The organism is Scytonema sp. HK-05 (assembly GCF_963872035.1).
Taxonomy (GTDB): Bacteria; Cyanobacteriota; Cyanobacteriia; order Cyanobacteriales; family Nostocaceae; genus Kalymmatonema.
In genome coordinates this window covers 57,672-109,057 of sequence record NZ_CAWMYC010000096.1, presented here as the reverse complement: position 1 = coordinate 109,057, position 51,386 = coordinate 57,672, and the positions used below count along the sequence as shown (strand labels likewise).

46 protein-coding genes and 2 pseudogenes (1 of these 48 only partly in view) are annotated in these 51,386 nt (G+C 46.0%); 5 read left to right on the top strand and 43 right to left on the bottom strand.

The window, feature by feature from the left end; translation table 11 throughout:
* Positions 1–421 precede the first annotated feature (421 nt).
* A pseudogene (locus AACT52_RS15425) lies at positions 422–586 on the bottom strand (tyrosine-type recombinase/integrase); the annotation flags it as partial.
* Between the two features lie 103 nt (positions 587–689).
* Here AACT52_RS15425 and AACT52_RS15420 point away from each other — a divergent pair.
* The 3 genes from AACT52_RS15420 to AACT52_RS15410 are packed head-to-tail and all read left to right on the top strand — an operon-like array spanning position 690 to position 2,211.
* Complete coding sequence (locus AACT52_RS15420; RefSeq protein WP_073631949.1) at positions 690–944, top strand: DUF4058 family protein; 255 nt, start codon at positions 690–692, stop codon at positions 942–944.
* 32 nt (positions 945–976) lie between these two features.
* Positions 977–1,522: a hypothetical protein gene (locus tag AACT52_RS15415; RefSeq protein WP_073631947.1), complete on the top strand. Its 546-nt coding sequence runs from the start codon at positions 977–979 to the stop codon at positions 1,520–1,522.
* Complete coding sequence (locus AACT52_RS15410; RefSeq protein ID WP_233153953.1) at positions 1,519–2,211, top strand: hypothetical protein; 693 nt, start codon at positions 1,519–1,521, stop codon at positions 2,209–2,211. The genes AACT52_RS15415 and AACT52_RS15410 overlap by 4 nt, the downstream gene beginning before the upstream one ends.
* Before the next feature lie 216 nt (positions 2,212–2,427).
* Here AACT52_RS15410 and AACT52_RS15405 read toward each other — a convergent pair whose 3' ends face one another.
* The 28 genes and pseudogenes from AACT52_RS15405 to AACT52_RS15270 all read right to left on the bottom strand — a co-directional run bounded on the left by AACT52_RS15405 (position 2,428) and on the right by AACT52_RS15270 (position 22,517).
* Entirely contained in the window at positions 2,428–2,619 is a 192-nt protein-coding gene (locus AACT52_RS15405; protein ID WP_073631945.1) for an NAD-binding protein, read from the bottom strand.
* A 152-nt stretch (positions 2,620–2,771) separates the two neighbouring features.
* Positions 2,772–3,032, bottom strand: a complete 261-nt coding sequence (locus AACT52_RS15400; protein WP_073631943.1) for an FAD-dependent oxidoreductase — start codon at positions 3,030–3,032, stop codon at positions 2,772–2,774.
* Between the two features lie 195 nt (positions 3,033–3,227).
* Entirely contained in the window at positions 3,228–4,229 is a 1,002-nt protein-coding gene (tehA, locus tag AACT52_RS15395; protein WP_073631941.1) for a dicarboxylate transporter/tellurite-resistance protein TehA, read from the bottom strand.
* A gap of 56 nt (positions 4,230–4,285) precedes the next feature.
* A complete protein-coding gene (locus tag AACT52_RS15390) occupies positions 4,286–4,765 on the bottom strand; it encodes a nuclear transport factor 2 family protein (protein WP_073631938.1) in 480 nt (159 codons plus the stop codon).
* Positions 4,766–4,999: 234 nt separating this feature from the next.
* Positions 5,000–5,377: a hypothetical protein gene (locus AACT52_RS15385; RefSeq protein ID WP_073631936.1), complete on the bottom strand. Its 378-nt coding sequence runs from the start codon at positions 5,375–5,377 to the stop codon at positions 5,000–5,002.
* Between the two features lie 189 nt (positions 5,378–5,566).
* Positions 5,567–5,930, bottom strand: a pseudogene (locus AACT52_RS15380) (acireductone dioxygenase); the annotation flags it as partial.
* A gap of 1 nt (position 5,931) precedes the next feature.
* Positions 5,932–6,240, bottom strand: a complete 309-nt coding sequence (locus AACT52_RS15375) for a cupin domain-containing protein (protein ID WP_233153952.1) — start codon at positions 6,238–6,240, stop codon at positions 5,932–5,934.
* Positions 6,241–6,715: 475 nt separating this feature from the next.
* Positions 6,716–7,465, bottom strand: a complete 750-nt coding sequence (locus AACT52_RS15370; protein WP_073631934.1) for a glucose 1-dehydrogenase — start codon at positions 7,463–7,465, stop codon at positions 6,716–6,718.
* A 262-nt stretch (positions 7,466–7,727) separates the two neighbouring features.
* The gene (locus AACT52_RS15365) at positions 7,728–9,191 is read right to left on the bottom strand and encodes a SidA/IucD/PvdA family monooxygenase (protein WP_073631932.1); all 1,464 of its coding nucleotides are present in this window, start codon (positions 9,189–9,191) and stop codon (positions 7,728–7,730) included.
* Between the two features lie 54 nt (positions 9,192–9,245).
* Complete coding sequence (locus tag AACT52_RS15360; RefSeq protein WP_073631930.1) at positions 9,246–10,157, bottom strand: alpha/beta fold hydrolase; 912 nt, start codon at positions 10,155–10,157, stop codon at positions 9,246–9,248.
* Positions 10,154–10,882 (bottom strand): dienelactone hydrolase family protein, encoded by a 729-nt coding sequence (locus tag AACT52_RS15355; protein WP_073631928.1) that lies wholly within the window; start codon positions 10,880–10,882, stop codon positions 10,154–10,156. The genes AACT52_RS15360 and AACT52_RS15355 overlap by 4 nt, the downstream gene beginning before the upstream one ends.
* Positions 10,883–10,920: 38 nt before the next feature.
* Positions 10,921–11,352, bottom strand: coding sequence for a cupin domain-containing protein (locus AACT52_RS15350; protein WP_073631926.1), 432 nt, complete (start codon positions 11,350–11,352; stop codon positions 10,921–10,923).
* Positions 11,353–11,470: 118 nt separating this feature from the next.
* Positions 11,471–12,340, bottom strand: coding sequence for an alpha/beta fold hydrolase (locus AACT52_RS15345; protein ID WP_073631924.1), 870 nt, complete (start codon positions 12,338–12,340; stop codon positions 11,471–11,473).
* Between the two features lie 146 nt (positions 12,341–12,486).
* A complete protein-coding gene (locus AACT52_RS15340; RefSeq protein WP_073631922.1) occupies positions 12,487–14,151 on the bottom strand; it encodes a vanadium-dependent haloperoxidase in 1,665 nt (554 codons plus the stop codon).
* 84 nt (positions 14,152–14,235) lie between these two features.
* Positions 14,236–14,886 (bottom strand): MOSC domain-containing protein, encoded by a 651-nt coding sequence (locus AACT52_RS15335; RefSeq protein WP_073631920.1) that lies wholly within the window; start codon positions 14,884–14,886, stop codon positions 14,236–14,238.
* Between the two features lie 74 nt (positions 14,887–14,960).
* Positions 14,961–15,350, bottom strand: a complete 390-nt coding sequence (locus AACT52_RS15330; RefSeq protein WP_073631918.1) for a DUF302 domain-containing protein — start codon at positions 15,348–15,350, stop codon at positions 14,961–14,963.
* Positions 15,351–15,401: 51 nt separating this feature from the next.
* Complete coding sequence (locus AACT52_RS15325; RefSeq protein ID WP_073631916.1) at positions 15,402–16,151, bottom strand: glucose 1-dehydrogenase; 750 nt, start codon at positions 16,149–16,151, stop codon at positions 15,402–15,404.
* A 45-nt stretch (positions 16,152–16,196) separates the two neighbouring features.
* Positions 16,197–16,697 (bottom strand): cupin domain-containing protein, encoded by a 501-nt coding sequence (locus AACT52_RS15320; protein WP_198940927.1) that lies wholly within the window; start codon positions 16,695–16,697, stop codon positions 16,197–16,199.
* An 82-nt stretch (positions 16,698–16,779) separates the two neighbouring features.
* Positions 16,780–17,643, bottom strand: a complete 864-nt coding sequence (locus AACT52_RS15315) for an alpha/beta fold hydrolase (RefSeq protein ID WP_073631914.1) — start codon at positions 17,641–17,643, stop codon at positions 16,780–16,782.
* 59 nt (positions 17,644–17,702) lie between these two features.
* Positions 17,703–17,828: a hypothetical protein gene (locus AACT52_RS15310; RefSeq protein WP_272937101.1), complete on the bottom strand. Its 126-nt coding sequence runs from the start codon at positions 17,826–17,828 to the stop codon at positions 17,703–17,705.
* A 109-nt stretch (positions 17,829–17,937) separates the two neighbouring features.
* Entirely contained in the window at positions 17,938–18,033 is a 96-nt protein-coding gene (locus AACT52_RS41375; protein WP_443216649.1) for a hypothetical protein, read from the bottom strand.
* A gap of 41 nt (positions 18,034–18,074) precedes the next feature.
* Positions 18,075–18,242 (bottom strand): SDR family NAD(P)-dependent oxidoreductase, encoded by a 168-nt coding sequence (locus AACT52_RS15300; protein ID WP_083630338.1) that lies wholly within the window; start codon positions 18,240–18,242, stop codon positions 18,075–18,077.
* A gap of 55 nt (positions 18,243–18,297) precedes the next feature.
* A complete protein-coding gene (locus AACT52_RS15295) occupies positions 18,298–19,686 on the bottom strand; it encodes a mercuric reductase (protein ID WP_073631912.1) in 1,389 nt (462 codons plus the stop codon).
* A gap of 219 nt (positions 19,687–19,905) precedes the next feature.
* Positions 19,906–20,127, bottom strand: a complete 222-nt coding sequence (locus AACT52_RS41370; RefSeq protein ID WP_158054651.1) for a hypothetical protein — start codon at positions 20,125–20,127, stop codon at positions 19,906–19,908.
* A 153-nt stretch (positions 20,128–20,280) separates the two neighbouring features.
* Positions 20,281–20,709 carry a hypothetical protein gene (locus AACT52_RS15285; RefSeq protein WP_073631908.1) on the bottom strand — a complete coding sequence of 143 codons (429 nt, stop codon included), beginning with the start codon at positions 20,707–20,709 and terminating at the stop codon, positions 20,281–20,283.
* 72 nt (positions 20,710–20,781) lie between these two features.
* Complete coding sequence (locus AACT52_RS15280; RefSeq protein WP_073631906.1) at positions 20,782–21,219, bottom strand: cupin domain-containing protein; 438 nt, start codon at positions 21,217–21,219, stop codon at positions 20,782–20,784.
* A gap of 17 nt (positions 21,220–21,236) precedes the next feature.
* Positions 21,237–21,890, bottom strand: coding sequence for a pyridoxamine 5'-phosphate oxidase family protein (locus AACT52_RS15275; RefSeq protein ID WP_073631904.1), 654 nt, complete (start codon positions 21,888–21,890; stop codon positions 21,237–21,239).
* Positions 21,891–21,899: 9 nt separating this feature from the next.
* A complete protein-coding gene (locus AACT52_RS15270; RefSeq protein ID WP_073631902.1) occupies positions 21,900–22,517 on the bottom strand; it encodes a glutathione S-transferase family protein in 618 nt (205 codons plus the stop codon).
* 331 nt (positions 22,518–22,848) lie between these two features.
* On the opposite strand from AACT52_RS15270, the gene AACT52_RS15265 reads away from it, so the two are divergent.
* A complete protein-coding gene (locus AACT52_RS15265) occupies positions 22,849–23,403 on the top strand; it encodes a TetR/AcrR family transcriptional regulator (RefSeq protein WP_073631900.1) in 555 nt (184 codons plus the stop codon).
* A 75-nt stretch (positions 23,404–23,478) separates the two neighbouring features.
* Here the strand turns inward: AACT52_RS15265 and AACT52_RS15260 are convergent, their stop codons facing one another.
* From AACT52_RS15260 to AACT52_RS15250, 3 genes are all read right to left on the bottom strand, one after another.
* Positions 23,479–23,907 (bottom strand): nuclear transport factor 2 family protein, encoded by a 429-nt coding sequence (locus AACT52_RS15260; RefSeq protein ID WP_198940926.1) that lies wholly within the window; start codon positions 23,905–23,907, stop codon positions 23,479–23,481.
* Between the two features lie 28 nt (positions 23,908–23,935).
* Positions 23,936–24,850 carry an SDR family NAD(P)-dependent oxidoreductase gene (locus tag AACT52_RS15255; protein ID WP_073631897.1) on the bottom strand — a complete coding sequence of 305 codons (915 nt, stop codon included), beginning with the start codon at positions 24,848–24,850 and terminating at the stop codon, positions 23,936–23,938.
* 112 nt (positions 24,851–24,962) lie between these two features.
* Positions 24,963–26,537 (bottom strand): GMC family oxidoreductase, encoded by a 1,575-nt coding sequence (locus AACT52_RS15250; protein ID WP_073631894.1) that lies wholly within the window; start codon positions 26,535–26,537, stop codon positions 24,963–24,965.
* Here AACT52_RS15250 and AACT52_RS15245 point away from each other — a divergent pair.
* On the top strand, positions 26,536–26,676 hold the full coding sequence (locus tag AACT52_RS15245) for a hypothetical protein (RefSeq protein WP_158054649.1): 141 nt from the start codon (positions 26,536–26,538) through the stop codon (positions 26,674–26,676). The two genes, AACT52_RS15250 and AACT52_RS15245, sit on opposite strands and share 2 nt — an antisense overlap.
* Positions 26,677–26,902: 226 nt before the next feature.
* Here AACT52_RS15245 and AACT52_RS15240 read toward each other — a convergent pair whose 3' ends face one another.
* The 11 genes from AACT52_RS15240 to AACT52_RS15190 all read right to left on the bottom strand — a co-directional run.
* On the bottom strand, positions 26,903–27,490 hold the full coding sequence (locus tag AACT52_RS15240) for a phosphatase PAP2 family protein (RefSeq protein ID WP_073631892.1): 588 nt from the start codon (positions 27,488–27,490) through the stop codon (positions 26,903–26,905).
* A 415-nt stretch (positions 27,491–27,905) separates the two neighbouring features.
* Positions 27,906–28,811, bottom strand: a complete 906-nt coding sequence (locus AACT52_RS15235; protein ID WP_073631890.1) for an alpha/beta hydrolase — start codon at positions 28,809–28,811, stop codon at positions 27,906–27,908.
* 313 nt (positions 28,812–29,124) lie between these two features.
* Positions 29,125–29,682 carry a DsbA family protein gene (locus AACT52_RS15230; RefSeq protein ID WP_073631889.1) on the bottom strand — a complete coding sequence of 186 codons (558 nt, stop codon included), beginning with the start codon at positions 29,680–29,682 and terminating at the stop codon, positions 29,125–29,127.
* 273 nt (positions 29,683–29,955) lie between these two features.
* Positions 29,956–30,585 carry a response regulator gene (locus AACT52_RS15225; RefSeq protein WP_073631887.1) on the bottom strand — a complete coding sequence of 210 codons (630 nt, stop codon included), beginning with the start codon at positions 30,583–30,585 and terminating at the stop codon, positions 29,956–29,958.
* 8 nt (positions 30,586–30,593) lie between these two features.
* Entirely contained in the window at positions 30,594–32,498 is a 1,905-nt protein-coding gene (locus AACT52_RS15220) for a PAS domain S-box protein (protein ID WP_073631885.1), read from the bottom strand.
* Between the two features lie 9 nt (positions 32,499–32,507).
* Positions 32,508–32,906 (bottom strand): response regulator, encoded by a 399-nt coding sequence (locus tag AACT52_RS15215; protein ID WP_073631884.1) that lies wholly within the window; start codon positions 32,904–32,906, stop codon positions 32,508–32,510.
* Positions 32,899–34,563 (bottom strand): hybrid sensor histidine kinase/response regulator, encoded by a 1,665-nt coding sequence (locus AACT52_RS15210; protein ID WP_073631882.1) that lies wholly within the window; start codon positions 34,561–34,563, stop codon positions 32,899–32,901. Before AACT52_RS15210 ends, AACT52_RS15215 begins: the two co-directional genes overlap by 8 nt.
* Positions 34,564–40,644 carry an AAA family ATPase gene (locus tag AACT52_RS15205; RefSeq protein ID WP_073631880.1) on the bottom strand — a complete coding sequence of 2,027 codons (6,081 nt, stop codon included), beginning with the start codon at positions 40,642–40,644 and terminating at the stop codon, positions 34,564–34,566.
* Between the two features lie 368 nt (positions 40,645–41,012).
* Complete coding sequence (locus tag AACT52_RS15200; RefSeq protein ID WP_073631877.1) at positions 41,013–46,613, bottom strand: ATP-binding sensor histidine kinase; 5,601 nt, start codon at positions 46,611–46,613, stop codon at positions 41,013–41,015.
* 788 nt (positions 46,614–47,401) lie between these two features.
* Positions 47,402–50,530, bottom strand: coding sequence for an efflux RND transporter permease subunit (locus AACT52_RS15195; RefSeq protein WP_198940925.1), 3,129 nt, complete (start codon positions 50,528–50,530; stop codon positions 47,402–47,404).
* Positions 50,531–50,535: 5 nt separating this feature from the next.
* Positions 50,536–51,386: the 3' portion of an efflux RND transporter periplasmic adaptor subunit gene (locus tag AACT52_RS15190; protein ID WP_083630334.1), read on the bottom strand. Its footprint extends 574 nt past the window's final position; 851 of the gene's 1,425 nt are visible here — the last part of the coding sequence; the start codon falls outside the window, past its right edge; its stop codon occupies positions 50,536–50,538.

Here is a 51,386-nt window from a genome sequence, read left to right as displayed (position 1 = left end):
CACTAAGCGTCAAATTTTACCAAACTGTATTGGAGTCAACTGAAAACCGCTATATAACCCCTCTTAAGCCCTGGCGATTGACAATCGCGGCTACATAAACAAAGTCCGCCTGCCCGGACTAAATTATAAAGGGGGTATAATACGCGGATTTAGTATTAGGAGCTTTTGAAGTAGTTCTTAAGCAGGGGGAGAGAAAGCGGCATCAACCAACCGTATTAGACCCTATTCCACTTTTTCCTCTCCAATGGCACGATAGTAAGCAGCGATCGCTCACATCTTGCACCAAGAAAAATTGATGTTACTTCGTCACTCAGTATGAAACCAAAAGTCCTTTATATAGCGAGAAAAGCCAAGAAAAATAATGTTGCTTTATCGCACATATTTTTGGTTTGTACGGGCTTATACGGTTAGGTGCAAGATGTGAGATCGCCGCTTCTTGCTCACTGCAAAGTGTATACCGCCGAAATGCTTTCTCGCTTTGATGCCCTGTCAAGCGTTTGGCATGACTGGGATCAACTCCCAACAGCAATAACTCAGTTGCATACGTGTGGCGGAATTGGTGTGGATGCAGATTAGGAATATCAGCATAAAATATGTATTCAATATCTTATATACGACTAAACTACGACTATATTCAATCAGGGATAGGGTATACTATGAAAAACGCTTGTGGGATAGGAGCTTAACCAATGCCCTCACTATTTCCAGGTATGAATCCCTATCTCGAACACCCAGCTTTCTGGTCGTCATTCCATACTCGGCTTTTGGTGGCGAGCCTCCTCCGGAGGAGCTTCGCTAACGCCGATGCAGTTGCACCTCAGTTGCGCCCAAAGTATTACATTGAAGTCGAAACTCGCACTTACCAAGACCGGGATGGCGATGAGGTTTTAGTTGGAATTCCAGATGCTACAATCCTGAAAGCCAGTTCATCTAATATGGGTTGAGGAATTACTAGCGCCAATTCGTCGAGGTGGAAATGGCACGCCCGGACAGTGAAAAATGCCGACTTTGCTCAAAACTGAGTTCGCCCGAAGCACAGCAACGGCATGGAGAAGGTGGTGATGGATGTTGGAATCCGAAGTATTGCCACAACCGCCGTTCTTATTACCGCCATCGCGGGGTACGAAATTATCTGCGTAAGCAGAGGCGACGGGGACAGCAACTCTATGCAAGTGAGCAGTTGGGGCTTCGTGTCAGAGATTCCGAACGAGTTATAACGCTTGAAATTCCATCTCCAGCGGTTGGGGCGGCTGTTGTTCATTGGTATCGAGAAACAAAAGATTCCCCACTCCATGCATTAGGGGCAGAATTGTGGATGGGTAACGACCGTGTGGCAAAGATTGAGCCAGTTCATTGCTTAGGACTGACTGAAAGCCAAGTTAAAATGCTACTGGTGAGGATTTTGAGTGTTTTTTCTGAGCATTGTGGAATGAAAATTGAACGGTTCCGTTCTTCAGTAGAATTGCATCCGCTCAATTGTCCCACTCGACCTTGCCCACTTCATCCAGAGGTAAAAATTTGAATATAAGTCGGCAGAGTGAACTCGATTTATGGCAATCGTTAGAAACGGCATCTAAGTTTCCAGAAATGGCAGACTTGCAATCGCTACTTGAAGCTTTAGAGCGAACCATCTCAAAACAACCATTGATACAACAGTTGCATATAGCAGGGGATGCGTTGGTGCAGCTATCACGAGTGTGTGCAGCAAGAGCAGAACTGATGATGAGTCAGTGGGAACATCAATATAATCCCACTGAACCAGTAGTGGATTTAGAAAGTTGCGTGGATTTGTTCGTTCAGTCATTGTCACTAGATGTGGCAGACTTGTTTTGTGAACCAGACAGCGTCCAGTATCCTGACAGCCGAAAGAAGAAATTATCTCAAAAGGCAGATAGCTCAACTGTAGGTGAAGTGGACAAAGCTGCTCTGTTAAACATAGTCGATGAACTATTGGCAGAGCAAACGCCAACTGAAATAGAACTGGCTGACCAAATTATAAATTTGGCACATGAGGAAAATGTTGAGGAGTGGATTATTGCGATCGCTCAACACATGGCACACATCAAGACAACAATCCGCTTGAGTGAACTTCAAAAGGCACTGAATATGCCACTGGTAGAGGTTTGGTTGGGATTGTTGTTAGGTGGGTTTACATTGGAGCACAGAGGAGATTTTTATGAAAGTCAGGATATTTGGGTGAGCGATCAATAAGGTTTGATATTCTGCTTTCCTGGCACGTCTCCTCAGCCCTTTCATTCCGTCTTGACAAGATTGCACTCTGGTTCACAAAATTACCCATCCTCAGATCTTGCACCTCCCCGTACAAACCCAGGGAATGTAAAAAGATACGGAATAAGGCTACCTGATTTTTGTTAGTTTTTATCGTTAAATTAAGGGTTTTAGTTTAATACTGAGTTATTCATTACATCAATTTTTCTTGGTGCAAAATGTGAGATCAGCAACCTCGCTCTGAAGTACAGTAGCATGAAGAGCGCGTTCGACCCTTAACACCTTCACTTTCAGCAGAAAGTTAATACCATCTCGTTCCAGTAGTGTTTGAACCGCGCTCGCAATATCTGGGTTTTGCTGCGACAGGATTTGCTCACTATGCCCAATCACGGTGACCGAACAAGGCAAAATTTAAAAGTTAAAAGGCAAAAGAAAGAAAAAGAAAAAACGGTTTCAAGCCCCTAAATTTCTTTATGGAAAACTAAAAAAGATTTTTTTATGCCTACGGCACGCTGCGCGTTGGCGGAGCCTGCGCTTTGCGCTTACGAGACACATAGTGCGAGAAAAAAAGGCGTCCGCAACAAAAATCCCCTAATTTTAATTATGGGGATTCTCTTTTTACTTTTTACTTTTCTCTTTTTACTTTTTAAGCGGGAGCCAAAGCATCGGAACATCTGGGCAAACTCCAACCCAATGTAACCACTACCAAGAATGATCAGGTGCTCAGGCAACTGTTCTAGCTCCATGATCGACTCACTCGTCAAAAACCCAGTTTCTTTAAGCCCCGGTACCGATGGAATCAATGGTCGCGTGCAATTATACGTGTGACATTAAAATCTCCTGTAAAATTATGGCGTGAAATTATTCCCTTGCCAGTCTAAAATTACCATTATCTCTCTAACTCTTACCTCTGTGTCCTCTGCGGTTTTTTAATTAGGTAATCTTCGGGCGGGAAGGGAGTAGGATAATTTCATAGTTTTCTCGACCCTGAATTGGGTTCAGGCAGCTTTTGCTGGTATCGATGGCGGTAGTAGTTTGCCCCGCAGCAAAAGTCGTAATGTCCCCAGAGCAATGCTACCGATCACAATATTTGCACCAATGAATAACAGCACTGCCAAGACTCCCATCATTCCGGTCATGCCGCGTTCGACAAAAACTAAGGACGCCAGCGCCAAGGCGGCAACGCCCAACGTGAATGCCCAGTAGGATGCGGCAAAGGGTTGTTTCAACAACCACGGTAGCAGCCGCAGTAGAATCAATGCTTGCAACAGCCCATAGCCAAAAAGAATCTGGGCGAAGGTGTCAGGTTGACCACTGGTGATACTCAAGTAGGCAACACAACCGACAACAGGGGGTGCCAGTTGAATGCCCAGTGTTGGACGTAGGGATTTGGGCAAAGCCTCCAGCAGGTACAGGCGCTGCATGATGATAGATTCCAGTGCCACCCACGAAAACATTCCCATCCCAAAAAACAACGCACCCCAATCTCGATAACCGATCGCACTGGCAACGATCGCGCTGATAAAACCACCCGCAACAGTCGGCAGGTAGAGAACAGGTGTGATCGTTTCTGGATTAAGTCCGCCCATCCATAGCTGGCCGGAACGATACACGCCAAAACTCAATTGACCGATCACACCAATCACAAACAATGAGACAGCGATCGCATAGGCATAAGGCGCGATCGCTAGTGCCACCAGCACTGTAGACACAGGCACCAACCCGATAAAGCAACACAAAACCGGATGCTCGAACTCAGCCAGGGCAGCTTCCCTCGCCCACAGCCATTTGCTGACATACAGCACCAACAACAAGAGCCAGACTGCAACTGCAAGTAGCATAATGCTTTCGCCAATCCAGGTCGGCAGGTGCCAGATCTTGGCAGCTACCCGCCAGCAGCTTCCTAACCCCACTAAACCTAGAATCATGGAAAAAAAAGAAGCAGGAACCGTAATGCGATTGGATTTCACGAAGGCAAATTTTAGACGTGATTTTCTCATGGTCGAGTTTCCTGGCTGCAATACAGAGATGCAAACGATGATGCAACGCCACCTTCTCAAAGATTGAGGTCGGACAATCCGGGATGATCATCGGGACGACGACCAAGTATCCAGTGGAATTTGCGATCGCTCTGGTGAATTGGCAGGTCGTTGATACTAGCAATACGCCACCGCATAAATCCGTGTTCGTCGAACTCCCAATTTTCATTACCGTAGGAACGGAACCAGTTGCCGGAATCATCATGCCATTCGTAAGCAAACCGAACAGCAATTCGGTTGTCTCGAAAAGCCCAAAGCTCTTTAATAAGACGGTAGTCCAATTCTTTAAGCCACTTACGTGTCAAAAACTGTACAATCGCCTCACAACCAGATAGAAATTCTGAGCGGTTGCGCCAAACGCTATCCGACGTGTAAGCGATTGATACTCGTTCAGGGTTACGTGTGTTCCAAGCATCTTCTGCGATTCGGACTTTTTGGATGGCGGATTCATTATCGAAAGGCGGCAGGGGTAGTCGAGGATTTTCGGGGTTGTTCATAGTATGGCAGTGTACAATAAAATTTCAAGCGTTTCTATAATCAGTCGCCGCACCTTTACTTACGAGCAGTCAAAGGTCTGATTGCAATAATTTGCCTGTACTGTGACTCCCTTGCTCCCATGGTAAAGACTGGCTTCCTGAGAGGATTTTAGCGATGCTGCATTTGGCGAGTGTAACTCAAGAGGCTTACCCTAACTGAGCTTGAAAAAAGTGCATAACACCCGCCCTTAGAATTCAACTTTTCGTACAAGCTAGCTGCGTCAAGATACGGTTGTTTTTATACACCTCTAAAGTTCCAGCCTGCGGGTTATCCAAGGTGCCATCCCACACCCAATATTCATAATTTTTATTCCGAAACTTATACACTCGAACACCTTCTGTCGCTTGGCTAGTTCCTCCATCCAAACTTAAATTACCGTTGGGACTGGTCGCGCGATAGAGCAGTTCACCGTCCGTATAATTCCGCCAAATATTGATGTTGTAGCCATCCTGGCATTTCGTACTTAGGATGATGCCAGCAGTAGAATCAGCAGAGGCTCTTAAGGAAAAATTAACTAAGACACTGATTGGTACAGCAAGGAGTAATGCGGCTCTTTTCAGTAGTGTTTTCATTGTTTTCAAGAGTATTGTAAAACTAATTAGACTCAAATCGTTCACGTCGGATTGCTTGTTCTTAATCCCGGATTGAGCAGCGAGATTCCTCTACCCAAACTCAAATTACCTTTAGGACTTGTCGAGCGATAGAGTAAGCTGCTATGGCTTTGGCTCCCGGAGGTAATTCGGTCTATGTCATCCGTCGTGTTAGACACTCGCAGCTTGAGAGAAACGTTTTTCAGTATTCATATATTTTGGTACCCAACCTTCAGTCGTCGTGAAGTAGCGCACAGCTTTAATCCGTTGCAATGGCGTTAGATCAAATTAGTGTTCAGTGTTCGCTGGACGTTGATGTAATCCTCTGCTTACACCGTCAACTCGAACTGAGTACCATCAGGACGCACAAAGCCAAATACCCCATCATCAGCAATCATGTAGCGGACTTCATGGTCAGTGTGGTATGAATTGCGTCAAACTTAGCCAGGAGAGTGCTGAGGTTTGGAACCTGTGGATACAGCACAATTAAGTCACGAGACTAATAGTCGGCTGTTTGCTTGAGTTGTTCAAAGTGGCTAAACAGGATAGATCGTTTCATCTTCCTTACGCCATGCGGGATCGACTATGCTAATGAATACCAGTGGATCTTCCCCACAATTACGAATAAATTGCCTAGCATTCGGTGGAATGTACACTGCATCTCCTGGTTCTACTATCTGAAGTTCACTATCTATATGCATTTCTCCTCTCCCACTGAGGATGTAATAGACTTCGGAAGTTGTTAAGGAGTGGGAAGTTGACGTTTTTCCAATTGGCACTACTGCATGAGCTAGACTATACCGTAATTCCAAAGGTTGCTTATCAGGATGCAAAAGTTCTCGCACTCATTGTGCCATCTCCAGCGATGAATTCTTCGCATGTACTAAGTTTTTGAATCAAAATTGACTTAACTAGATGCATTGACAAAAGTCCTCAAATATGAGTCTTCATGTGCCAGTAAAGCGACCCTCCTGCGGAGGCGCTTCGCTAACGCGTAGATAACGAGTCAGCACCTCTGTGCCACCATGTTTTATGTCTACCTCACTCGCCTCAATAATATGCAGATAAGCTGCGACTCAAAGGTGCCATAACTATATGGTTTGGTAGCTCAGGCTCACCAAGTTTGTAAGGAGAAAGTAAGTTGATATCTGCCATCGGTTTAGACCTCTATAAGTAGGTAAACGTAAGGTGGGGATTGTTCATCATTCCAACTTGGGTTACACAGTTTTGGTGGGTAATGCTATCTCACATCGTGACAACAACTCTGCTACTGGAAATAGTTGCGCCAACTTTCGGGTAACGCTTCAAGTTGAGTAGCGCTCAAATCTGTGCCATACCGCCATCGACAAACAGCTCGATGCCGTTGACAAAGCTGCTGTCGTCACAAGCGAGAAAGACAACGGCTTTGGCAATCTCATCAGGCGTGCCGACTCGTCCCAGGGGGATGGTGCTGGCTTGGCTGTCCACGAATTCCTGCAACTGCTCATCACTCAGTCCCAAGTGATCGTAACCAGGAGTCGGAACCACGCCAGGACTAATGGCGTTAATCCGGATCTTGCGCTCTTTAAGGTCGAGTGTCCAATTACGGGCAAACGAGCGCACGGCGGCTTTGGTTGCGCTGTAAACACTGAAAGCTGGGGTACCCTTTACAGAAGTAATCGAGGCATTCAGAATGATGGAAGCGCCTTCTGGCAACAGAGGCAGTGCCTTTTGCACGGTGAACAACAGACCTTTGACGTTAATATTGAACGTTTTGTCAAAGTGTTCTTCGGTGATTTTGCCGAGTGGTGCGATTTCACCAATACCAGCATTGGCGAAGACTACATCGAGGTGTCCTTGCTCTTGCTTGATTGTGGCAAACAGGCGTGAGAGGTCTGCCAGATTGGAAACATCGCTTTGAACACCTGTGACATTTTTACCGATCGCTTCCACGGCGGCATCCAGTTCAGTTTGGCGACGACCTGTAATGAAGACATAGGCACCTTCAGCGACAAAGCGCTTAGCAGTGGCAAGACCGATGCCGCTGGTACCGCCGGTGACAAGAGCGATTTTTCCTTCTAGTTTGTTCATTATAATGAGTCCTGTGATTGTTGAGCTTGAAAGAGTTGTCCGACTGCTGTTCTAATAACTATACCGAACGAACGGTATATATTTAATGTACCGTTCGTTCGGTTCAATGTCAAGAGAAAACTTCTTGCCTTGCAATAGCCCAAATTCCTGGTATCTTCGTCTCCAGGCGATCATTGACTGGGATAAATCGGCATGTATTCAGTGCCACACCAGCATCGTTTCCCAGCCAGAACTATTTGTTACTGGTGAAAAAGTTGTTAACCTAGCACGTCGCTGCCCCGCTCGGTTGTTTCCACACCGCAGCAGCATAGAGCGAGTTCTCAAAATCGGGGGCAATATCGCCTGTGATACGTGCCTCATGATGCGCCCAGTCCTCAAAGAACAAGTCGTGACTGATGCGCGATACTATTGCAGGTACGTCGCGACGGATGCTGTGGATGTCACCAACTGGCAAGCCGAAGCTGACCAAACCAGCAGGATTAAATACGTGAATGTCTTTCAGATAAGGGGCAGTGCCAGGTACTTTTTCTTGGTATTCGTGGGCGCTACCGAGGTAAGGGTGCATCCCCAAATTGTCGTCGCGCAGGTCTTCTGGTGGCTCGTAGCGATCGCGCCAAAGGGCAATATGCTGGGCAAAGTCGGCTAGTTCAGGACGCTTTGTTGGGTCAACGAAGTAACCAGTGCCAGCGATCGCAAAATCAAACTCGAAAACATCATCGTTTACCTGGATGGCAATACGTTCGCCCTTGGCGGCGGCTTCCGCATCGCCCATTTTCCGTACCGATTTCCAGGGTGCAGATAGGTGGATGTGAAAGTTCGGGAAAGCGATCGCTCGCTTAATCGAGTTCGGTGGTGGCGCGGTGCCTGCTTGATGAAAGCGCCAAGCCTGGAACCAGCGGGCTGCATCGGGTAGTTGGGGATAATTGTCGTAAACGCCAGGGTAATCCCGTACCCGCAGTACTGACAGAGATGCGATCTCCGATCGCCGTACAAACAGGTGTACTGCCTTAGCTCCCGATTCCAACGCCACTCCTGCTGCATCGAAAGCTGAAGCCGCCGCACCCAGCACCGCCACAGTCTTACCGCGCAGTGCTTCAAAATCGATGGCATCGGCGGTATGTGCGTACAGCGTGCGTGGTAAGTCAGCCAGTACTGGAGGTATGTATGGACCACCAGTGCCAGCTACGCCATTAGCGAAGATAATTTTGCGCGTAGTCTCTACCTGCGGGACACCGTTTACCTCAAGGTGCAGTCGGAAGAAACCTGCGTCTGGCTCAATCCGCACCAACTTCGTCCGGTAACGAACCTGGATACCGAGGAAATGCCGATACCAACTGAGGTACTCAGCCCAAGCCACCCGTTCAATGCGATCAATCTCCGCGTAGGCTGCCGCACCGTGCCGCGCTTCGTACCAGGCTTGGAAGGACAATTCTGGGATTCCTAGTTCTGGACCCGGCAGATTTTTCGGCGTGCGGAGCGTTCTCATCCGCGCTCGCGTCAGCCACACGCCTGCATGAGCCTCGTCATCGGCTGTATCGATCTCCGTCACGCGACCGATGCCAGCACGCCGTAACGCAAAGACAAAGGTGCTACCGCTGCCGCTGCCACCTATTATAGTGACATTGTGATCGATGCCAGGGCGATCAGGTACCCAGTTTTCGGGATCGGGACCGAGCAGGCGTAGTGCCTCGCGGGCAGCAAAATCGAAATCGGTCGTTGTTGTCATGTCAATCTCCTGAGATCTCGTCGCGATGGATGGAAAAATCGGAATAGCAGACAATTAAGCTGTTACTAAGTTCTGATTCGCGGGTGTGGATTTGCTACTAAGCGTGTTCTCCGCAACGTGGGTGGTCAGAAAGCAGCGAATATGAGCTGCGATCGCCTCTCCGTCTTCCTCCAGAGCAAAGTGCCCGGTATCGAACAAATGAAACTCAATATTCTGCAAGTCGCGTTTGTAGGCATGGGCTCCCTCTACTAAAAAGCCCTGGTCGTTTTTGCCCCACACCACCAGCGTTGGCGGTTGATACTGACGAAAGTAGGCTTGCCATTGCGGATACAGCAGCAGATTGGAATGGTAGCTGTATTTCAATGCCAGTTGAATATCTAGGTTGCCAGGGCGATCGAGGAGGGCTTGATTCAGAGTCCAAGTATCGGGACTGAGGGCTTCTAAATTTCTGGCTCCCGTGGTATAATACCATTTCGCGCCCTTGATAGCTAGAGCCTGACGCACCCGCTCAGTATTTTCGGGTGTCTTGTTCTGCCAAAAATCTCGCATTGGTTGCCAGAAATCACCTAGCCCTTCCTCGTAGGCATTGCCATTTTGCACGATCAGTGCCTCTACCCGCTCTGGATGCTGCGTGGCAAGACGATAGCCAATGGGAGCGCCATAATCCATCAGGTAAAGACTGTAGCGTTTCAATCCAATCGCATCGATAAAGCCTGCGATTACTTTGGTGACATGATCAAAGGTGTAATCAAATTCATCTACCGCAGGCATTGAACTATACCCAAAACCAGGATAGTCAGGTGCAACCAAATGGAATTGATCCGCAAGCGCAGGAATTAAATTGCGGAACATATGGGATGACGTTGGGTAGCCATGTAGCAGTAAAATTGTTGGATGATCACGGGAACCCGCTTCACGATAGAAAATATCTAAACCATCAATTGAGGCTGTGCGATATTTGGTCATGCGGTTGCTCCTTGTATGACACCACTGCCTAAGTGTTGTTTCAAAAACGCCAAGGTGCGATCATGTGCTAATTCTGCAGCTGCTTGGCGATAAGCGGAACTACCCGCACGACTAAATCCGTGGCTCACTCCTTCATAGTGATAGATGGTTACCAGGGGGTTGTCTTTCAGCTCTTGCTGAATGCTTGCTTGAGCGTTCGGCGACACATACTCGTCGTTTTCACCCATGTGCAACAGCAGTGGTTTCTGAATCTTTGTCGCCTCTGCTAAATTCTTGTCAAGGTCAACACCGTAGTAACTCACATTGGCATCTGCATCGCTACGGGTCGCCATAAAATATGCCAGTTTGCCACCCAAACAAAAGCCCAGACTGCCGACCTTGCCTGTGCTGCTGGGATGCTGCCGCAGAAAAGCCAGACTTGCCTTCAGGTCTTCTACGCCGCTATCTACATCAAACGCTTGGAGTAGCTCAAAGCCTTTAGCCCACTGCTCCTTAATTTCAGAATCAAGCTGCACACCCGGTTCTAACCGCCAATACAAATCTGGCACGAGCACTAGATAGCCTTCTTTAGCATAATCATCAGCCGTCTGGCGCATATTTTGATTGACCCCAAGAATTTCCTGAATCAACACAATCCCTGCACTAGGCTGAGTACTGGGTACTGCTAAATAGGCGCTAAAACTGCCTCCAGACAAGGCTGGAATGGTTACATTTTGAGTTGTCATAGTTTCCTGTTGCACAGATGTGTACTGATTGCGTCCAATTAAGGCAAGGTTCCGGGAGAACCCAGAAGTTCGTCGCCAACCTCGGCAGAAATACGGTCATACAGCGCCATGTCTGCTGGTTCTGTTTCCTCCACCGTTCCGACGGTTTCAACCACCCGAGCAAAAGCACTGGGCGCAGCAACAACCAACCCACGAGCTGGCTTATCGCCGACCGTGGCGACCACATGAGGGGTGCTTGGAGAAATTAGATAACTGTCACCGGGTCTTAGCACCACCTTGTTCTCACCTGCCCAGACTGTGAACTCCCCGGACAGCACATAGAGTTGTTCGGAATAGCGCGTGTGGCGATGGAGAGGTGTTTGTGTCCCAGGTGGGAAGTAGCCTTCGATCAGATCGTACTGGCCTCCGGTTGTAGTGTGATCCGCGAGGATGGTGAGACGAGTGCCAAATAACCAGAGAGTCTGTGTCATGATGTTCCTATTGGTAAGTAATTTGTGTGACCAATACTCAAGCTTCTGACTCAAATTGAGAAAGCGTTCATGAATGGCGCTGACTTAATAGCAAGTCAGCGGCCACACTTTGCGCTGATTACGCAAGGATGGGTTGTAGTCGTGACGAGAGAAATTGCGTGATGTAGTTTGCGATCGCATTCCCTTCCTCTTCCAGAGCAAAATGTCCGGTATCAAGTAAATGTAACTCAACGTCTTTGAGATCGCGCTGGTAGGGATAAGCACCTTCAGCCGGGAAGATGTAGTCGTTCTTACCCCAAACAATTAGGGTGGGGGGTTGATATTTGCGGAAATACTCTTGCCACTGTGGGTATAATGGTGGGTTGGTGCCATAGCTATAAAGCAGCGCCAGTTGAATCTCACCGTTTCCGGGGCGATCAAGGAAGAGTTGATCCATGTTCCAAGTATCTGGGCTGATCGCTTCAAGATTGCGAACGCCGTTGGTATATTGCCACTTCGTTGCTTCCAAGGTGACAAGATATTTGAGTTTCTCCGCATTCTCAGGCGAACGGTCTTGCCAGTATGCTTTGATCGGGTCCCAAAATTCGCGCAGACCTTCTTCGTAAGCATTCCCGTTTTGCACAATCAGAGCTTGCACTCGCTCTGGATGTTTAGCCGCAATCCGATAGCCAATGGGAGCACCGTAATCCATCACGTAAAGGCTGTATTTCTTGAGATCGATTGCGGCAATAAACTTCTCCACAATTTCAGCTAGGTGATCAAACGTGTAGTCAAACTCATTCACGCTTGGCATCGAACTATTGCCGTAACCAGGATAATCGGGTGCAACCACATGGAAGCGATCGGCAAGCGCAGGTATCAGATTACGGAACATGTGAGATGAGGTAGGGAAGCCATGCAACAACAGAATAGTTGGATTATCGCGAGAACCAGCTTCTCGATAAAAGATATCTAAACCATCGATTGAGATTGTGTGAAATGTAGTCATGAATTTACTCCTTGTAAGTTTGTAAAGGTTTAAACGCTCACATCCGATTGTGCCTGTGGTGATGATGAGCATGATCCATTGCATATTTGGGATGATTCATCATTCGCAGCATGTCTGGTTCACCTATCTTAAAAAAGCGGCGTTGCTCAGACCGTGACAAGATCAGCAGGCGTGATTGTACTGGACTGTACTCCTGTTAGAATACCAAGCAATTTGCTGGTGTCGCCCATGTTAAGCTGAATTAATGTGTCATTTTGCTGCATCCCTGTCCCCTGAAAGATTATCAGTTGGTCAAACGGGATGTTGTCTAGCTCAATCTGATCTTGTCCCTGTGTGAAGTCAACAATCGTATCTGTCTCGTCTCTGGTTAATCTAAAGCGATCGCTCCCTTCGCTGCCTACTAGCGTATCCTGGTCGTATCCTTCCATCAGTAAGTGACCTGTCAATGGATCTGTTTGCTGGGCTGAAGCCGATTCCGGATCAATATAGCTCATCGCTTTGTTCCAGACCACACCTCCCACGTATCGACCCATTTGCCGTCCCACCAAATCTCCATCTTCAAAGTGGATGCCACCATAGCGACGGGAAATTCCTGCTTCATCGGCTGCATCGCTAAAAGTATCCCAGTGCAGCGTCACATCCGTGTCGTGCCCAGGTTTATCGGGTAAGCCAGAAACGCCTGCAGGCTGAGTATAAGAAGCATTAAACGCATCACTTCCGGTAAACCGTCTCAGCGCTTCTGCCGCTGCCCCACTAAAGGCACTGTGTCCAGAAACGTATTCGGACCAAGGCGGGGTCTTCAAGTAAGGAGTCCAGCCTGGATCATACAAAGATTGAATCACGCTGATGGGACGCTCGGAATCGTAGACGAGTTTAGTATCCCAGGAGGAAATCGTAGAATCGAACAGCGCGTTGTTCAGCACAAAAAACATCTTGGCATCATCGTCCAGGTCGTGGTTATCCCGATTGGAGATGGCTTCAGCAAACCGATTCCAGGTGCCGATCGGGGTTTCAGTTCCAGGTAGTTGTGCCCAGAATTCGGCAATGGTTTTTTGCTTATCAGTTAGATTTTGGCTGATCTCGTAGACATCTTTTGCCTGCTGCTTGTAGCCGTCTGGGTCAGATTCAATCGTCTTTGGACCAACCACTGGACGAAATTGCTCACCCGACTCCAGCGCAAACGGCTTAACCATTCCCCACTGGGGCGTGAGGAACTGTTGAGCTACCATGCCGCCCTTGCCGTCTGAAATTAGCTGCGGCTGCCAGCGATCGGGGTGACTAAAATTGTCTGGCGTATTCACTGGCTGATAGTTCGTGTAGTCAGAGTAGGCACCGGGATGCAAATCGCCTAATTGGTTCGAGCCATCATGCTGGCGGGCTTCCAGGATTTCTCTTGCAGCAACGTTGCCAATTCCCGTTGCAGTCGTGGTGTCCGTGGAAGTATCAGCGGGGTCATAGCCGAGTTGGGTCATCAGGGGATCAAATCTGGCGGTATCGTTAGGAAACAACGCGGTTAAAGCCCGATAAGCCGCATAGCTAATTGCTGTCTCTTTGTTTTCCTGCGTGTTTTCCGATTCAGGGCGCTGCGCCGGATCGTTAGGCTGTGTCCCAACCGCAACTGGATCATAAGCTGCCCAGGCATCGAAGATGGCAGTTTGCACGATCGCCAGCGTGCGTGCTGCCACGGTTGGTCCTGTATCCGTATCATGAATCGCATCCGAGGCAACGTTGTTCCACTGAATCACGACATTCGGATCGGGACTTGCTTCGATTGGCATACCGCCAGGACCCACTTGAATTGTATCGCTCATGCAAAAAACTCCTTGTTCAAGGTTTTGTATAATGCTTTGGCTCAGTTAAAATGACTGAACCGATTCAAATTACGGCAAATTAATCTATCTCACATCCTGACGACGACTCTGCTCCTGGAAGTAGTTGCGCCAACTTTCGGGTAAAGCTTCAAGTTGAGCAGCTCGGTGAAGTAGCTCTGGATTGTTCTGCTCACGGGTATAGAGTTGAGTGATATCGGCAACCGTGATTTTGTTATCATCCCGGCTTACCAACTCTAGAGTGTCTCCAGCTCCAACTTCGCCCTCTTGCAAAACACGGAAGTAAAATCCGGTTCGACGACTGGCGAGAAATCGTTTAACCATATCAGGTCGTCCAAACCGAATCCCAAGTTTGTAGCAGGGTAAGCGAGGTTGTGTCACCATCAGTTTTACAGTGCCGATCGCAAAGCGATCGCCAATGTTCAGTTCCTCTTCTCTCAGCCCAGTGGTCGTGAAATTTTCACCAAATATGCCTAGCGGCAGTTCTGTGCCAGGCAATTCACCCCGCCAGTAATCGTAATGCTCGAACGGATAGACATAGATTGCTTTGTCTAATCCTCCATGAACGGTTAGATCAGCTTGTCCGTCACCGTCTAAATTGAGCGAACGCACCATCAGGCGTTTGCTGACTGGTTCTTTGAAAATTCCAGTGCTAACTGTTTTGTCTTTCCAGGTCACTTCACGCGGAAGTCCGACGTTGACAGAGATAAGTTTCATATTTAGCTCCAAAGTTTTGGATTACATTCAATTACGGTAGCCAACATGGGATATCGAAAAAATGAATGAGTTGTTTATTGGAGTGTTTGATTGATTAAAGGTGCAATGACCGCGATGTTTTTGACCAACTCATCCGAGAGAGAGAACCGCTGTTTTAAGTAACCAGGATCGTTGTAACTCAGCCACACCTTGCCGTCAGCCGCTTCCCATGCCAGTACTTTCAGGGGTAAATCCAGAGCGATCATCGGTTCTGCAAGCATGAGCGGTGTTCCAGCTTTAGGGTTGCCAAACAGCAATAATTCCGTCGGACGTAAGCTTAATCCAACTTTTTCGGCTTCCGCCTGTTGATCAATGCGGGCAAAAATGGTGATGCCTTTTGCCTGAAGGATAGCTTCTAAGCGATCAATGGTTTCGGTTACTGAATATGGGCTGGGCTGACTGATGATGCCGTTATTTGCATGCATAACAACAGTGAACTCCTCAACGGTTTTGGTGATGGGTATTTTTAGAGCATTTCAAATCTGTGCCATACCACCATCGACAAACAGCTCGATGCCGTTGACAAAGCTGCTGTCGTCACAAGCGAGAAAGACAACGGCTTTGGCAATCTCATCAGGCGTGCCGACTCGTCCCAGGGGGATGGTGCTGGCTTGGCTGTCCACGAATTCCTGCAACTGCTCATCACTCAGTCCCAAGTGATCGTAACCAGGAGTCGGAACCACGCCAGGACTAATGGCGTTAATCCGGATCTTGCGCTCTTTAAGGTCGAGTGTCCAATTACGGGCAAACGAGCGCACGGCGGCTTTGGTTGCGCTGTAAACACTGAAAGCTGGGGTACCCACAGTAGAAGCAGTCGAGGCATTCAGAATGATGGAAGCGCCTTCTGGCAACAGAGGCAGTGCCTTTTGCACGGTGAACAACAGACCTTTGACGTTAATATTGAACGTTTTGTCAAAGTGTTCTTCGGTGATTTCGCCGAGTGGTGCGATTTCACCAATACCAGCATTGGCGAAGACTACATCGAGGTGTCCTTGCTCTTGCTTGATTGTGGCAAATAGGCGTGAGAGATCTGCCAGATTGGAAACATCGCTTTGAACACCTGTGACATTTTTACCGATCGCTTCCACGGCGGCATCCAGTTCAGTTTGGCGACGACCTGTAATGTAGACATAGGAACCTTCGGCGACAAAGCGCTTAGCAGTGGCAAGACCGATGCCGCTGGTGCCGCCGGTGACAAGAGCGATTTTTCCTTCTAGTTTTTTCATTTTGGATGAATTCTGTGGTTGTTAAATTTGAACCTGAACAGAACACTAGGATTGAGCGGAATGCGACGGCGGAAGAATGGTAACGCCATACTGAGGCGCGAGCAGCATCACTTTCTCAAGATCCGCAGTTGTAACTGGTGGCGGCGGAGCATTAGGATCTTCCACTTTTGTCCCGATCGCTGCAAAGAATTTCTCAATTCCAGCAGGGGTTGCCCAACATAACATTTTAGCAGGCTGTGAGCCGATATTGGTAAACTTGTGGAGTTGACCAGGAGGGGAGTGCAGGAAAGTTCCTGGTGTCGCAACGACAGTGCGATCGTCAAGCTGAAACTCTACGTCTCCGTCTTCAATGAAAAACGCTTCAGCTTCTCGGTTGTGAATATGGGGCGGTGTGCTGTTGTGGGGTTGAATCACTAGTTCTAAAAGCGCGTAATTGGCATTGGTTTCTTCGCTGACTGCCTTAAAAGTATACAAATCACCCAACACCCAGTATGAGTCACCTTGACCCGGTTGCAATACGATTCCATTTAATTGAGTCGTCACCATAATCATTATCCTTGTTTCAAATGTTCTTTGCGAAATGGTTCAATGACAATTTTTGGGTCGATTGCTACTGAGCTTCCAGGTATTACTGAACGGCGGCTAACCCTTGTTTCACTTTCCTGAAGAACTGATTGGGTTGTTCAAACCAGGAAAAATGGCCCGCCTTCTCAATCAGAATGAGCTTGGAGCCTGCGATCGCCATATGCAGTCGATGGGCATGGAGTGGTGAGCAAATAAAGTCATGGCTACCAACTACAACCAGGGTCGGAACACCGATCTCTCCAAGCCGCGACATCAGATTGGTTTTGTTCCACTGGCATTGAGCAGAACCTTTGAACGCATCCACAGACATTGATGTTGCAGCATGGTGAGCCGCATTCAGCTCGAGATTGGCAACATCGTAGTAATAGAATGGTAGGATAGTTTGGGTAAACGTCGCTAGGGCTGCATCTGACTCTGGCATATCCTGACTCGTGAATGCTTGGTAGGCAAGGTCAAACCAGGGTTCATGCTGGCGTTCCTGCATACGCGCTTCCATATCAGCGTGCGACTCCTCATCTTGGAAGCTTACTGCGTCGAGAAGTATGAGGCCAGCACAATGCTCAGGGTACTGTAAGGCATAATAGAGCGCGTGACGGCCAGCTTCAGAATGCCCCATTAACCAGACGCGATATTGCCCTAATTGCTGGCGGAGTGCATCGACATCGGCAGCAAAGTGATCGTAGGTATATGCATTTGCTTCCGTCGGTCGCTGAGAATGACCCGTGCCGCGTGTATCAAGATAGACGAGGGTGAACATCGCTTCGAGCGGGGTCAATGTCCCTAAGTACAGCTCGGAACCCGGTCCCCAGCCTGGAGTCGGCATGATACAGATGGGACCGGTACCGGAGACTTTGTACCAGAGCTTGAGCCCTTGAGAACTGACGATCGCTTCTTTTGTTTGCAACACAGTACTTTGCTCCTTGTTGTGAGGTGAGGATTAATCCCAGTACAATGAACTACCCACCCTTACTGCGTAGAAGGGCGGGTTTCTACATCCAGCCCAGCAAGAGTAGATTTCTGACGCTTCGCGCGTCCCAGTTGCTTCAAGATCACCAGCAGTTTTGCTAGTACCTGAAGTAGAGCTAACGACATTTACTCGTCTACGTTAGCGAAGCGGCGCGTTAGCGCGGCTCGTTCCAAACCCCGGTAGTATTCCTTTCGCCCAATAAAGCATCACTTCGGCAGCCGCTATATCCCTATCCTACGTATATCCACACTCGACGCATTGATGAACTCTTTGACTCAATGTCTTTTTGTGTTGATACCCACATTTGGGACAAGTCTGGCTTGGCTTCACTTTCTTTGTCGGAACTTCGACGAACACCCCACCTGTCTGTTCTATTCCGACGCCTCAAGTTCATTGGGCTTTGAGCGGGCGGTTGTGACGACTGTTGCACCAGCTTGCCTCAGATGTTTGACAATAGCTTCGCCTATGCCTTTGGTTCCGCCTGTCACCAGCGCTCTCTTGCCGGATAACTCGTTAGGGTTAATTTGGATCGTTGTCATTTGCCTAAGGTTCTCATTTGGGTGTTGAGATGTGACGTCTGCGCTTGCTGCCTGCTTACAATTTTGAAAACAGCAGATTTAACCCTTCGGTCATGGTAGGATGAGTTAACACGCCATCGCGCAGAACGGTGTAAGGCATCTGAGCCTGCATCACCATCTGCACCGTCGAAATCACTTCACCCGCTTCATGACATAAGAGTGAACATCCCAAAATACGTCCTGTCTCGGTATCGATAATCGCCTTCAGTAGTCCATCAATTTGACCAAATGTTCTCGCTCGCGGAATGGCTGACGCATCCAGCTTAGCGACTCGGATGGCATATCCTTGTTGCTGCGCTTCGGTTTCAGTCAGACCCACATGCGCCAGTTCTGGATCAATGAACAGACAGGAGGGAACTAAGCGATCACGTGTGCTGCGGTTGCTTCCATCAATCAAATTCGCTTTGATAATACGATAATCGTCGAGCGACGCATGGGTATATTGCGGTCCCCCATTGATATCCCCTAACGCCCAAATCCCTGGTATGTTTGTCTCTAGGCGATCGTTGACTTGAATAAATCCACGTGCATCGGTTGCCACACCAGCAGCGGCTAAATTTAAAGTATCGGTTGTTGGCGCACGACCAACGGCAACGAGTAAATGTGAACCCTGGAGGCGAATTTCACGCTCACTCACCTGGAGCTGAAGAGCGGTTTCATTACCAGAGTGCTCAACCTTCAACACCTTCGCGTTCAGTAGAAAGTTAATGCCGTCTCGTTCCAGCAGGGTTTGCACCGCGATCGCAATGTCTGGATCTTGCTGCGACAGGATTTGCTCACTGTGTCCAATCACGGTGACGCGAGCGCCAAAACGCCGGAACATCTGGGCAAACTCCAAACCAATGTAGCCGCTACCGAGAACGATCAGGTGCTCAGGCAAGTGTTCTAGCTCCATGATCGACTCACTCGTCAAAAACCCGGTTTCTTTGAGTCCCGGTACGGGTGGAATTAACGGTCGTGTGCCTGTATTGATAAAGAAATGTTCTGCGGTGAGGTACCGAGTCTTTCCCTCAGTGGTTGTCACCTCAATGGTTTTTTCAGCCACAAACCGTCCCATCCCAATAATCAACTCGTGACCCAAAGCTGTTTCTAGATTGTGCAAGTTCATTGCACGCATGGATTGCACAACCGACCGTTTCCGTTGGATTACCGCTGCTAAATCAACAGTGGGTGCATTGGCTTTCACACCATAAGCGGCACTGTTTCGCACTGTATTAGCTACCTCTGCACTCGCTACCATCGTTTTGGTGGGAATGCAGGCGACATTAATGCATCCACCGCCAATCATGCTTAAGCTACGTTCAACCAGAGCGGTTTTACGTCCGTCTGCAACCAAGGCGGGTGCCAGTGTTTTACCTGCTTTGCCACCGCCAATGATAATAGCATTGTACTGTTCTGCATTCATGGCTTTCCTCATGTGTTTGATGGTGTAAATCTAGACAAAACCAACTTGTTGATCGCTCGTCCAGTTTCCAGTTGAGCATGGACTTTGACAAGATTCTGCGGATTTAAATCAGTGAACAGCTACCTACGCAGTGACGTCTGCGGGCGCTTTGGGGGATTTAAACTCGCCCTCCGGGTTCGCCACTTGCTCTACTTGGGGAAACCCCAAGACCGCAGTGGCTCACCACCAACGCTTATGCCTACGGCAGGTCTCTTGACGAACGGTCCAATTGGTGTGGTGTTTCCCCCAACGATAAAACTGATAACTGGTAACTGTTAAAGCACCCAAATGCTCACTCATTGTGGTTTGGATGACCTGTTGCTCCACTAATGTAGAAACTTTGTTTAACAATTCATGTTGAGCTTTTATATCATCGGTTTCATACATAGAGCAAGTAAACATAAACTCCCAAACAAAAGTCACACTTTTGTTCTTGAGCAAATTCATGTCGATGGGATGTTCTGTTTCAACTAGTTGTTCGCAATAGCGCGTGTGGCTATGGAGGGGTGTTTATAGCACAAGCCGGACAATTGGGACACTTTCGTGTCCTAGCCTCTACTTTCTTTCGTAGAAATAGTCCGGCTTGATCTTGCCCTTAAGACACTCGGGCATCTCGCTCGAGAAGCAGAGCACCGCACCGAGGGGACGATGATGGATAGCAAGATGGACAATTAGACCGTCTGGGTTCTTGATGAGGATTGTCACGCCAGAAAGGGGCTGTCCGCCGAACGCGGAAGCGTTCCACTCCAAATATGTTTGCTGAGCGCTTTTGACTTGATGAGTGAAGGTGAGCGCCTCGTAAACTTTGCTGGCGGTAGCCATAACACTTTTCACGCAATCCCGCTTGATCAACGGGCGGACAAACACGCTGGCTTCAAAAGTGACGTTGTCGGTAAAAGCGTCTGCGAATGAGTTTTCCGACTTATCGGCGAAGGCTTGAGTCCAGATCTGCATTTGGATGTCGGTCGTGGTGTTGCTGGTCATGTAGGATATACCTGAGAGATGAGGGGCAGCCTGATGTTGACGATCTGCGCTAGGAAGTTTTCCAGCATCGCCTCATGTGGGGGGTAGATCTCCGGGCGCACCCAGAATTTCGTCGCCAATCTCAGCGGAAATGCGTTCAGTTAGCTCCATGTCCGATGGTTCTGTCTCATCCAGCGTCCCCACTGCTGCAATCAGTCGAGCAAAGGCACTGGGCGCAGCAACGACCAAACCACGAGCTGGCTTATCGCTGAGCGCAGCGACGACGTGAGGTGTGCCAACCGGGATCAGGAAGCTTTCACCCGCGCTTAGCACAACCTTGTTCTCACCTGCCCAGACTGTGAACTCCCCGGACAGCACATAGAGTTGTTCGGAATAGCGCGTGTGGCGATGGGGAGGAGTCTGTGAGCCAGGTGGGAAGTAACCTTCAATCAGATCGTACTGACCTCCGGTCGTGGTGTGATCGGCAACGATGGTGAGGCGAGAGCCAAAAAACCAGAGTGATTGTGACATCAGATTGCTCCTAATAATTAATGACTTGTGTTATCAGCAGTAATTGAAGAAGTGCGATGTACTCTTAGTACATCCTGGGACTCACCCAACTGCTGTTCTAACTCGGCAATCCGAGCTTGCAGGGGAGCCATCATCGCTTCAACTTCTGTTTCTGAATAACGGATGGGAATATGCTGGTGACAATTCTCGCTGGTGGCTTCCACGTGGAAGAGGATAGCGCGTTCAATTACGGCAGGATAATCTGGAACTCGTAGTCGTTCAATTAATGCTGAATCCCCTTCAACATATTCAGCTGTTCCCCAAATCTTGATGCGTTTGCGATGACGATAATCCATCAAGAATAAAAACGCTTTGTCATTGCCAGACAAATTGCCCACCGTGATGTACTGCACATTCCCAGAAAAGTCAGCAAAGCCGAGGGTTTTCTCATCGAGCACCTTCAAGAAACCGGACGGTCCGCCCCGAAACTGGATATAAGGATAGCCATTAGAACTGACGGTTCCCAAGTAAAACCCATCAAGTTGTGCGATGAATTCCTCAATTTTGGGAGTAATGGAATCATTGTCAGGACCATTAGCAATATAGCGTTCATAGGTCTGCCGTGAACCCCGTTGTTCTTGTGCGGCTTGTACAAGAGGCGTAAAAGCAATTTCTCCAAACTTACGTGGCATATACCCTCCTTACGCTGCAACAGGCTCTGCAATACCAATCATGCCGACAAAACCAGGAAGATGTTTGACGCGCTCGATCCAAGCAAGCACATTTGGGTAATTGTCTAGGAAAATTTTACCATCGGGAGCGAGGGCAACGTAAGGGAAGACTGCTACATCGGCGATCGTCGGACGTTCTAACTCCAGCCATTCCCGATTTGCTAAATGATCGTTTAATTGAGTCAAGATGAACTCTGCCTTCTGATTGGCGCGTTCTAGGTTGATGCTGGTCGCTTTGAATAGGTAGTACAAACGTGCCGCTTCTGGACCTTGCCGAATTTCTCCCGCTGTAGTCGATAGCCATCGAATCACACGGCTCATCGGTTCTGCCTCTGTTGGCAACCAGGATTCACCACCATACTGCCAAGCTAGGTAAACAAGAATCGCTTGAGCATCGGGTATAACAGTATTTTCATCAACCAAGACTGGCACTTGCCCAAACGAATTCAGTGCTAAAAATTCAGGCTGTTTGTGCGCCCCTGCCAACAAATCGACTTTAATCCACTCGTATTCTAAGCCCAGCAAGGAGAGCATTAATTTTGCTTTGTAGCTGTTGCCAGAGAGTTCGTAACCATAGAGCTTAATCATGGGTTAGTCCTCCAAATTAGATAGAACCAAATCAGAAAAGAACGGACAATGAGCCGGGAGTGATTCCCGCAAAAAGTAGAAACAGAGAGTTAAGCTCATCCGCTTATACCAGTCGCCTGCTGTTGGGAAACAAGGACTGCATAGCGCTGGTTCACCGCGTTCCTCTGCGTTTCAAAACGCTACGAATGAATGCAAAGCTGTACTTAGTATTACTGGGTTGAAGGCAATTCATAAACACTCTCTACTTCGATAACTGTACCGTTCGTTCGGTATAAGATGACTGTACCGGACATTTAGTACAATGTCAACAGAAACTTTAAGCTTATAATAAATGCCTAAAGAAACTTATATTCCCTGTCTGATGCGCCTGTTTCGGCAGTATGGCTACGATGGCGCAACTCTATCCAAGATTTCTCAAGCAACGGGATTAGGCAAAGCTAGCCTTTACCATCACTTCCCTGGCGGCAAGGATGAGATGGTTGAAGCAATGCTAGATTATCTTGAGTGCTGGTTAGACCAAAATATTCTGCAAACACTCAACAGCCGAGGCGAACCTTTATCTCGCTTGCAGCAGATGTGCGATCGCCTGAATGAAGTCTACGAAGGGGGAAAACAACCTTGCTTATTTGCGATTTTGCTATTGGGTTCCGCCCGCGATGTCTTTCATGACCGAGTGAAAGCAATTTATCGGGTCTGGATTGATGCGATCGCCACCGTGCTAATTGAGTGTGGTATGAATGAGAGACTTGCCCAGCAGCATGCAGAAGATGCGGTTACCGCTATTCAAGGCTCATTGATTATATCTCAGGGATTGGATGATGCATCTGGGTTTGTGCGGCTGATGCAGCACCTACCAGAACAACTGTGCAAAGGTACGTTGCCTTAGCTCGACTTCATCCGTGCTTTTATCCCAAAAATACACAACAGCTTCATCTTTGTTTATTGTAAATTAAGTGTTCTTTTAAATAAAGAAGGCATTCATGCGGTCAACGTCAGAGAGGAAAGTCTCGATCGCTGCGATCTTATTGTCCTTGAGCCGACATACCGTAGCCAGATACTGGTCGAGTGTGCGATCGCCCTGCCGCGCAGTATTGTGCAAAGACAGGGCTACATTGTCTCGGCTGACGAGAATATGCAGTAACTCGAAGTTAAGCCCATAGCCTGCAATTTTGCGGGCGCGATCAACTACTGCATCAGCTCCGTTGGCAGTGCCTGAGATCGTGTTGTCACCTGGTAGCGTCCACTGTGCATCGTCAGTGAGGAGGGCATGGATTGCACTCCAATCGCGTGCGGCGAGTGCAGCGTGAAAACGACGGGCGATGTCAAACTTCGCATTGTAATCGGTCACTTGTGCAACGACTCCTGCTTGAGAAAGTGGTTTCATTGTCATGATTATTGTTCCTGTTCAAAACACCGGGTTAGGCAAGTAGGCGCAACGATTCCTCCCAGAGGCGATCGGCGTTGTCCGGGTTGAGGGCGTACGGGGCAACACCGCTTATATAGCCATTGCCGTTTGCGACGATGGTGGCTTCGTTGCAGTCCTCGAAGTAGCGCCCGCCGATGCCCTCCAACAACGAGGAGGTCGCCAGCAGAACAGAGGTCGCCGCACCCTGCTCCGGTGTTTTCTGCTGGTCGGGTGCGGTTAAGGGCTTACCGCCGATGTGACGCTGGAGGTTGGTCGCGATTGCACCGGGCATCAAAGCATTGGCGGTGATGCCATCCTTGAACCAGCGCGCAGTGGCACCGATGGCAAAGAGGATATTTGCGGTTTTGGACTGTCCGTATGCCAACCAGGGGTCGTAGGGGCGAAACGCGAAGTGAATATCGTCGAATACCACTGGCGATATCAGATGACCACTGGAACTGACAGACACAATGCGCGCGGCACCATCCGCCGCCAGTGCATCGTGGAGTCCGAGTGCCAGGGCGAAGTGCCCCAGGTGATTGGTCGCGAACTGCATTTCCCAGCCTTCGGACGTGTGCTGTTCGGGTAATGCCATCACACCTGCGTTGTTGACGAGGATGTGCAGCGGTTCATCCCATGCAGCAACAAACGTGGCGATCGAGTCTTGATCGCTCAGGTCAAGCGGCGCGACATGAATATTTTGGTTCCCGGTGGTAGCGGTGATGTCAGCTGCCGTCTGCGCTCCAGCATCGGTATTACGTACAGCCAATGTCAGGATCGCCCCAGTACGAGCCAGTGCCCGCGCCGTTTCTACGCCGATGCCCGATGCCGCTCCGGTGATGATCGCCCGCTTGCCAGAGAGATCGATTCCTTTTACTACCTCAACGGCGGTGGAATGCCGCCCAAATGGTGTCGTGATCGGTGCCATAATGCGCTCCTTTACTAGTGTCAAATGTTCTATTTGCTTCTCCTTCACATCGGCGGATGAACTCTCACCAGCCGCTTCGGACCTACCGTCACTCAGAGACCATCATCGATTCCTAGATAGACGAGTGTGCTGGAGTTTGGAGGTTAAACTTATTGTGAATAGTTTGCGGCATGCGCCCTTTAATTAAATCCGCTGCCTTCTCGCCAATCATGATGGTCGGTGCGTTTGTATTTCCTGTAGTGATTGTTGGCATGATGGATGCATCGACAACACGCAGACCCTCAACCCCATGTACCCGTAATTCAGGGTCTACAACCGCCATTGGGTCGATGCCCATTTTGCAGGTGCCGACAGGATGCCATTCAGTGCTGCAAGCGTCACGGATGTAAGCTTCCAATGCTTCATCACTCTGAACGTCAACACCCGGAGCGATTTCCTTACCGCGAAACTCATCAAAAGCACTGGTCTGAAACAATTGGCGCATTAATTTAATTCCGGCAACGAGCTTTTGCACATCGGATTGACTTTGCAAATAGTTCATGCGTATCATTGGTGTGTCTTTAGGATTAGGCGAACGCAAACTCACACTCCCAATGTTTTGGAAACGGGTCAAAGAGACTGCACCCGTGAATCCAGAATCACAGGGGGCATAGCCAGGCGGTAAGAACTGAATCGGACCGCAGAAGAACTGCAAATCTGGTGCAACGTCGAGATTCCCCTCGCTGTGCAAAAACAATCCGGCTTCAACTCCATTACTGGTGATAGCAGGGTGTACATCTTGAGTTGCTTCGTATACTATAGAAACGAGAATGTGGTCTTGGAGGTTTTGACCGACCCCCGGCAAATCAGCCACGACAGAAATCCCCATCGCTTGCAGGTGTTCTGCATCACCAATGCCGGAAAGCAGCAGCAGTTTGGGCGAATCGAACGCCCCAGCACTTAAAATCACTTCCTGGTTGACCCTGACCTGGTGCAGCGTGCCCTCGTGCAGATATTCCACTCCAACGGCACGGGTACCCTCAAATAGCAACCGAGTTACCAACGCTCCAGTTGTTGTTGTCAAATTGGGGCGCTGAAAAATGGGCAGGAGGAAGGCAGCTGCAGCACTGTGCCGTTTACCATCCTTGACCGTCAATTGATAAGGTCCTGCACCTTCCTGCTGTATGGCGTTGAAATCAGGATTGTATTCATATCCCATTGTCACACAGGCATCTACAAAGCGTTGGGATACTACAGCAGGAGACATGACATTGGTCACGCTCAACTCCCCATCAACCCCGTGGTATTCGGAAGCACCTCGTTGCTGATGCTCAGATTTCTTAAAATACGGCAAGACATCTTGGTAACTCCAACCGGGATTTCCCAATTCCTGCCAGTGATCATAATCGTGAGAATTGCCTCGGACATACATCATGAAATTGATCGAACTGCTGCCACCCAAAACTTTGCCACGCGAACAAAGCATTTTGCGACCATTGAGGTACGGTTCGGGTTCAGAGAAATAGCCCCAGTCCACCTCAGAGCCGAGTAGACTCACCATTTTCGACGGGATGTGAATCTCTGGTTTCGTATCTGGGTTACCCGCTTCAAGTAGTAACACAGATGTGTCAGGGTCTTCTGTCAGACGGTTAGCGACCACACAGCCTGCCGAACCTGCACCAATCACAATGTAGTCATAGTGAGTCATGGAAATTCTCCTTCTTTGTTGTCTGCAAAGGATTAATGTAGTCACGAATGAACGGGAATTGATTGGTTTAAAGAGCGATCTGCGCTTCTCCCAAGGGGAGACGCCAAGGGATAACGCCGCAGCACTTCGTTATCGCTGAAACACTGCTGAGTCATTTGCTATTAGTACTGAAGTTATTGCGGAGTTTAACACTTTAACACTTCTTGTATAATAAATTTGCTGTTTCCGTTAATTGTGTCGAGTTACAATTAGTACTGAAGTTATTACGTTGGTTAGTTGTGTCGGTGAAGTAAAGCGCTGTATATACACAGCTTATGAATTCAACAATGTGAGTACCAGGCAAGATTAGTTAGTTAAGATGTAAATTAAGCAAGTTTGAAAGACAGCAGTTGAATCGCGGTCAGAACAATACCCAATAATGCACCAGCAATTGCCTGCGCGATGGTGTGTCGCTTCAGAACAATTCGTGCTTCACCCACTAGCAACAGCAGTAGATAGAAGGGAAGAATGATCGCGCTAAATCGATACGTGAGCGCAACCAAAGAGCAACCCATGCTTGCTGTATGAATACTGATTTTCCACCAGTACGAAATGATGGCGATAATCAATGTTTCTATGGCATAACACCACATTAAGCCCTGCATCAGCCGAGGTGCATGAGCGAACGATAAAGCGAGAAAACCAGTGAATAATACAATTGCAGCCACAACTAAGGGCAGAGAGCGCTGCTTGCGCTCAGGAATATCTGGAGAGTTAATCAGCCCAAGACGAATAAAGATGAACAGACACAAAATAATTAATCCGCAGGCAAACAGATCAGCAATTTCTGAAAACTGAATTTTTTCTGCCAAATTTAACTGTTGATCTGTTAATGCAAGTAGTGAAAAGGTAATTAATGGATTAATAACTGGGTTAAACACAGTCGAAATAATTTGTGCACTGGTTTTGTTCATCGTCCTAAAAGGCTCATAATTTTAGAAACGTTAACTTGAGGGGCTAAGTTTTTGAGCGGACTCGTGCGATCGCCATCCCTAACTCGCTTTGTAAGTATCATTAATTGGGATACAAAAAATCAGATTGGTAGCCCAGCTTAAGGCAAAATCAGGGGTTTAATTTTTTGTTCTGGACTCTCGAGGATTGCTATGTTCTCATAGCATCAAGCGGAGGGTAGGGTTCCGGGCGGACCGAGAGTTTCGTCACCGAGTTCGGCGGAAATGCGCTCAAGCACCGCCATGTCTGGTGTTTCTGCCTCAGAGAGCGTACCCACTGCTTTAATCAGCCGAGCAGGATCGCTTGGCGCATTGACGACTTAGATAGGTATAAACTTGGTGCATTTGTGCGTGAACGGCAGCTTCTAAAACAAGTGCTTCAAGCCTGCTTCAAATATTTCTCGAACCATCTCAACGCAGTTGTACTTGCAATCTCGAAGCCCTCTCCCTGGAAGCCGTCAAAGTGTCCGCCCTTCAAGATTGTGAGAGACTTCGGCTCCATCGCACGCGCATGGACAGCAGCGGTCAGGTCGGGAGATGCAAGAAAGTCCTTCTCGCCCACAATCAGGCATAGCGGGGTGGGAAAGATCGCCTCGATGTGAGGAACAGGTTCGTAATAGAGACAGTGTTCAATCGATTCAAAGGTGAGTCGATTTTCCCATGTTCCTTCGCTCGCGCTTTTGGTCGATTCAACCCAATTGAACGCATCGGGCGTCGCAAGGAAGCAGGGTTGACCGGGCGGGGCAACCAAGGGGAAGTAGTTCACCTCTGAGGTTTGATACCGTTTTATCCGGTCTTGTGAAAGCAGCTTCGTGAGTTCATCGAGTTCAAGTGGAGAGGTCAGGCGGCGGGAGTTGAGAAACGCATTTACTGTAGGCATCTGTGCCACGACTGCTTTCACGCGCGGATCAAATGCAGCCAGATGCAGCACGTGACCGCCGCTATAGGAGAAGCCCCACACACCTATGCGCTCAGGGTCAACTTCGCTTTGTAGCTGAGTCCACGTGATCGCATTGCGGAAGTCCTCATGCTGCTCGGCAGGGATGATTTGCCCACGAGGCTCTCCCTCACTGCCACCAAGGTAGCGATAATCGAATAGCGAGACGACAAAGCCAGCTTGAACGAAGAGCTCAGCAAACTGCGGCAGACCCATCTCTTTGATCAGCCCAATTCCATGAGCCATGACAATCGCCGGGCAGCGATCGCCGGATACGACTTTATCTGGAGTGTAAAACGTGACAGAGCACTTTAGACCTTTACTTTCAAAACTGGTTCTTCTTTGCATAGCTGCTTACTTTCTGATTTCTGGGATAGCTTCAGACGTAACGAACTGAAAGTTATTTGTTTTTCATAATGATTTGCCTATATTGTGGCTCGACTACCGTGAATCGAGATTGTCTTAGGGTGACGGATACCGTCAGCTTGAAAAGGATAAGTTTGTTGAAGCAACAAGGGCTATCTCTTGTACAATAGCAGTGAGTGCATGATGAAAAGAGAAATCGCCAAAAAAATCAATCTGATATCATGTCGGAATCAACACTTATAAAAAACGAAGAACTTCAGTAGCCTTCGGTAGCCTCTCCTTATTAAGAAGAGGTCTAATGACTTGCAGCGACAATGGCTGCCATCAACTGCTCGATATTCCAGCGACCAATATAGCGAATTCCATTAATAAATAGTGCCGGGGCAGTGGTGACTCCACTGTGTAATCCACTTTCGATATCTTCATTGATGCGATTGATGTACACTTGTTTAGACATATCTTGTAGAAATTGGCAAACATCAAGTCCTAGATTATTGGCATACTCGACAAGATCGCCGTTTTCCAACTTTTGTTGATAAGTACACAAAATGTCATGCATCTGCCAAAACTGACCTTGAGCAGCAGCCGCTTCAGCCGCTTCAGCCGCACGCTGAGCATGAGAATGGATTTGTATCTGCGGAAAATGACGGAAGATCAAGGACAAATAATTCTCTCCAAAAGAAACACTAAGCTGTCGTTGAATAACTTTAATCAGCCTATAAACATCTGCACTCTGAGAACATTCATAGTCCCCATACATCACCAGCACCACGGTGGCACTTAGCACACCTTGTATGTGATCTTGTGTTGAAGGTGGGACGAATAACGAACTGTGGTCACGGTCAGAACTCACTGATACCTCCGAGGGAAAGAATGCTCATCGCAACCGATCACCATACGACCCTCTTTCTGTGATCTGTGTAAAACAAATTTAGATTTTGCAACTAAATTGCTATCAATGTTTGCATGAATTCAATATATGCAATTGACTCGAACTTGTCGTCCACTAAGAGTTGAAACTTTTGCACAATAGAATGATTGATCAATCATTCCATCTCAAAATGGAAGGCTCGCTGCAACTCAAGTTGGAATCCTAATTCAAACCTTAGTACAATTGCTTACAAACTTACAAACTGACAATTCCTCGTCTAACTCCAACAATCACCGCTTGAGTACGATCATTGACTCCCAATTTACTTAAAATTCGATTAACATGAGATTTGACAGTACTTTCACCGATACTCAAAGCGGTGCCAATTTCTATATTACTCATCCCTTGGGCCATTAAACGGAGTACCTCTAGCTCTCGCTCACTCAGTTCTGGATTGCTCATTCGCTGCACCAGTTTTGCCCCCACGGATGATGGAATATACTGCTGACCGCGATGAACTGTGCGAATCGCACTTAGAAGCTCGTTAGATTTAGCATCCTTGAGCAGATAGCCTTGAGCACCTGCGTGCAATCCGCGATAAATATCTTCATCCCCATCGTAGGTCGTTAGCACAATAATTCGGGCAGGTTCAAATTCAGCACAAATCGTACTAATGGCTTCAACCCCTCCGACTTGGGGCATTCGTAAATCCATCAGCGTCACATCTGGTCGGAATTCACGAAAACACTCGATCGCCTGTTGTCCATCTTCTGCTTGAGCAATCACCGTCATTTCTGGATCGCGGTTAATGATGGTTGCCAATCCTTGTCTGACAATGGAATGATCATCAACGATGAGAACACGAATTGTGGTAGCTTGGCTCATCATTATGCTCATCGATTTACAATCACAACAATTTCTGTTCCCTGTTCAGGCTGGCTCCTTATCATCAATTGCGCTCCAATGCGCTCTGCCCGTTCGCTCATTCCTAGCAATCCAAATCCGCTGCTAGGGATGTTACCGACTCCAAACCCTTGCCCGTTGTCCTTAACACGCAAAACACACTGTGTTTTTTCGTACACTAACTCAACGCGAATTTCGCCAGCATGAGCGTGTTTAATGGCATTAGTCAAAGCTTCCTGCCCCATCCGCAGTAAGTTACTCTCAACTTCGACGGGTAAGGGATAGGCTATACCCTTAATCTCGTAACAAAGCGCTGTATCGGTAGCGGCTCTCATTTGAGTCACGAGGCAATGAAGGGCACTATGTAAATTGCCCTCCTCCAATAGCTGGGGACGGAGTGCTGCCACTGAGCGACGAGCCTCGGCAAGTCCGATTCGTGCTAATTCATCAATCATTTCCAGATGTGCTTCTGTCGCTTCTAAATCATCCGTTAGCACTTGTGTTGCTGCTTGAATATGCAGTATAATCCCAGTAAACGATTGCGCTAAAATGTCGTGGATTTCCCGTGCCATGCGGTTACGTTCTTCCACAACAGACGCTGCTTCAGCCTGTTTGCGAGCGGTAATGTCCTGCCCAATACCGATACTCATACCGTGACTCAGCCTAATACCTGCCCAGGAAGTCTCTACATAGCTACCGTCTTGAGTCCTGATTTTGAAGTCCTGCCATTTTCCAGTGGCTGCGATCGCGTGTTCCACAACCTGCTGGCGACACTCCAGGTCAAGATAATATTCTCCTAATTGGTCAAGCTCTTCTAATTCTAAATTAGACCAACCCAGGAGGCGTTCTAACTCCCGGTTGACTAATTGAATGCGACCTTTTGCATCATAAAGAACCACCATAACGGGGATGTGGTCAAAGATAGTTTGCAAAAGTTCTTTTTGCTGCCGCACTTCCAAAGTCCGCTCAACGACCTGCTTCTCTAAAGTCTGATTATAATCTGCCAAGACTTTTTCAGCCTGTTTGCGTTCCGTAATATCCTCAACGGCGTCGATAGCATAGGCAATGTTGCCTTTAGCATCATAGATAGGCGTTGCCCGAGTCTCTAAAGTGATAATCTTGCCGTTTTTATGGATTTCTATGTCATTAGCTGTTGCACTTTTGCCCCTTAATGCCTGCACCAGAGGCAAGTTCTCTATAGGGTACTCCTGATGAGTGCCGGCTTTATAGACTTGATAAATTTCCGACAATTCCTCGTTAGTAGCATCCCACTTGACTTCTTTACCGAATATGTTTTTTGCCTTCTGATTAATGTAGTAAGGTTTGCCTTCTGCATCCAACACTCCCACACCCACTGGCATCGCTTCCAAAAACTGTATCAAGCGGCTTTCGTTCTCCTGAAGTTTGGTGATCAGTACAGCTTGTTCGCAAGTTAATTTTGCGAAGTCCTGATTCATTTGCTGTAGTTGGGCATTTTGTTGAGCTAACTTTTTATCCTGAAGATAGCTATTCACTGCTTCTTTTACTGTCAATCTCAGATCTTCAGTTTCCCAGGGTTTGGCAATGTAACGATATAGTTTGGCATACTTGATTGCATTACCCACTGCTTCCAGGCTGGCTTGCCCTGTCAGCATAATTTTCAGGGTTTTGGGCGAGATGGCATGAATACGCTTTAATAATTCATCCCCTTTAATATTAGGCATGAAGTAATCAGCAATGACTAGAGGAACTTCATACTGTTCGTCTAGCAATTCTGATACTAACTGTAGCGCTTCTTCACTGGATTGGGCCGTTTCAATGAGGTATTCATCTCCTAGGGCTTTTTGCAGCTCTACTTCCAGACTATCAAGGATTGTCTGTTCGTCATCAACACATATAATGACAGGTTTACTCATAAGGTTTAGTCACTCATTTTGTGCTATGCCAGACTTAATGGTTTCAATGAGTTTCTTATTATTCCAAGGTTTTGGCAAACAAGCATATAAGTTAGCTTGAGTGATAGCTCGTTCAATTGCTTCTTTATTAGCTTGTCCTGTTAGCAATATTGTAGTAATATTTGGATATTCTTTATGAATAACGATCAGAAATTCATCTCCCTTCATACCGGGCATTAACCAATCAGAGATAATTACTATGATTTCTATCTCATCCTCTATAAGTTCCTGAAGGAGTTCCAGGGCTTCTTCGGCACTTTCAGCAAATTCATACAGGTAAACATCATCAAAGGCTCTTCGGAGTTCTAGCTCAAGACTCTCTAATACCACTGTCTCATCATCAACACATAAAATCGCTGACTTAACCATCGCTAGTCTCCTCGTTTAGATTAATGGGCAATGATACGGTAAATGTAGTATTACCAGGCTTCGAGGACACTTCAATTTTTCCTTGATGTTTTGCAACAATATTCTTGACGATATCCAATCCCAAACCACTGCCTTCCCCAGGAGGTTTTGTAGTAAAAAATGGCTCAAAAATTCTTGGCATAATCTCAGGAGGGATACCTTTGCCATTATCGGTGATGCTAACCAGCAAATTCGCAGTTTGCCGTGTCACATCAATCGTTAAGGTTCCGTTGTTGTTCATCGCTTGCAGGGCATTGTGGATGAGATTTGTCCAAACTTGGTTGAGTTCATCGGGATAGCACCAGAGCGACGGCGATTCACCATAGTGTTTAATGACTTCCACCCCGTGTTTAATTTGGTTATGATAAAGTATTAATACAGTCTCAATTCCCTCAATGATATTTGCCTGTACTTTTAACCCCGAATGGTCATAGCGGGCATAGATTTTTAGGGCAGATACGATTTTGGTAGCTTTTTCTGTGGCAGCGGCGATGGTTATCGTGCTTCTCTGTACTGTAGCAAATTGATAAGCAGTTTTTAAGATATTTTCGCTCTGTGGGTCCTGTAACAATGGCAAAAAGGGTTGAATATCGTCATACACACCGATATTTACCAGGGTACTAGCAAGGGTATCAGCATTTTCAATCGACTGCAACTCTAGTTGATGCTTCAAATCTTTTTTAAATTGACGTTTTTCTTTACTAGATAAGGAAGTCGTTTGTTGAGTTGATTTTTGCAGTAGAGCAAAAAAATCCTGCTGACGTTCTCTTGAGAGTCCTTGAAAAAATTCGGGTAACTGTTTGAGGTTTTCAGTCAAGAATTCGGAAATATTTACCACAGATGAGCGAATTGCGCCTACTGGGTTATTCACTTCATGAGCCACCCCGGCAATCAGTTGTCCTAGGGCTGTCATTTTTTCGGATTCAATTATTTGAGCCTGAGTGCGCTGGAGTTTGTTCAAAGCTTGTTCTAGCAGTTGGGCTTTGGTTTGCAATGAAGAACGCGATCGCTCCAATTCGGCTTCTGCTTGTAGGCGTTCTGCGATTTCCTGTTGCAGCATTTGATTCGATTGGGCGAGCAGTTGATTAGAATGGGAAATTTCAGCAGTTCTTTCCTCTACGCGTCTTTCTAACTCCAATGTAAGTTTTCTGAGGGCTGACTCCGCGCGATCGCGTTCTTTAATCTCCTGTTCCAGACGTTCATTCTGCTCTTTTAGTCTCTTGGTCATGTGTCGTAGACTCAGGTGAACCGTGACACGGGCTAAAACCTCTTCAGCATCTACTGGCTTAGTGATGTAATCCACCGCCCCAAAACTTAAACCTCTGACTTTATCCACCGTTTCAGAAAGTGCGGTCATAAAAATCACTGGGATGTCTTGAGTTGGTGGCGATGCTCTCAAGCGGCGACAAGTTTCAAACCCATCTATTCCAGGCATAAGTACGTCTAAGAGAATGAGATCGGGAAGAGCATATTTGACTTTGTTAAGAGCACTTTCGCCATTTTCAGCTACCAAAACTCTGAAGCCAGAGTCGGAGAAAAATTCAAACAGTATTCCTAAACTAGCAGGCGTGTCATCTACTATTAAAATGATACCTTTTTCATTGGCTACTCCAGTCATTTACTCTCTCCTATATTGTTTGATAAATTCCTGGAGTTGTAGCTCTTTAAAACCTTTGGCTAATTGACGCAAATGGGAGGCAAATGGTATCCATTCTTCATTCAATTCCAGGTGTTCAGCGAGCTGAACAATACCTTTGAGGTCGCCGATGACTGCTAGGTCAAACAGGACAGCGATTTCCTCTGGTGGCGGTGCAACTAGAGGTTTTGTTTCCAATCTCTGTGTTGCAAGGGTGTTGCTGGCTTGAGCAACATTAGTTTCTTCATAAATCCATTCCAGTTTCAGGTAAAGCCGTAACTTTTCTAAAAGCTCCTCTAACAGTATGGGTTTAGAGAGAAAATCATTGCAACCTGCCTCAAAACTTTTTTGTTGCTCGAAATCAAAAACGCTGCTTGAGGTAGCAATCACCGCCACATTGAGTTGCAACTGCCGAATCTGACGGGTAGCTTCTAACCCGCTCATTATCGGCATTTTCAAGTCCATCAAAATAACATCAGGTTTTAATTCACGCGCCTTATTTAAACAATCCTGACCATCCGTTGCTGACGCAATTTCAAACCCTAAAGGTTGCAGCATACCGACCAGGACTGAGCGATTTTCCCATTTATCGTCTGCTACCAAAACTTTACGTTTTTCACCTTTGTAACCAATAATTGTACGTTGTTCTCCTTGGTTAACATAAGTCGGTTGCTCAACTTCCGCCAAATCTAACTCAAAGAAGAAAACGCTTCCTTTTCCTAAAGTACTCTTTACCTTCAAGTCGCCACCCATCATCTGAACTAATTGACGGCTAATTGTCAGTCCCAATCCTGTTCCTTCAATTTTGTGACTGTGGTATTCCACCTGATGAAAGGGCAAAAATATTTTTTCTAATTGCTCAGTTGCTATGCCAATGCCTGTATCTTCTACCTGAAATCTCATCTTGCCGTCATAATACCCAACTTTGAAGGTTACTCTGCCGATTTCAGTAAATTTGACGGCATTGCCGAGTAAATTAATCAATACTTGTCGCAACCGCTTCTCATCGCCTTGAACACCCATAGGCAGTGGGGTGAGGGGCTCGTAAATCAAGAAAATTCCTTTTTCTTCAGCCCGAATGTGACAAATTTCCGTAATTTCTTTGATAAATTCCGGAAAACGAAAATGGCTTGGGTAAAGTTCCATTTTCCGGGCTTCAATTTTGGAGAGGTCTAAAATGTCATTAATTAGGTTGAGTAGGTGGTTGCTACACTGATAAATGATGTTAAGACTATCTTTTTGCGAACCGCTTAAACTTTTGTCTCGTTTAAGGATTTGAGTATAACCCAAAATGCCGTTGAGTGGTGTTCTCAATTCATGGTTCATATTGGCAAGAAATTCGTTCTTGGCACGGTTGGCAGATTGTGCAGCATCTTCCGCTTTCTGCAGATGCAGATTTTTTTCCTGTAATTCCAGCGTTCGCTGTTCTACTTTTGCTTCTAGGGTGATGTTGGCTGATTCTAAATCGGTATATAGACGAGCATTTTCAATTGATATTGCCGCTTGAGATGATAAAAGTTTTAAGACTTCTAACCTAGCAGGGGTAAAGGCATTTGTTATCAGATTATTCTCCAAATATACAACGCCACCTAAATGCCCTTGATTGACAAGTGGTACACATAAAATAGATTTGGTCTGATGCTCTTTGATATAAGGGTCAAGTGTAAAATTACCCTCACGAGTTGCATCATTCAAGACAACACTTTCTTTAGTACGAACGACATAGTTGATGACTGATGCAGGTAGACGGTTGTCAATAGGAATTGACTGCAACACCTTTATAGTGCCAGACTTGCCAGATCTGGCGTTAGAATCTACCTCGCCAGAAGCTTCAATTACCAATTTCCCTGCTTTGTCCAAAATGAGAAAGCCTGTTTGCGCCCCGACGTTCTCAATGAGAATCTTCATCAAGGAACTGAGTAACTTATCGAGAAAAATTTCACCAGAAATCGCTTGGGATGCTTTCATCACTGTAGCTAAATCTAAAGCGCTGTCTGAACTACTAGACGTCGTTCTAGAAGCTGTGTGGATTGGCGTGTGAGCCATGCCCGACGGCTGAGGAAAGAACTGCGGATAGCGAGTTTCTAAATCTCTTACTTTCGCAGTTGCTCCCCAGCGATCGTAGCAGTAATGTGCTTCCTTCATGTAGGTTTGAGCAATTTTTTCTCTACCCCGAAATAGGTAAAATTTAGCAGCTAATTCATAGGCTAATGCTTCTTCTTGGATATATCCATTTTCCCTGGCTCCTTGGATAGCTTGTTCGTAGAATTCTTCTGCTTCAAGCAACTGACCTAGAACTCGTGCCGTCTCTGCTTGCACTAGATTATATTTATGCAAATAATTCATTGGCGCATAATGTGCCCATTGTTTCATTTTCTCCTGGCTAAGGGCAACCTTTTTGAGGATTTCTTCCTGCGTTTGAGTGCTGTAGGAGGGATATGTTGCTAGTTTTGCCAGAGAGTCATAGAGATAGTACAAAGGCTCAAGGGGACACCCTATTGCTTGGATCAAGTGACTTTCCGTTATGATTGAGTTTTCAACTGCCTGAGAATACTCAGAAAATAAATAGCATAGTAAAAGTTTGTTGAAATGTACCAGAAAAGTTACGGTTCCATCTATTTCGTGTTGTGGCTGTTCATTCTCCTCGTTGTAGGATTCGCCAATCAGACGAGTTGGATTGACCGAGCATCCCATCAAATTTAAGACATATTGCTGAAGTAATTGAAGCCAGGTTAGTGGTATTTTCTCTTTGATTTGACGAATTGCTTCACTATATGTTGTCATTTCGCGTTCCAGTTCCACAAGTTCTTTTCCGACAACAAAGGCTTGGAAGCAGTAACCGTGAGCGCAATAAGCAGCAAACTCTAAATCCCCAATTTCCAGCCCACTTTGATAACCTTCTAGTAATGGCTCCAGTGATTCTCTAACATGTTCTTTCCAGTGGATGATGAAGTAATTTACCAGATGCAATGTCCGAGCTCTGAGTAAATGGGTATTCGGCTGTGACAACAACTTTAGAGCCAGCTGTCCAAACTGATAGCCAAACTCTATGTTTCCGACCCTTCCACAAAGAATTGACCCAAAAATGGCATACACAAAGGGAGATACAAAGGCATTGCCATACTGGATTGACAAGTTAACCTGTTTAGATGCAAATAGAGGCATCAGATCGGGAGCAGCAATATGAGCAGCAATTATTATCCTTAATAGGATTCGCATCGCTACCAATTTGTCTGGCTCAGTCATTTCCGGCAAATGGAGCAAGTCCCCAATCGGTTTCTTACTCAAAAGGGATGTAATTGTGTCTATTTCTAAGTAGATATCCGAGTGACTGGGCGCTTCGGGAAAACTGATTCCCAGTTGCTGCAAAACTTGCAACCCAGTATTGACTGCTTTCAACGGCTGGCTTTGCGCCATGCAGGTTTGAAGTTTAACTTCATAAGCTTTCACTTTGTCTAGAATAGTTTTTGCTTGTTGCAGGACAACGTTTACCCATCTTTCCATCTCCTCGAAGTGACCACACAAGTACGCTGCTTCTGCGGCTGACTCATGTAAAGCCAAAGTGAGGTCATACTGACGTTGCCAACTATTAAGCGGCAGCAATTCTATTGCTGTAGTTAAATATCTTTTGGCAGCATCATAAGCTGTAGCGGCTTTTGCTTTCTGACCTGCCATCAAATTTAATTTGGCTATTTCATCTCGTTTTTCTTGCTCAGTAACAAGTTTAATGCCAAGATTAAGATGATCGGCAATTTTAAATATCTTGTCTAATAACGTTTCCGGTTTGCTATTATGTAATAGCAAACTACCAATTTGTAAGTGAATCGCTTGGTTTTGCGACTCCTCAACCAAGGCATAAGCAGCTTGTTGCACCCGGTCGTGCAGAAATTTATAATTTTGAATTAATAGGTCTTCATCTAACTCTGATATGGGCGAAATCAACCCTGAATGAAGTGCCGCTGCTAAGTCTAGGAAAGTTCCTCTAGGCGATTTTTCACAAATAATTGCAAGGGTGTTTAAGTCAAATTCAGCGCCAACACAAGCTGCTAAGCGTAAAACCTGCTGCGTGGCATCTGGCAGTTTTTTCAACTTGCTAATCATCAACTCCACCACATTGTCGGTGATGTCTTTTGCTTCAATTTGAGCCAGTTCCCAATACCATTTTCGATTTTGGAGCGAGCGTTTGCGTTTTTCCTTTGGAAACTCTCCGTGAAAGCTAAGGAGCGAATTAGATTGTGGATTTTTTATCTCAAACTCTAGTTGCAAATTCTCAGGGAGGGTAAAGGTAATAAGGTTTTCCGCATAGAGGGTTTTGAGAAACTCATTCACAAAGAAAGGATTACCACCAGTTTTACGCAACAGCAACTCAGACAAGGGTAAACTCGTGCTAGTGTCACTATATAATGTGTCGGCAATTAGGTGACTAATATGCTCTTGTTTTAAAGGTGCTAACCTAATCTGGTTGATATCTACCCTTTCTTTTATTAGCCCTTCAAGCGTCATCATTAATGGATGATTTCGGTTAACTTCGTTATCTCGATACGCTCCAATCAGAAAAAGGTATTGCGACTCGCTATCCGTCATCATCAACTGAATTAATTTGAGAGTCGCCGAGTCTACCCACTGCAAATCGTCCAGAAAGATGACCAAAGGATGCTCTTTCCTACAGAATACTCTTATAAACTTTTCAAAGACTATATTAAAACGGTTTTGCGACTCGGTTGACCCGACTTCTGGCACAGCTGGCTGTTTGCCGATAATGAGTTCGACCTCAGGAATGACATCAATAATGACTTGACCGTTAACCCCCAAAGCCGCTAATATTCTTGCTCGCCATTGTTGCAGTTGCACTTCACTTTCACTTAGCAGTTGCCGCACCAATCCAGCAAAGGCACTAACTATAGCACTATAAGGAATATTCCGCTGAAATTGGTCAAATTTGCCAGAAATGAAATAGCCGCGCTTTTGGGTAATGGGCTTATAAATTTCTTGCACTAGTGCTGACTTACCAATACCGGAATAACCTGCAACTAGCATCATTTCAATTCCCGAATTTTGGCTTGTCTCCCTCTCTCCTTGTCTCCCACTCCTCCCTGCTGCTACTCGCTCAAATGCAGCCAGTAATGTTTCAACTTCCGCCTCACGTCCGTAAAGTTTCTGCGGGATTTGAAACTTGTCAGAAATATCTTGAGTGCCAAGAGGAAATCCTGAGATAGTTCCTGATGCTTGTAATTGGGTTAAACATTCCGACAAATCAGCTTTGATTCCCCAGGTACTTTGGTATCGCTCCTCAGCATTTTTTGCCATCAACTTCATGACAATGGCTGAAACGACTTCGGGAATCTTTGAATTTACCTCATGGGGTGAAACGGGCTGTCTGGCAATATGACAATGCACTAATTCCAGCACATCATTAGTCACAAAAGGCAGTTGCCCAGTCAGCAATTTATAAAAGGTGACGCCAAGGGAGTAAAAGTCTGTGCGATAATCCAGCATTCGGTTCATCCTTCCCGTTTGCTCCGGCGACATATAGGCTAAAGTGCCTTCTAAAATATTGGGATTCTTAAAATTAGGATGAGTACGGCTTAATTGGGTAGAAATGCCAAAGTCAATGATTTTGACAATTCCAGTTTCTGGATTGCTGACAATGTTGCCTGGGTTAATGTCTTTGTGGATAATATTAGCGGCGTGAATCTGGCTCAAAATTTCTGTGATTTTGAGGGCAATGCTCAGAAATTCTGGTAAGGGCATTGAGTCATACCCGAATGGCGACTCCTGGATCAATTTCTCTAAAGACTCGCCGCCAAAATCCTCTAAGATAATGACTAAGGTTCTTTGATATTCTTGTAAGTTGTAAGCCTTAACCACTCCGCTGATATTCAAAGAATGGGTAATTTCATATTCCTGCTTATAGCGTGTAAGTTGTGATGGGGTGGGATAGTCTTCCTTGAGCATCTTGAGGATAACGGCTGTGTTATCCTGTTCTCGAATGCCCCGATAAACAACAGAATTGGCGCTTTCGTAGATTTTGGTAGTAACCGTAATGTGAGGTATGGAAATCATAACTATAGCGGTTCGGGAATTGAGTGCAATACAACCTTGGATTGTGGGATGGGATTGGCGCTGGTCTTAAATTGAGGGCGGGCAGGATGCCCACCCCATAAAATATGTATTTCATCCAAGTGAGAAGGGCTATAGCACCTCAAATTAATTTTATTGAACAATACCTTACAGCGCTTTTCAAGTAAATAAACTACAAGGTAGGGGCTGTTCTGTGCCGTGCCCCTAGGAAAATTTGTGGTTCAATTAACTGAAAATAGCTGTAGAAAAACAGGGATTGATGCACATGGTAGGATGTTTATTTTTATTAATATTTTTATCAATTTTATTTTTATCAATAACTTAAGTCCTAGCTGTATCTCTCTAAAACCTTACCTACATACAGGCAAAGACACAGTAAACGTGGTTTGACCGACTCTCGACTCCACCGAAATTTTTCCTTGATGTTTTTCCATAATTTTCTTAACAATATTTAATCCCAAGCCACTACCTTCACCAGCAGGTTTAGTGGTAAAGAATGGCTCAAAGATTTTTGGTATAATCTCAGGAGGCATACCCTTACCATTATCGGTAATGCTGACCAGCACAAAAAGCTCTTGTCGCGTCACATCAATCCTCAAGGTTCCCTTGTAGTCCATCGCTTGCAAGGCATTGTGAATCAAATTTACCCAAACTTGATTTAGTTCATCAGGATAGCATAAAATTGAGGGTAATTCAGTATAGTTTCTAATTATTTTAACGCCGTGTTTAAGTTGGTTGTGATATAGGATTAGTACAGTCTCAATTCCCTCAATGATATCTACTTGTACTTTTTCCCCAAAATGGTCGTAATGAGCATAGGTTTTCAAAGCGAACACCACTTTTGCAGCACGTTCTGTGGCGGCACCAATGGTTTTGGTGCTTTTCCAAACGCTAGCAAAATCATAAGTGGTTTTCAAAAACTTTTGGACATCTGGAGCTTTTAACAATGGCAAAAAGGGTTGAATATCATCGCACACACCGAGATTTACCAGGGTACTGGCAAGGCTATCGGCATTGTCAATTGACTGGGACTCTAGTTGACGCTTCAAATCTTTTTTGAATTGACGTTTTTCTTTACTAGATAAGGAAGTCGTTTGTTGAGTTGATTTTTGCAGTAGAGCAAAGAAATCTTGCTGGCGCTGTTTTGTGAGATGTTGGAAAAATGTGGGTAACTGTTCTAAGTTTTCAATTAAGAAATTGGCAATATTCTCTATTGAGGAGCGAATAGCTCCTAGCGGGGTATTAATTTCATGAGCCACTCCAGCTACCAGCTGTCCCAGTGCTGCCATTTTTTCTGATTGAATCAGTTCTTCCTGGGTAGATTTAAGATGGGTGAGGGCTTGTGAGAGTTCTTGCGTTCGTTCCTCTACTTTAGTTTCTAAATTAGAATAGAGACGTGCATTTTCGATCGCAATGGCGGCTTGAGTTGATAACAGATGCAAAACTTGCGATCGCGTAGCGTCTCCAAAGGAGTTTCGCTCTGGTGTAAACGCTCCAGCCGCTAATTGATTTTCTAGATACAACACGCCCACGAGCTTAGTTTGATTTAGCAGCGGCAAACACAAAAGTGATTGGGTTTGGTTGTGCTGAATATATGGATCATTGATAAAATTACCTTCACGAGTCGCATCATTTAAGATGACAGATTCATGAGTCCGGATCACATACTGAATAATTGATTCGGGTAAGCAATTTGCCGTTGGAATCGATTGCAGCACTCGCGTAGCACAGACCTTCTCACCATCATTGAGTTCACAAGCAGCCTCAACTAACCATTCTCCTGAGTTTTCCAAAATCAAGCATCCGGTTTGTGCGCCAGCGTTCTCGATTAAGATCTGCATTAAGGAAGTCAGCAACGCCTCGAGTTCAATTTCACGAGAAATTGCCTGAGATGCTTTCATCACCGCCGCTAAATCAAAAGCGATATCTGAGCTATTAGAGGTGGTTTTAGCAGTTGAGCGGATTGGCGTGTCAACCATACGCGGCGATTGAGAAAAAAACTGCGGATAACGAGTTTCTAAATCTCTTACTTTCGCGGTTGCTCCCCAGCGCTCATAGCAGTAGTGAGCTTCCTTCATGTAGAGCTGGGCAAACTTTTTCCGACCCCGGTGTAGATAAAACTTAGCAGCTAATTCATAGGCTAATGCTTCTTCTTGAAGATACTCATTGTCTTGTGCCCCAAGAATTGCTTGTTCGTAGAATTCTTCTGCCTCAAGCAATCGACCCAAAACTCGCGCTTTCTCTGCCTCGACTAAGTGATATTTATGCAAATAATTCATGGGTGCATACTGTGCCCATCGCTTCATTCTCTCCTGGCTAACAGCAATTTTATTGAGAATTTCCGACTGTGCTTGAGTACTGCTATCGAGATAGGTTGCAAGTTTTGCTAGAGAATCATAGAAATAGTACAAAGGCTCAAGGGGAGTGCCCGCTAATCGGGCTATATAATTCCCTGCTAGGGCTGCATTTTCAACAGCTTGAGCATATTCAGAAAATAGGTAGCATAGGAAAAGTTTGTTGAAATATACAGCAAAGATAGTGCTTCCATCATTTGCTGCTTCGTATTGTGGCAGTTCATTCTCCTCATTGTAGGATTCGCCAATGAGACAAGTTGAATTGACTGAGCGTCCCATCAAGTTTATGATCGTCTGTCGAAATATTTGATTCCAGGTGAGTGCTGTTTCCTGTTTGATTTGATGGATTACTTCACCATAGATCACCATATCGCGTTCAACTTCTACGAGTTCTTTTCCATTGGCATAGGATTGAAAACAGTAAGTATAAGCGCAATAGGCGGCAAACTCTAAATCTCCAGTTTCCAGCCCACTTTGATAACCCTCTAGTAATGGCTTCAATAGAACTCTTGCATGTTCTTTCCAGTGGATGATGAAGTTATTTACAATGTTCAACGTCCTGGCTTTAAGTGAATGAGAGTTCGACTGTGACAACATCCTTAAAGCAAGCTGTCCAAACTGATAGCCAGACTCTATATCTCCGACCACTCCACAAAGAATTAACCCAAAGTTGGCATACGCAAAAGGAGACACCAACGCATTACCGTACTGGATTGACAGGTTAACCTGTTTAGATACCAGTAGAGGCATCAAATTAGGCGCAGCAATATACGCAGAAATCGATATCTTTGATAGGATTCGCATTGCCGCTAACTTGTCCAGACGAGTCATATGGGGCAAATGGATTAAGTCCTTGATTGGTTTTTCACTTAAGAGAGATGCAATCGTACCTACTTCAAGCTGAATGTCTATCTGACTAAGCTTTTCGGGAAAACTGATCCCCAATTGCTGCAAAACTTGCAATGCTGTATGGATTGCTTCTAATAGCTGACTCTGTGCAATGTCAGTTTGAATTTTGACTTCATATACTTTCACACTGTCAAGAACCGTTTTGGCTTTTTGCAGAACGATCGCCACCCAGGATTCTACCTGCTCAAAATCGCCACACAAATACGCGACTTCTGTTGTTTCTACATATAACTCTAATGTCAGTTCATAGTCTGTTTGCCAGCTAGAAGCTGCCAGCCAAACTCTTGCTTTTGCTAAATATTTTTGAGCCACACTATAAGCGATCGCTGCCTTTGCTTTCTGTCCTGCAATTAAATTTAATTTAGCAATTTCATTGCGTTCGAGTTGATCTGCGATCAAATCAATCCCATAATTTAGATGATCGACAATTTCAAACACCCTGTCTGATATTCGCTCTGGCAAAGTTTTTTCTAGTAGATTGCGACCAATTTGAAGATGAACAACTTGTTTGTGCGACTCATCAATTAAGGCATATGCTGCTTGCTGCACGCGATCGTGCAAAAACTTATACTTCTGAATCAACAAGTTCTCGTCTAATTCAGATAGAGGTTGAATTAATCCAGCTTGGATCGCTACCAGTAAATCTAGAGAAACTGCTTTAGGGGATTGCTCACAAACGATCGCTAAGGTATCTAAGTTAAATTCGGCACCAATACAAGCTGCTAGCCGGAGAATTTGCTGTGTGTTCTCTGGTAATTTCTTTAACTTGAGGAGCATCAACTCCACCACATTATCGGTAATATTCTGGGCTTCAATCTGAGCAATGTTCCACTGCCACCCCCCTACCCCCCTCTGTCCCTCCGGAGTTCGGGGGGATGAAAGGGGGGTGGGGGATTGAGGGGGGTTAAAGTTCAACAGCTTTTCACTGTACAGTGATCGCAAAAATTCACCTACAAAGAAGGGATTGCCCTCAGTTTTACGCAGCACTAATTGGGCTAAAGAGCGAACGGAGTCAGCATCCTGATGCAGCGTCTCGGCAATCAACTGACTTAACGGCAAGAGCGTTAAGGGTGCCAGGACAATCTCCTGAAGCACTGCCCCGCCTTTTCGCAATCCCTCCAGCATTAATACCAGTGGATGGGTTCGAGTCACTTCATTGTCTCGATATGCTCCAATCAAAAATAGGGATTGGGTTTGCTCATCCAGCAGCATCAACTCGATTAACTTCAGCGTGGCGGAGTCGATCCACTGCAAATCATCTAAAAAGATTACAAGCGGATGTTCTTTAGAACAAAACACCCGCACAAACTTCTGAAAGACTCGATTAAAGCGATTTTGAGCTTCCGTTGCCCCAACTTCCGGTACCGGTGGCTGCTTGCCAATAATTAACTCAACTTCCGGAATCACATTGATGATGAGTTGTCCATTACTGCCCAAGGTTGTGAGCAAGCGCGCTCGCCACTGTTGCACCTGTTCGTTGGGTTCACTCAGCAATTGCTGCACCAATTTTTTTAAGGCATCCACAAGCGCGCTGTAAGGAATATTGCGCCCTAATTGGTCAAATTTACCAGAGATAAAATAACCGCGCTTTTGGGTGATGGGTTTATAGAGTTCCTGGACTAACGCTGATTTGCCAACTCCAGCATAGCCAGAGACTAGCATCATTTCGACGTTGAATTGAGGATTTCCTTCATTCTGCACTCTCAATTCTTCATTACCCGTTCCTGCCACTCTGTCAAACGCTGCCAATAATGCTGCAATCTCTGCTTCTCGTCCATATAGTTTTTGAGGAATGTGAAACTGATCAGAAACATCTTGCATCCCTAGTTGAATGTGCCTAATTTGCCCTGTCTCTGAAAATTGCTGAGCATAGATTTCTAAATCCGTTTTGATTCCCCAAGCACTGTGATAGCGATCCTCTGCATTTTTCGCCATCAGTTTTAAAATCATATCTGAAACTGCTTTGGGAATCGTTGCATTCACCTCATGCGGCGGTACTGGTTGTTTGGCAATATGACAATGGACTAGCTCAAGTATATCCGTTGTTGCAAACGGCAACTGTCCGGTGAGCAGTTCGTAGAACGTTACACCGAGCGAGTAAAAATCCGTGCGATAATCGAGCAAACGGTTCATCCGCCCTGTTTGCTCTGGAGACACGTAGGCGAGTGTCCCTTCTAAAACATGAGCGCTTTTGAACGTCGGATTCGTGCGGTTAAAGCGGGTGGCAATCCCGAAGTCAATAATTTTGACAACGCCAGTATCCGGATTGAAGACGATGTTTCCAGGATTGATATCTTTATGAATGACATTAGCTGCATGGATTCTGCCCAGAATATCTGTAAGCTCGATGGCAAGACAAAAAAACGTGGATAAGGGCATCGGGCAGAAGCTTGGGTGCTTGTGCATCCATTGCTCTAAAGACTCGCCGCCAAAGTCTTCTAACAGAATAACCAGAGTGCGTTGATACTCCTGCTGGCTGTATGCCTTGACCACTCCTTCGAGGTTTAAGAAACGGGTAATTTCATATTCCTGTCTGTAGCGAACCAGTTCTTGAGCGGAGGGATAATCTTGCTTGAGCATTTTGACAACGAGCGATCGCTCATCTTGCACTCTGATGCCCCGGTACACTAGAGATGCTGAACTCTCATAGATTTTGCTTTGGATCGCAATTCCAGATAGGGCAATCATTGAATTCTCTCCCGATGAGCGTCATGGGTTGTATTGCAAAAACTGCGTAAAGGACAAGCGATTGACTTGATTAAAACTCGAGAGAAGCAACCACTCCAAAAATTTGAGAGCCGAATTCTGCTTGCGCTAAAATATCTTCTTTGGTATGTTAACGCCTTTGACTTGCTCTTTGCAAATCATCTTCATAAGCTGAAAATTCAAAGAATCGTTCGACCGACACTGTTGAAGGGAGCAAACCCCATTCCGGGTTGTGTCAGCCATTTGATTAATTGATTCGCTTGCTCTACTCGATTATTCTAAAAGGATGTCTGGAAGTCTTATTTAACAGTTACCACTTATCAGTTATCAGTTATCAGTTATCAGTTTTTTGGTCACTGTTCACTGTTTACTGTTTTAATACTTATACCAATTTAAAAAGAGAATGCAACACATGGGTAAAACCCCTCCCTAACCCTCCCGTTGGTAAGGAGAGGGTTAGGGAGGGGTATCTATCAATACGGTTCAGTTTCTTAAAGCTCAGTTAATGTCCGACGGAATACCGGGAGTCGCTGAGAAGCCTACACTGTACTGTACTCAGTCAGTGTAGGAGTATGTCACGAATAGACATCTGGTGAAAAACAATGTAGAGACGCTTCAAACAGCGCGTCTCTACAAAGATTGTAAACAACGCAAAATTAATTTCTGGAGATGTCTAATGAGGATTTATTAACTTCCAGGTTTTCTGCATAGGGGCATTTAAGTGCAATGCCCTCAGAAAAAAGTTGTGGATCTTATTTAATCCACGTTCCTTAACGCTTAAAGAATGTGTCCTCCAAATTTTTGATGGTGACGTAAAGCACAGGCACAACGAGCAAACTCAAAAATGTTGCCACAAGCAAACCACCAAAAACTGCTGTTCCCAATGAGTGACGAGCATTTGCTCCTGCACCTGTTGCCACAACAAGAGGGAAGAATCCGACAAGCGCTGCAAATGCGGTCATCAAAATTGGTCGGAATCGTTCTTCTGCTGCTGTAAGAGCTGCTTTGGTGTAGCTCATTCCTTGCTCTCGCGCTTGATTGGCAAACTCTACAATTAATATGGCGTTTTTACTAGCAAGCCCAATCAACATTACAAGCGCAATGTTGCAGTAGACATCGTTCACTAAATTTCGTAGAGCTACTGCACTCAGTGCTCCTAAAATCGCTAATGGCACTGTCAGCAAAATAATTGCTGGGTCAATATAACTTTCGTACTGAGCTGACAAGACCAGAAATACCATGATGATACTGAATGCAAAGATTAAAGCACCCAAACTACCACCAGCAACCTGTTCCCTTGTCAAATCAGACCAATCAAATTTGATTCCTGGTAAAGCAGCTTCTTTGTATGCCTTGGTGATAGCATCAATCGCTTGCCCACTGCTGTAGTTAGATGCTGGAGTTCCTTGCAACAAGATAGAGCGGTATTCGTTAAAGTGAGAAATGACTGCTGGTCCTGTGAAGGGTGTAATAGTAATTAACTGATCTACAGAGACCAGTTTTCCATCTTTAGAATTGACATACAGCTGCTTGAGATCCTCTGGCTTATCACGATACTCACTATCCAACTGCACATACACCTGATAATATCGTTGTCCAAAGACAAATTGACTTACATATGACGAACCGATGCTGGTTCCTATGGTGGTTAAGACATCGTTAAAGTCAACATTCAGAGCATTCAATTGGTCACGATTGATTTCAATTTTATACTGCGGTGTATTGGCAGAAAATTGGGTGAAAGCGCCTGGTGGGGATGCAAATACTCCGGTTTGGTTCGCTTTCTGGAGAATCTTCTGGGCATTTGCCTGAAAATCACTGAAGCTGTACTTACCGTTTGTTGTATCTTCAAGCTGCATATTAAAACCACCCAAGGGGCTAAACCCTGGAATTGGAGGTGGACTACTGACAACGGCAATGGCACCTGTGATAGCTTTAGCAAATTCTTTTTTTACGCGACCGATAATAGAGTCAACATCTTCACCAGGTTTCGTGCGATCGCCCCACGGGACAAGATGGGCGAAGAAAATTCCCTGATTAGCACCAGAACCATTAAAGCCGGAACCACTTATGGTAGCAGTAGACTGTATCTCAGGAATCTTCGTGAGCGACTGTCGAACCTGGTTAAGAATATCGTCCGTGTATTGAAGAGAAGCAGAAGCGGGACCTTGGACAAGTCCCAAGATTGAACCTTGGTCTTCCCCTGGAACAAAACCTGTGGGAACAACACCAAACATGTAAACCGTTGCGACTAATCCAACCGCAAATACCCCAATAACCAAGTATCGAATCCAAATCAAGAACTCCACAATGGCTTTGTAACGGCTATTAACCCAGGCAAAAAACTGGTTAAATTTGCGAAAAAACCAGCCCACCGGACCCCATGCTTCCTGTGGGGAACCCAATAAAATAGCAGCCATACTGGGGCTAAAGCTAAGAGCATTAAACGTAGAAACAGCGATGGAGAAAGCAATAATCAAGGCGAATTGTCTGTAGAGCAATCCTGTAGCCCCAGGAAAAAATGCTACCGGAATAAACACCGCCATCAGTACCAACGAGGTAGCAACCACTGCCCCAGTGAGTTCTTCCATCGCTTCAAAGCTGGCTTCTCGTGCCGACATCCCTTGATTTTGTATCTTAGCAGTGATCGCTTCCACCACCAAAATTGCATCATCTACGACTAGACCTGTTGCCAGTACCAAACCAAACATCGTTAAACTATTGATGGAAAACCCCAACAGTTTGGCAAAAATCATTGAGCCAATTAGGGATACTGGAATTGCAACGGTGGGAATAATGGTGGCACGCCAATCTTGTAGAAATATGAAAATGACCAGAATAACTAGACCAATAGCTTCAAGCAGAGTAATAATAACTTCTTTTGTAGATTCTTGAATAAAACTGACTGTGTCATACACCAGTTCTGCTTTTATCCCTGGAGGAAAGTTCTGCTCGAGTTCCTGCATCTTGGCTTCAATTTGTTTTGCCACATCCAAGGCGTTGCTACCTGGGGATTGATAAATACCAAAAGCAACACCAGGTTTACCATCAATTTTTGCACTGCTGCTATAGGATTGTGCTCCTAATTCAACTCGACCAACATCTTTGAGCTTGATTTGGGTTCCATCCTTTGCCACTTTGACAACGATGTTTTCTGCGTCAGCGACATTATGAAACATCCCATCCAGTAGCAGCGGAATTTGGTAACGTTGTCCTGGAGGAGCAGGTTCTGCACCAATAGTACCACCGCCAATCACAACATTTTGCGATTTCACGGCATTGACGACATCTTCAATAGTGGCTCCTCGGCTCGCTAGAGCATCAGGATCAAGCCAGAAACGCATCGCATATTGACGTTGACCAAAAATATTGACGTGTCCAACGCCCTTAATTCTGGTAATTTCGTCGTTGACAAACAAATCAACATAATTGCTAATGAATGTTGCATTGTACTGATCAGTAGGGGAGTAAAAACCGTAAACTAGCAAAAGACTAGGTGAAGTGGTTTTGACCGATATTCCCTGCTCTTGCACAGAAGCAGGTAATAGAGGAATTGCTTGCTGCAAGTTGTTCTGCACGTTAACTTGGTCAGCGTTTGGGTCAGTAGATGTAGGGAAATAGACTGAAATATTACTACTACCAGCAATACTTGTGGAGGTCATGTAATCCATGTCCTGGGTTCCGTCCAACTTTCGTTCGATTGGGGTCGTGACTACTGTTTCGATAGTTTGCGGATCAGCACCTACGTAGGAAGCCGAGATCTGAACTTGGATAGGTGCAATTTGCGGAACATACTCGATGGGAAGAAGCGGCAAACAGACAACTCCAACCAACACAATAATGATTGTACAAACTGTTGTTAAGACGGGGCGTTTGATAAAAGTATTGGCAATAGACACGATATTTACCTCCTATGGCTGGATTGAGTGGAGGTGTTTGCCCCAGATGAACGAGGGCTGCTGCTTGGTAAAGGAACAATAGGGATACCATCTCTTAAGACGAGAGTTCCGGAGACAACAAGTTTGTCCCCAGGCTTTAATCCATTAAGAACCTGGTAATTTTGTCCTTGAATATTTCCCAATTTCACAGGTACTTGGTGAGCAACCAGTTGGCTTTTTTGATTATTTCCTTGATTTTCCTGAGCGACAAATACAAAGTTTTGATCCCCGATTGTAGTTACTGCATTAATAGGTATAAGAACCCCTGGTTTAATGTCCCAAATCACTCTTGCCTTCACATATTGAGAGTTCCGCAGATTACCACTTGCGTTTGAGAAACGTGCTCTAGTTAAGATTGACTGAGCATCTGCATTGACTTGAGATGAGACAAAGTAAATACTTCCTGAACCCAGCTGTTTGCTTGTATTGGGATCTAGTAATTGTACGGGTAACCCCTGTCGCAGTTCCCCAGAACGACTGATGGGGATGGGAATTTGTAGATCAAAGAAGTCATTTTGGTTGATAGTGGTGAGGGTTTGCCCCGTAGTGACATAGTCTCCCACCTTGAGCGAGATATCACCAACTGCTCCAGAAATGGGTGCAATCACTCGCTTAAAGTTAACATCTACCTGAGCCGCAGCTGTATCTGCGAGAGCTTTTTTGACATTCGCTTCTGCTTGAACAAGAGAGGCTTTGTTAGCCTTGACCTGATTTTGTGCAGACTTAACGCCATCAGCTTTCACTTTCAAATCAGTTGCGGCTTGATCTGCATCGTTTTGCGCGATCGCCCCTTGACCTACTAGATATTGATTCCGCT

Excerpts from the sequence above, each read along its gene's own strand:
- AACT52_RS15420 (WP_073631949.1), top strand. The coding sequence starts at position 690 with ATGCCCTCACTATTTCCAGGTATGAATCCCTATCTCGAACACCCAGCT.
- AACT52_RS15415 (WP_073631947.1), top strand. The coding sequence starts at position 977 with ATGGCACGCCCGGACAGTGAAAAATGCCGACTTTGCTCAAAACTGAGT.
- tehA (WP_073631941.1), bottom strand. The coding sequence starts at position 4,229 with ATGAGAAAATCACGTCTAAAATTTGCCTTCGTGAAATCCAATCGCATT.
- AACT52_RS15390 (WP_073631938.1), bottom strand. The coding sequence starts at position 4,765 with ATGAACAACCCCGAAAATCCTCGACTACCCCTGCCGCCTTTCGATAAT.
- AACT52_RS15385 (WP_073631936.1), bottom strand. The coding sequence starts at position 5,377 with ATGAAAACACTACTGAAAAGAGCCGCATTACTCCTTGCTGTACCAATC.
- AACT52_RS15370 (WP_073631934.1), bottom strand. The coding sequence starts at position 7,465 with ATGAACAAACTAGAAGGAAAAATCGCTCTTGTCACCGGCGGTACCAGC.
- AACT52_RS15365 (WP_073631932.1), bottom strand. The coding sequence starts at position 9,191 with ATGACAACAACGACCGATTTCGATTTTGCTGCCCGCGAGGCACTACGC.
- AACT52_RS15360 (WP_073631930.1), bottom strand. The coding sequence starts at position 10,157 with ATGACCAAATATCGCACAGCCTCAATTGATGGTTTAGATATTTTCTAT.
- AACT52_RS15355 (WP_073631928.1), bottom strand. The coding sequence starts at position 10,882 with ATGACAACTCAAAATGTAACCATTCCAGCCTTGTCTGGAGGCAGTTTT.
- AACT52_RS15350 (WP_073631926.1), bottom strand. The coding sequence starts at position 11,352 with ATGACACAGACTCTCTGGTTATTTGGCACTCGTCTCACCATCCTCGCG.
- AACT52_RS15345 (WP_073631924.1), bottom strand. The coding sequence starts at position 12,340 with ATGACTACATTTCACACAATCTCAATCGATGGTTTAGATATCTTTTAT.
- AACT52_RS15340 (WP_073631922.1), bottom strand. The coding sequence starts at position 14,151 with ATGAGCGATACAATTCAAGTGGGTCCTGGCGGTATGCCAATCGAAGCA.
- AACT52_RS15335 (WP_073631920.1), bottom strand. The coding sequence starts at position 14,886 with ATGAAACTTATCTCTGTCAACGTCGGACTTCCGCGTGAAGTGACCTGG.
- AACT52_RS15330 (WP_073631918.1), bottom strand. The coding sequence starts at position 15,350 with ATGCATGCAAATAACGGCATCATCAGTCAGCCCAGCCCATATTCAGTA.
- AACT52_RS15325 (WP_073631916.1), bottom strand. The coding sequence starts at position 16,151 with ATGAAAAAACTAGAAGGAAAAATCGCTCTTGTCACCGGCGGCACCAGC.
- AACT52_RS15320 (WP_198940927.1), bottom strand. The coding sequence starts at position 16,697 with ATGGTGACGACTCAATTAAATGGAATCGTATTGCAACCGGGTCAAGGT.
- AACT52_RS15310 (WP_272937101.1), bottom strand. The coding sequence starts at position 17,828 with ATGTCGTTAGCTCTACTTCAGGTACTAGCAAAACTGCTGGTGATCTTG.
- AACT52_RS15300 (WP_083630338.1), bottom strand. The coding sequence starts at position 18,242 with ATGACAACGATCCAAATTAACCCTAACGAGTTATCCGGCAAGAGAGCG.
- AACT52_RS15295 (WP_073631912.1), bottom strand. The coding sequence starts at position 19,686 with ATGAATGCAGAACAGTACAATGCTATTATCATTGGCGGTGGCAAAGCA.
- AACT52_RS41370 (WP_158054651.1), bottom strand. The coding sequence starts at position 20,127 with ATGTTTACTTGCTCTATGTATGAAACCGATGATATAAAAGCTCAACAT.
- AACT52_RS15285 (WP_073631908.1), bottom strand. The coding sequence starts at position 20,709 with ATGACCAGCAACACCACGACCGACATCCAAATGCAGATCTGGACTCAA.
- AACT52_RS15280 (WP_073631906.1), bottom strand. The coding sequence starts at position 21,219 with ATGTCACAATCACTCTGGTTTTTTGGCTCTCGCCTCACCATCGTTGCC.
- AACT52_RS15275 (WP_073631904.1), bottom strand. The coding sequence starts at position 21,890 with ATGCCACGTAAGTTTGGAGAAATTGCTTTTACGCCTCTTGTACAAGCC.
- AACT52_RS15270 (WP_073631902.1), bottom strand. The coding sequence starts at position 22,517 with ATGATTAAGCTCTATGGTTACGAACTCTCTGGCAACAGCTACAAAGCA.
- AACT52_RS15265 (WP_073631900.1), top strand. The coding sequence starts at position 22,849 with ATGCCTAAAGAAACTTATATTCCCTGTCTGATGCGCCTGTTTCGGCAG.
- AACT52_RS15260 (WP_198940926.1), bottom strand. The coding sequence starts at position 23,907 with ATGACAATGAAACCACTTTCTCAAGCAGGAGTCGTTGCACAAGTGACC.
- AACT52_RS15255 (WP_073631897.1), bottom strand. The coding sequence starts at position 24,850 with ATGGCACCGATCACGACACCATTTGGGCGGCATTCCACCGCCGTTGAG.
- AACT52_RS15245 (WP_158054649.1), top strand. The coding sequence starts at position 26,536 with ATGGAAATTCTCCTTCTTTGTTGTCTGCAAAGGATTAATGTAGTCACG.
- AACT52_RS15250 (WP_073631894.1), bottom strand. The coding sequence starts at position 26,537 with ATGACTCACTATGACTACATTGTGATTGGTGCAGGTTCGGCAGGCTGT.
- AACT52_RS15240 (WP_073631892.1), bottom strand. The coding sequence starts at position 27,490 with ATGAACAAAACCAGTGCACAAATTATTTCGACTGTGTTTAACCCAGTT.
- AACT52_RS15235 (WP_073631890.1), bottom strand. The coding sequence starts at position 28,811 with ATGCAAAGAAGAACCAGTTTTGAAAGTAAAGGTCTAAAGTGCTCTGTC.
- AACT52_RS15225 (WP_073631887.1), bottom strand. The coding sequence starts at position 30,585 with ATGAGCCAAGCTACCACAATTCGTGTTCTCATCGTTGATGATCATTCC.
- AACT52_RS15220 (WP_073631885.1), bottom strand. The coding sequence starts at position 32,498 with ATGAGTAAACCTGTCATTATATGTGTTGATGACGAACAGACAATCCTT.
- AACT52_RS15215 (WP_073631884.1), bottom strand. The coding sequence starts at position 32,906 with ATGGTTAAGTCAGCGATTTTATGTGTTGATGATGAGACAGTGGTATTA.
- AACT52_RS15210 (WP_073631882.1), bottom strand. The coding sequence starts at position 34,563 with ATGACTGGAGTAGCCAATGAAAAAGGTATCATTTTAATAGTAGATGAC.
- AACT52_RS15205 (WP_073631880.1), bottom strand. The coding sequence starts at position 40,644 with ATGATTTCCATACCTCACATTACGGTTACTACCAAAATCTACGAAAGC.
- AACT52_RS15200 (WP_073631877.1), bottom strand. The coding sequence starts at position 46,613 with ATGATTGCCCTATCTGGAATTGCGATCCAAAGCAAAATCTATGAGAGT.